We start from the raw sequence: 48,313 nt of genomic DNA on the forward strand, positions 1-48,313 counted from the left end.
CTCGCGGCTAACGGGCTGATCTGCTCAATGAGCGCAGTGGGGCATTGCGGCGACAACGCGGCCTGCGAAGGCTTTTTTGGACTGCTCAAGCGTGAGCGCATCTATCGAACGAGCTACCACACACTGGATGCAGCACGGGCGGATGTGTTTGACTACATCGAGCGACGCCACAACCCAAGGATGCGGCGAAGGGCGGCCAAGCAGGATCAGAAAGTTGCAGCTCTTTTACAACCGTCCGTGATATCGGGGTAGAACCCGAAGACCCGGGCGGATCGAAAAATTCGATCGGCGTACGAACTCGGCTTGCACGAAGTGGCCGATGTGCTGGATAACGAGATCGGCGGTGAGTTGCCCATATATGCGCCCGCAAGCCGGGCGGATCGAAAAATTCGATCGGCGTACGAACTCGGCTTGCACGAAGTGGCCGATGTGCTGGATAACGAGATCGGCGGTGAGTTGCCCATATATGCGCCCGCAAGCGACGGTGGGCGTGCGACTAATATTCCTTGCCTAAGCCATCTGAGCTTCAAGCTTGACCCCGAGCGTGAGGCGGTAGACCTCACGGCGGTGTATCGATCTCACCATTACGGCCGCCGTGCACTTGGAAATCTGATCGGCTTGAGTCAACTGCAAGCGTTCGTGGCCATCGAGTCCGGCTACACGTTGGGTGTGCTGACTTGTGTGAGCACCTTGGCTCATCTGGACGTGGGCGCCTTCGGCGGTGTGGCAGCCACCAACGCGTTACTCCAGCGCGTGCGGCCAGCACTGCCTAGATGAGCGAAGTTTGTGCTGTGCGATTAAGTGCGCTCTCGGGCAGCCGATACAGCTTCCGCATCCCCGCTCGGAACTCCCTGATGCCGCCATAGCTGGGATGTCTGATGGTGATCACCTTGATGCCGAAGCGTTGCGCATATTGCGCGGCGTCCTGGCCAATCGCAACGACCTGACGGATCTTCAGCCAGGTGATGAGCGAGGTATTGAGCTTTTCGACTTGACACAGCTCCCGTGCTGTGAAACGACGGTTGCTGAAGGGATTATCGGGTTCATGCGGATGGAATGGGAATACATTCCACAGAAGCGGCGGCGTTTCGATCACCCTAAGCACTGCCCAGATCTCGGCCGCTGTCCGCTCTGCAACGGCGGGGCCGCGTGTGGCCTGACGTGACTGGCAACCTGGGTAACGCTTCGCCAATTCCTGCAGATGATATTCGTCCGTCAGTGCCAGTCCGGTACGGCGTCCACCACGATAGCCCAGGTCACGGCCCATCCAGATCGTGTCCACTCCGATGTCTGCGGATGCGGTCAAGTAGGTGCGCAGGTTGCGTCGGCGCGATTCGGGTGCATCGGCGCGATCATGGATGGCACACACATCTGCATAGGGATTGAAGACGTTGTCCAGCCTCAATGCAGCCAGCGCCTTTACAAAAGTGGCAGGAGTCATGGCTTAGACACGAGTGGGCTGAAGGTTATGGTGTGCTGGTTCATATCAATGGTCACTGTTCCGCCACCATGCTGCCGTAGCAGACCAAATACCTCCAAGCCTTTGAGAATTGCCAATTCCCATTGCCAGAGTTTGCAGCGCGCAACTTCATAGCCCTCGACCATGTTCTGAATCTGCTTAAGTAGGCTGTAGTCCAGCTTGCCAATTTGGACATTTTTATAGAAGTCAAATCGCTTGGCATGATTGAATATCCAGTTCGCAATACCTTCCTCGATGATCATCGCCCTCGCGCCATCCTCATTCTCATCTGTGCGCGGGTCAGACTTGCGCTTGCGCTTGAGCAAGCCTCGGGTGACCGGCGACCATCCAAGATAGGCGATGTACGCAAGGTGGAAGACGTCATGGAATCGGTAATGATCCTTCTCATTGCTATTGTCCGTTAGTCGATCGCCAATGAACACTCCGTTGAGGCGTTGAACGACATAGCCGTCGCGGGAAATGAACTCTATGTCGAATTTCCGAGGGAACTGTTCGTAATCCGGAAAACGCTCGTCAGAGTCGAAGAAATCCGGATACACTGGTTCGTCACCGGGCCAACGGCTTGAGATCTTCTCCAAGTTGCCGCGTGCGATGTCTTCCGTGCGCAGATCAAAACACGCACACGTAATAGCCCACTCTGAGAACAGAGTGCCGAAGTGCTCGCGAAGCTGGGGCGGACTCATCGCTTCAAACTTCGTAATGGTTATGTTGGCCAAGTTTCCAGCCGAGTACGCAAGTGCTCCAAGTTGGTGTGATCCGATTTACTTCCCAGCCTTCCTTGTAAGTGTCGAGCAGGGCATCAATCTGGCGAAAGCTGACCGGTATCACTGCGGGCCGATCATTGTCCTTGAAGCGTTGCCGAAGCCTCCGGATGCACTGTTCACCCAAGTCGTCGGCGGAAATGCCCAGTAAATGCGCTGTGCTGATCAAATACCATAGGGCATCGCCGAGCTCCTCGGCCGCCAAGGCGCTTTGTGTTTCGGTGAGCTTGTCTCGGCCAGACTTCTTGATCGCAGCCAGCAGCCCCCCGGTTTCGCCGAAGTAGCCGAAGCGAAGGTTGTCGAACTCCTCTGGGCTGTTCTCAAACCGATTGGTTAGCCGAGATTGCAATAAATACTGCGGCAGCGAGAGGGGCAGGGGCTGGGGCAGAGCTGGTGTCATTTTGTGATCCGATTTACTTCCCAGCCTTCCTTGTAAGTGTCGAGCAGGGCATCAATCTGGCGAAAGCTGACCGGTATCACTGCGGGCCGATCATTGTCCTTGAAGCGTTGCCGAAGCCTCCGGATGCACTGTTCACCCAAGTCGTCGGCGGAAATGCCCAGTAAATGCGCTGTGCTGATCAAATACCATAGGGCATCGCCGAGCTCCTCGGCCGCCAAGGCGCTTTGTGTTTCGGTGAGCTTGTCTCGGCCAGACTTCTTGATCGCAGCCAGCAGCCCCCCGGTTTCGCCGAAGTAGCCGAAGCGAAGGTTGTCGAACTCCTCTGGGCTGTTCTCAAACCGATTGGTTAGCCGAGATTGCAATAAATACTGCGGCAGCGAGAGGGGCAGGGGCTGGGGCAGAGCTGGTGTCATTTTGCAGTCCTTCGCGAGGAATGGCGCTACGGAAATATGTTCTCGGAGTGCTGGCTCAGTACCTGAGACCGAACCTGCTTGCAGCAGGTTATCAGCGTGGCCCGGTCGGCATCGATGGCGCCCATGCGCAAGGCTCTGGAGCGCACCGCCATGGTGACATCGTAGTGTGGGTAGCGGCAGCTGCCCTGGAACCAGCGACGCTCCAGGCCCAAGCGGCCTGCAAAGACATGTAGCTCTTCTAGGGTGTCGGCGACCATGTGACACCACTGACGGCCCCTCCAGCGAATTGCTTCCGAATCGACGTAGATTGCCATGAGTGGTCAATTTGCAAATAATATGCAAAAATTTAGCACATATGGCCGAGCGATTCAAGACACCTAGTGACGCGGAGCGACTTGGCGCGCGTATGCGCTTGGCGCGAAAAAATAGAGGTTTTACAATAGGTTATGTTTCAGAGCGAACCGGCGTAGATGCCGGGCAACTCTCCAAACTTGAGCGTGGCCGGATGGCAACTCTGTCAAAGAATGTGCAGAAAATTTGCATATTTCTGCGAATATCACCCGTCACTGGAGATCATCCGCCTACGTGGGCTGGTCGTATGCTGGATGAACTAATCGCGGGATTGCCTGATAGCGAGCCGGCCGTTGCCAAACTCATAGCCGCCATCGAGGACTTGGTGCTGAGTGCCGTCGTCCGATCTGGGCATAGGCACGACTAGACTTCGCTCTAGGGGCGCATTCATGTTGGACCTGCTTGCGAGTTGTACTGTCCTTACACGAGTTGCATTCACTCTGTGGATTCACCGCCTCATAGACCACCTGGCACTTCTGCAGGACAGGCTCAATTGAGTGACAGCCTTGCTTCTACCTCTGCATCCATTTCAACCACTTGACCTATCATGCTCGGATACTGGATTGTCTTCTCAACGCAAACGCCCGAAGAACGGGACGCCATCATCGACCGCAAGAAGTCCGTTCTCGCGGATTGGGGAACGGGAGTTCGTGGCATTCGATGGCTAGAAAAGCTGTTCGAAGAAGGCAAGGCCACCAAATTGACCAGCTAAGGCTGGGAAGCAAAAAGACTGGATTGAGGAGGCGGTATGCCACGCATCGACCTCGCAGTGCCCTTCGCCGAAAAGGATGAGGCCAAGCGGCTTGGTGCCCGTTGGGACGGTGAGCGCAAGCTCTGGTATGTGCCAGACGGCGTAGATGCGGGCGCATTCGTGCGATGGTTGCCGAGCGAGCCGGACATAGGTGTTCGCTCAAGTAACTACTTCATCGCGAAAACCACCAAACCGTGCTGGAAATGTAGCGAACACACAAGCGTCTATGGTTTCATTCTGCCTGCCGGACACGAAACGCTGGAACCTGACGAAGAGGATGATGAGCGGGATGTGTGGTGTCGGTATGATGAGCCAGCCATCGTTCACTACGTCACAGATCTTCTGCCTGCCGTGGCGACACGGATCAAAGCATTCTCGCGCCACTACCACGTCGATTTCAGCAAGACCACGCAAAGCTCGTACTGGATGAACCACTGCGAACACTGCGGCATGAAGCAGGGCGACTTCGAGATGTACTGCGAGCCGCAGGGTGCGTTCTTCCCGATGGATGAGCGAGCGGCCTCCCTGATCGTCCTGCATGAGTTTGCCGAACCGTTTGGCTGCAATGGCAGCATGGCTTACGGCGATCACCTCTTTGAATCTATGTGGCGGGTCTGACAATGCCCGCGAGCATCCTGAACCTCCCTTATGCCGGGTGCTGCGTGTCGAGGAAACCGACCATCTTATCCTCGACCAGGTCAGCAGCGACTGCCGGCGATCCTTTCATGCCTCGCAGAATCAAGCCCTAGGTGAAGGCGTGAAGTGTACAGGAGAGGTCGTCGGACGCTTACGTTCTACGGGCGCCTGGGCGTGTTCGAATGGAATCCAGAAGTGGCTGCCAGCTCGGCGGTGATCGTCAAGCAGATCGATGCAATGACCCGCAAGGACGAATACCCCACCGAAACGCTGGTCTGGGACGCCAAGGGCAAGCCGCTGAGCCAGCGCACCGTGCCGGCGTTCGAGCCACGTCCCGGCGCGGCGGTGTTGTACAAGGTGCGCTAAGGCGCCGGGCGCCGAGTGGGTTGCGCATGTCCACTCGCAGGCCGGGGCACGCACACATGCGCAGTGAGCGAGGCGCCGGACCGGATCGCGATCGGTGTACGCGCAGGTCGCGCTTATTGGACAGGCGGCTTGGGCGGCGCGGCGGGCGTGGTCAGCCAGGCGACTGCCGTTGCGAGTTGGCAGTAGGACGCTGCCGCAGCGAACGTCGCCGGCTGGCCTGCTTCGATCTTCATGGTGCTGCGCAGCGCGGCGGACTGCTCGAAGATGCTCGGCGTCGCCTCGCCCTGGCGCTTCAGCACAGCGTCGAGCCTGTCGTACAGAGGGCTGCGGTAATCGAACGCGGGCGCGACTACACACAGCTGTGCGCCAGGCGTCTGCGCGATCTTCTGAATACGCGCCTCGAAGGCGTCGGCCTCGCTGGCACGATCGTTCTGCAATTCCAGATCCGCCGGCTCGCCGACGAGGCGATACAGCACGCTGCCTGGGGCGAACAAGAACACGAACACGTGGGACCCTTCGGCCTGCGCGCCCGCCGGCGACGCCAGGCGTTGCCGTTCCTTTGGCACCGGCACCGCGCGGCCATCAGCCAACACTTGGCGAATCTGCAGGGCGCAGTCGGTCGCAAGCTGGACCTCGTAATCGATGCCCGGCTCGGGTGTCAGCGTCAAGTTCGGCGGCGGCGCGATCTTGCGCGCCAGCTCGGTCTTGTGGACGTCGGACGCCGGGACACAACGGAATGCGCCCTGGTAGTTGCCGTACAAGTGGATCTGCTGACCCGGAGTGAGCGCGAATTCCCGGTAGTAGGGCTTGGCCATCGGCATCTTGCCATCCCGCATCGTGCGCACGGCCGTTGTTTCCGGGATGCCGATCGATTGGGTCTCGTTCTTGCCGAAGAAGGTACGCGCCAGACCGCCGCCGGCACCCTCCAAGCGAATGAATTGCCCTTGCTCCGGCGGCTTCAGTGCATTGGTCCTCATCCACAGCTTGCGGTCGTTCTGCCCGAACAGGCGGATGCGTGCCGGACGCTGCAGGTCGACGGTGCCGGTGGATGCCGGCTCCTCTGCGGCCGCCACCGCAGCGGCCAGCGCCAATAGCACTCCGAGCCAAGGGATACAACGCGTCTCTCTTTCCATCGATGCTTGTCTTCGGAGCTGCGGCGACAGTATGTTAGCAGCTCCCGTGCCGTCATCAGGCCAGCCTGCGCCGCCAATACCCGAAACTGGCCAGCGACAGCCCCTGCTCACGACACCACGCTGCCTGGCTCAACCCGCTGACCTGCCACGCCTGCACATACCCCACCCACTGCTCGCGCTTGCTGCGCATCCAAAATCTCCGCTTGGAAAGAGCGGCAGTGCGAGTCGTGCTTGCAGCGCAACCGTCAGCGCATCCGGCGTGCTGCCGGTGGCGGGCAGCGGTTGCACGTCGTTGCCGTGCAACCACAGCAGCGTCGGATAGCTGCTCACGGCCAGGCGCCGTGCCCAGGCGAAGGCCTGCTGTGCCGTCGGTGAACTCGGTCACCGCGCGGTCCGCGTCCAACCCATTTGCGCGCAATGCCCGCCAGCGTGTCCTGATCGGAAAGGCTCTGCCCATCGGTATAGAACGCCGCCTGCAGGGCGTGCACCCAATGGATCGTGCGCGCCGGTGCCTGCCGCCGCACCGGCGTCGCTGATGTCGATCTCCAGCGTGCCTTTAGGTTGGGGAGTAGGGAAATCCTGACCCCACGACGCTGCGATCTCCGATACCCATGGCCTGCCGCCTGAGCGATCCTGTGCATGCCGGACGCGGAGCCGTGATGGCCGCTCAACCCGCGTGGCGCTTGAGCAGCGCCGGGCCTGCTCAGAAGTTCTTTTGGGTATCCGGATTTGAGTGTGTTTCTGGGGCCTGAACCGTCCTTCGTCATTTTGTCGTAAAACCGGATTTTGCTGTTGTTTTCGGCTTGGCATTGATCTACGTTGAAATCGGATTTCGTTGTTGGAGAACCCTATGAAGCCCTCGGAAGCCTTGGCCTCAAACCGAGCCGCCATCCGGCAGGTGGTCGAGTCGCACCGCGGTCGCACCGCGCGGGTCTTCGGTTCCGTGCTACGCGGCCAGGACACGGACACCAGTGACCTCGATCTCCTGATCGACCCGACGCCCGATACGACGCTGTTCGACATCAGCGCCATTCGCATCGAGCTGCGCAAGTTGCTCGGCGTGCCGGTGGATGTACTGACGCCCAATGGGCTGCCCGACAAGTTCCGCGCCGCCGTGCTCGCGGAGGCCAGCCCCGTATGAGTCGCGATCCGACGTCCCTCCCAGTTTGAGTAGCACCTTGGTTTGGAGTCCAATTCCCTATCCCGAGGAGATTGGACGTGAAGAAGCGTTTTTCCGAAGCAGCAGCTGCAGGTCCGCCGCCGCAGGCGCAAAAAGGTGCCGATCGGCGAGCGTCAACCGCTGCTGCGGCCAGTGCAGGCCAACCAGGTGTGGTCGATGGACTTCGTGTTCGACCGCACTGCCGAAGGCCGGGCGATCAAGTGCCTGGTGATCGTGGACGATGCGACACACGAGTCAGTCGCCATCGAGGTGGAGCGCGCCATCTCCGGCCATGGTGTGGCACGCGTACTGGAGCGACTAGCGCACAGTCGTGGCCTGCCGAAGATGATCCGCACGAACAATGGCAAGGAGTTCTGCGGCAAGGCCATGGTCGCCTGGGCGCATGATCGTGGCGTGCAGTGACGGCTGATCCAACCGGGCAAGCCAAACCAGAACGCCTACGTGGAATCGTTCAATGGCCGCCTACGCGACGAATGCCTCAACGAACATTGGTTCCCAACACTGCTGCATGCACGCAACGACATCGAAACGGTGGCGACGCGAGTACAACGAAGATCGGCCCAAGAAAGCAATCGGCGGTATGACACCGGCCGCCTATGCACAACAGCTGGCCAACAGAGATATCATCAACCCCGGACTCTAAACCCGACTGCTACTCAGGATGGGGGGATGTCGCGTCGTTGCCTCTCAAGTTTTCGGTGGCGACGCGAGTACAACGAAGATCGGCCCAAGAAAGCAATCGGCGGTATGACACCGGCCGCCTATGCACAACAGCTGGCCAACAGAGATATCATCAACCCCGGACTCTAAACCCGACTGCTACTCAGGATGGGGGGATGTCGCGTCGTTGCCTCTCAAGTTTTTTTGTAGTAACGTAACTACAAAGCTCTAATTCGAGAGGTGCCTTATGACCATCACAACCTTGTCCAGTCGGGAACTGAACCAAGACGTGACCCGGGCAAAAAAGGCCACCAGGAGCGGCCCGGTGTTTATCACGGACCGCGGCAAGCCTGCGCACGTGCTATTGAGCTTTGAAGACTACCAACGGCTGACCAGGCAGCGGCGCAACATTGCCGATGCACTGGCGATGCCGGGCGTTGCAGACATCGAGTTCGAGCCACCGCGTGTGACGATTGCGGCCCGGCCGGCTGATCTTTCGTGATGTACGTGCTCGACACCAACGTGCTATCTGAGTTGCGCAAGGTGCGGCTCGGCAAAGCGGATGCGAATGTGGCGGCTTGGGCGGAAAGCGCCGATGCCGCCGATCTCTTCATATCGGCCATCACCGTCATGGAGCTGGAGCTTGGCGTCCTGTCGATCGAACGTAAGGATGCCACTCAGGGCGCCATGCTGCGCTCTTGGCTAGAACAACACGTACTGCCTGAGTTCTCCGGGCGCACATTGCCAGTCGATACCGCTGTGGCGCAACGCTGCGCTCGGCTGCATGTACCTGACAAGCGTGGCGAGCGCGACGCGCTCATCGCGGCGACGGCGTTGGTGCATGGCATGACGGTAGTCACGCGCAACGTCTCTGATTTTGAACCCACGGGAGTTCCCATTGTCAATGCCTGGGAGCCGTTGCCATGATCGCCTACGAGCTTATGCGCAAGGCCGATTGAAGTATGTCTGTGTAGCAGCATGGCTTACGGCGATCACCTCTTTGAATCTATGCGGCGGGTCTGACAATGCCCGCGAGCATCCTGAACCTCCCGTAGTACCGGGTGCTGCGCGTCGAGGAAGCCGACCATCTTATCCTCGGCCAGGTCAGCAGCGACTGCTGGCGACCCTTTCAGGCCTCGCAGAATCAAGCCGCTGGAAGCGGCACTGCGGCAGCGGACTGACTTCGGCGGCACGTCTACGGGCGCGCCGGTTCGCTGCCACTTGTCCAGCGGCGAGTGCTGGTGCGCAAGACAGATTCAGCGTGCTGATGGCAAGCCGAGGCGGCGGACCCGCCGCCTCCACGTCAGCGCCAGCGTGGTGCGGCTCGCAACCACTGCGGCTGCCAGGTTGATCACGGCGCCTCGCAATAGCTTTCGCTGGCCAGCAGTTGCAGATCAGCGCGGTGCTATGAGAGTTGCATCCTCTTTGCCTAGTTGCGTTGACTTTGCCAACTCACAAGGGTCTTGCTGCCGTTCAACAATCCGCAGACTTCCAGCAGGGTGCGTGCGGTGAATGCGCGCACGTGTTGCGCCAACGCCGCTTCCGCGCCGTTGTCCGCCGGCACGATCAACGTGCGCCCGGCTTGCGCGGCGGCCAGCGCGGCCGGCAAGACGCCATCGACCGGGCGCAGTTCGCCGGTGAGCGCCAGTTCGCCGAGGAATTCGTACTGGTCCAGTGCCTGTGGATCGAGTTGGCCGGCGGCGGCGAGGATGCCCAGTGCGATCGGCAGGTCGAAGCGGCCGCCTTCTTTGGGCAGATCGGCCGGTGCCAGATTGACGGTGATCCGTCGTGCCGGGAACGCGTATTGTGCGCAGAGGATGGCGGCACGCACGCGGTCGCGCGATTCGCGCACGGCGGCTTCCGGCAGGCCGACGATCTGCGTTGCCGGCAGGCCGCCGGAGAGATGGACTTCGACCCGAACCGGAGGCGCAAGCACCCCCGCGCGGGCACGGCTGTGCACCAGCGCCAGGCTCATGGCAGTGGTTGGTCAGGTGTTGGAGGAGGGGGTCTGCGCGCTGTGCGCGGTTTCCAGCGCGGCGACGGTGCGCTCCAGCGCTTCGAGCTTCTCCCGTGTGCGCAGCAGTACCGCGCGCTGTACTTCGAACTCTTCGCGGGTGACCAGGTCGAGTTTGCTCAGCCCGGCCTGCAGCGCGCTCTTGAAGGTGTTTTGCAGTTCATCGCGGGATTGGCGCAGGCCTGGTGGCACCAAGTCGCTGAGGCGGCGGGCGAGGTCGTCGAGATGGTTGAGATCGATCATGGTTGTACTCCGGCAAGTGGCACCAGATTGCAGTACCCGGCGTTTCGGGGCCATCGGTCACGGGCGCGACGCGCTGTCGGAAAATTCCGGCGATGGAGGTGTCGGGCCATTGAACCCGACGGCCGGGCATCGTGCAACCGCCTTACCCTGAGTGGATTGCGATTGGAGAAGACGGCATGAAGGTGGTCATGGCCGTCATCGAGCCGTTCAAGCTCGATGAGGTGCGCGTGGCGCTCAGCCGCCCAAGGCCTCGGCCACGAACGGTGGCAGCACCTGGGTGCCGGTGTGCAGGTGTGCGCTGTAGTAGCGGGTGGCGAACGGTTTGGTCGCCGCGTCGTGGTGACGGAAGTCGAAGCCGCCTTGTTTACGCGCCATGGTCACGCTCCACCAGCCGGTTGGGTAGCACGGCTGCGGGAACGGCACGGTGTGGAAGCTGGCGAAGCCGGCCTTGCTCATCTCCCCGCGCATTTCCTTGATGAGGTCCAGCAGCGCAAGTGGCGATTCGGATTGCTGCACCAGAATGCCGTCGTCCTTCAGCGCTTTGAAACAGCTCGCGTAGAAGGCCTTGTTGAACAATCCCTCGGCCGGGCCGACCGGATCGGTGGAATCGACGATGACGATGTCCACACTGCCGGCTGGGCAGTTGGCCATGTAGGCGATGCCGTCATCGAACAGTAACTCGGCGCGCGGGTCGTTGTTGGATTCGCACAGTTCCGGGAAATATTTCTCGGCCATGCGCGTGACTTGTTCGTCGATGTCGCACTGAGTTGCGTGCTCCACGTTCGGGTGCTTGAGCACCTCGCGCAGGGTGCCGCAGTCGCCGCCGCCGATGATGACCACGCGCTTGGGCCCGGCATGGGTGAACAGCGCCGGATGGCTGATCATTTCGTGGTAGAAGAAATTGTCGCGGGTGGTCAGCATCACCGCGCCGTCGATCACCATCAGCTTGCCCCAGTCGGTGGTGTCGTAGATTTCGATCTTCTGGAACGGTGACTGCACTTCGTCCAGTTTGCCGGTGATGCGATAGCCGATGGCCGAGCCGGTGGGCTGGAAGTGTTCGATGTACCAGGTGTCGTTGGCGCTCATGCGGTGTCCTTGGAAAAATGCAGGCGATCCTCGCCCTTGGTGAGGGAGAAAACAGTGGCGCGAAGCGCTGGAGATGGGAGGACAAGCGCCGCCGCGTGCATGTGCAACGTCTGGCGCTCAGCTTCCCATTCCCGAGCGCGTGCCGAGAAAGGGGTGTTGGATCGGCGCGGATTGTAACGGACCCAACGCGTAGCAGGGGTTACAATCCACGCCCTTTTTCCGTCAACCGAGCCGCCACGATGAGCGATTGGTCCCTCGACCAGGCCCGTAAAACCTATTCGATCCCGCACTGGGCCGATGGGTATTTCGATGTGGATACGGCCGGTCGGATGGTGGTGCGGCCGCAGGGCGCCGACGGGGTGACGATCGTGCTGCCGGACGTGGTGGACGCCGCACGCGCGGCGGGGGCCAAATTGCCGATGCTGGTGCGCTTCCCCGATATCCTCGGCGAACGTCTGGGCAAGTTGCAGGCCGCCTTCGCCCAGGCGCAGGCCGATTGGGACTATGCCGGCGGCTACACGGCGGTGTATCCGATCAAGGTCAACCAACACCGCGGCGTGGCTGGCACGTTGGCCAGTCATCAGGGCGAGGGCTTCGGCCTGGAGGCAGGCAGCAAGCCGGAATTGATGGCGGTGCTGGCGTTGTCGCGTCCGGGTGGGTTGATCGTGTGCAATGGCTACAAAGACCGTGAGTACATTCGTCTGGCGTTGATCGGCCGCAAGCTGGGCTTGCAGACCTTCATCGTCATCGAGAAGCCGTCCGAATTGAAATTGGTGTTGGACGAAGCACGCGCGCTGGACGTGCGTCCGGGTCTGGGCGTGCGCATGCGTCTGGCCTCGCTGGGGGCGGGCAAGTGGCAGAACAGTGGCGGCGACAAGGCCAAATTCGGGCTGGCGCCACGGCAGTTGCTGGATCTGTGGAAGACGCTGCGCGGTACCGAGTATGCCGATACGTTGAACCTGCTGCACTTCCACATGGGCTCGCAGATCTCCAACGTGCGTGACATCGCCAACGGCATGCGCGAGGCGACCCGTTACTTTGTCGAGCTGTCCAAGCTGGGAGCGAAGATCAGCCACGTTGACGTCGGCGGTGGCTTGGGCATCGACTACGAGGGCACCCGCTCGCGCAGCGAATGCTCGATCAACTACGGCTTGCATGCCTACGCCAGCAACATCGTGCAGCCGCTGGCCAGTGCGTGCGAAGCGCATGGTTTGGCGCCGCCGCGCATCGTCACCGAATGCGGTCGTGCGATGACCGCGCACCACGCGGTGCTGATTGCCAACGTCTCGGAGGTCGAACAGGCACCGGAAGGCCGCGTGCCGGATGTACACGACGACGAGCCGGCGGCAATCCGCCACATGCGCGAGATTCATGCCGAGCTGGATCAGCGTCCGGCGGTGGAGCTGTTCCAGGAGGCACAGCATTTCCATGCCGAAGGGCTGAGCGCCTATGCGTTAGGCCAGATCGACCTGGCCCAGCGCGCACGTATCGACGATCTGTTCTACGCCATCGCGCATGGTGTGCGTGCGCGGTTGAGTTCGCAGGAGAAGAGCCACCGCCCGATTTTGGACGAGCTCAACGAGCGCCTGGTCGATAAATATTTCGTCAACTTCAGCGTGTTCGAATCGATTCCGGATGTGTGGGCGATCGATCAGGTGTTCCCGATCGTGCCGATCGAGCGGCTCGACGAGGCGCCGCAGCGTCGCGGCATCATCGCCGACATGACCTGCGATTCCGATGGCATGGTCAAGACTTATGTCGAGAACGAGAGTCTGGACAGTTCCTTGCCTTTGCACGCCTTGAAACACGGGCAGAGTTACCGGCTCGGCTTTTTTCTGGTCGGTGCTTACCAAGAGATCCTCGGCGACATCCACAACCTGTTCGGCGACACCGATGCAGTGGAAGTCGCACTGGAGGGAACGGGCTATCGCATTGCCCAACAGCGCCGCGGCGACACCACCGACGTGATGCTCGACTATGTCGGTTATCACCTGGATACGTTGCGTGCTGTCTACGCCGGGCGCATTGCGGCGGCGCAATTGTCGGACGCGTGCGCGCAGGAACTGCGCGATGCGCTTGAAGCTGGCCTCACCGGCTACACCTATCTGTCCGACGCGCCATTGGTCTGATCGCAGCAGATCACGGCACCGCGCGTGCGTATGCCATAGCGAACTGCACAAAATTCATCGATAGGATTTCTCCTCTGCAGTGGGGCATTCGGTGTCGCCATCGACGCGCACGCTGGGCACGCCGCCGCTCGCGAAACGCATGCGCATGGCGGACAAGCAAAGCGTTCCCGGAAGCTGCGGACACGACGCCAGATGGACACCGATGGCGCGGTGTGGTGGCGTGGTGGTTCGCCAGGGGGAGGCGTTGATGCGTTTGTTGGAGTCAAAATTTTGACTTGCGTCGCAGGACGGCGGCCTGGATTCGCATCAAACAACGAAGCGTGATTCTTGCCGGTTTTTGAAGGCAAGCATTAACTTATAAAGTTCCGCGCTGCGTGATCCATTGTGTTCATGACAGTGAATGGAATGCCATCACATTTTGCGTCTTTTTATCCCGTCAAAGTTCGATCTCGCCGGTTTTTTGACGTTATAAGAAGGCATCCTGCTTGGTGTTTCATTCAATCAATCGACGCATCTGCGCATGTTCGTTCCTGGCGCGCAGTGCGTTGTTCATGCACGTTTCGATCAACCCGAGAGGCACGTCATGCATGCGGACACTCCATCATCATTTCCCTTGACCCGTGCGCAACGGGGGTTGTGGATTGGCAGCAAGTTGCAGGTCGACAAGATGTTGATGCTGTCAGAGGCATTGGAATTATTCGGACCCTTGGATCCGACCCTGCTAATGCAAGCAAACCGGCAGATCACGCGGGAGTTCGATACGCTGCGGTTATGTATCCGTGAGCACGACGGCTTGCCTGAGCAAGTCGTGCTGCCGGAATATCCAGGAGAATTACAGTATCTGGATTTCAGCGACGAGCCCGCGCCGCGCGCTGCGGCCGAGCGCTGGGTGGGCGATCAACTCGGCAAGCGAGAGAATTTGCACGACGGTCCACTTTGGTTCTGTGTCGTGTTCCGCCTAGGCCAGGACCATCATCTATGGGTGCAGTACACGAGCCATTTAGTGATGGATGGCTTCACTGGGACGATGCTGGCTCAGCGCCTTGCCAGTCTGTACAACGCTTATGTGTCTGGGCAGGAGCCGGAGCCGGCCGCCTATGGCAGTGTGTTGGAGCTGGTGACGCTGGAGCAGGAATATCGTGCGTCCGATCGCTATCGACGCGATCGCGAGTACTGGATGCAGCATCTGTCCAACGTGCCGCCAGCGGTGACGTTGGCCAAGCCCGGCGAGCAACATAGTGCCGGTTTGTTGCGTGCCACCGGCGAGTTTTGTTTCATTCAATCAATCGACGCATCTGCGCATGTTCGTTCCTGGCGCGCAGTGCGTTGTTCATGCACGTTTCGATCAACCCGAGAGGCACGTCATGCATGCGGACACTCCATCATCATTTCCCTTGACCCGTGCGCAACGGGGGTTGTGGATTGGCAGCAAGTTGCAGGTCGACAAGATGTTGATGCTGTCAGAGGCATTGGAATTATTCGGACCCTTGGATCCGACCCTGCTAATGCAAGCAAACCGGCAGATCACGCGGGAGTTCGATACGCTGCGGTTATGTATCCGTGAGCACGACGGCTTGCCTGAGCAAGTCGTGCTGCCGGAATATCCAGGAGAATTACAGTATCTGGATTTCAGCGACGAGCCCGCGCCGCGCGCTGCGGCCGAGCGCTGGGTGGGCGATCAACTCGGCAAGCGAGAGAATTTGCACGACGGTCCACTTTGGTTCTGTGTCGTGTTCCGCCTAGGCCAGGACCATCATCTATGGGTGCAGTACACGAGCCATTTAGTGATGGATGGCTTCACTGGGACGATGCTGGCTCAGCGCCTTGCCAGTCTGTACAACGCTTATGTGTCTGGGCAGGAGCCGGAGCCGGCCGCCTATGGCAGTGTGTTGGAGCTGGTGACGCTGGAGCAGGAATATCGTGCGTCCGATCGCTATCGACGCGATCGCGAGTACTGGATGCAGCATCTGTCCAACGTGCCGCCAGCGGTGACGTTGGCCAAGCCCGGCGAGCAACATAGTGCCGGTTTGTTGCGTGCCACCGGCGAGTTTTCCCCTGAGACGGTACTGCGTTTGCGGGCGTTGGGAGAGGCGCATGGCGCCAGTCTGCCGCAGACGCTGATCGCACTGATCGCGGCGTATTACCACCGTTACACCGGCGCGGAGGATCTGGTGATGGCCATGCCGGTGACCGGACGCGTCGGCGCACGCTATCGGCAGGTGCCTGGCCTGGCTGCCAATGCGATCTATCTACGGCTGGCGATGCGGCCCAGCCAGCCGTTCTATGCGTTGTTCCCGCATGTGTCCTCGGTAGTACGGCATGGCCTGCGTCACCAGCAATACCGTGTCGAGGATGTCCGCCGTGACCTGGGCATGTTCGCCAACATGCAGCGTATCGCGCGGCTGGCGGTCAACATCGAGGCATTCGACTATGGCTTGCACTTCGGCCAAGCCCAGGCGGTGCCGCACAATCTCTGCAACGGTCTGGCCGACGACCTGACCATCTTCTGCTACGAACGCGGCAACGGCATGGCGCTGCGCTTCGATCTGGATGCCAATCCGGCGCTGTACGACCGCGAGGAGTTGGCCGAGCATTGTCGGCGTCTTATTTTGCTGGCCGATTCCATTCTCGAAGCCCCGGAGCGACCGCTGGGGGGGCTGCTCGATATCATGGGCACGCAGGAGCGTTGCCGTTTGCTGTGGGAATGCAATGCCACCGCCATGCCGTTGCCGGCCATGTCCACACTGCCGCACCAACTGCTGGAGCGGCATGCGTCGATACCGGCGGGTATCGTCGTCCAGTGCGATGAGCGCACGCTCGATGATGCGCAAGTCTGCGAACTCGCCGCGCGCATGGCCGCGCGCTGGATCGCCGATGGGATCAAGCCGGGCGATGTGATCGCGGTGGCCTTGCCAAGGAGCGAGCAGTTGTTACTGGTGCTGTTGGCGGTGATGTGGAGCGGTGCTGCCTATCTGCCGCTCGATCCGGATGGCCCGCTGCTCCGCAACCGGCACATGCTCGACGATGCCGCTGCGATTGGATTGGTGTGCGAACCGGTTCTGCGCGATACGCTGCTACTGGACGCAATGGTCTGGCTCGATCCGTGTCCGGCCGACTTGCCGGCGCCGATTGCGCCGTTGGCGACACCGGAGGGCACCGCCTATGTGCTGTACACCTCCGGTTCCACCGGAGCGCCCAAGGGCGTGGAGATCAGCCATCGCAGCCTGCTCAACTTCCTGTTCGCGATGCGTCATGAACTCGGCCTACGCCCGCGCGACCGTGTGTTGGCGGTGACCACCGTGACCTTCGACATCGCCGGGCTGGAGTTGTACTTGCCGCTGCTGGTCGGTGCGCGCGTGGTGATCGCACAAGGCGCAATCACCCAGGATCCGCGCGGATTGGCGCGTTTGATCGCCCAGGCCCAGGTCAATGTGATTCAGGCCACGCCGTCGTTGTGGCGGATCCTGCTTGCCAACGATGATTTACCGCTGGACAAGGTGCATGCCTTGGTCGGCGGCGAAGCCTTGGGGACGGAACTGGCGACGCGCCTACTTGCGCGCGTTGGCCGCCTGACTCAGATGTACGGGCCAACCGAGACCACAATCTGGTCGACGATCATGCCGTTGCAGTTGACCGATGCTCCCCGTCCGCCGATCGGGCGCCCGATCGCCAACACGTGGGTGTATGTGCTTGATCCCCAGCAGCAATTGTTGCCGACCGGTGCGGTGGGTGAGCTCTACATCGGTGGCGCTGGCGTGGCCAAGGGCTATCGCGGCAAACCGCAACTGACCAGCGAGCGCTTTGTGCCCGATCCGTTTGTCGCGGATGGCAGCAGGATGTACCGCACCGGCGATCAGGTGCGCTTGCGTCCGGACGGCGTGTTGGAATTCATCGGTCGCATCGACGATCAGCTCAAAATTCGTGGTCATCGCATCGAGCCGCGCGAGATCGAAGAGGCGCTGCAACGGCATCCGCAGGTGGCGCAGGCGGTAGTAGTTGGCCATCGCGATCACGACGAAACGATGCAGTTGCTGGCGTATGTCGTCGCCTTGCCAGAGCAGAGCGTGGACGTGGACGCCCTGCGTCAGTATCTGCAAGCGTGCCTGCCATCGGCGATGTTGCCCTCGCGCTGGATGTCGTTGCCGGCCTTGCCGCTGACGACGACCGGCAAACTGGATCGCAAGGCGTTGCCGGCACCCGATGCGCCGCCTCCGCGCGAGCATGTGCCGCCACGCGATCCGATCGAGCAGCAATTGGCCACGATGGTGGAGGACATCCTGGGCATCAGTGGTGTCGGCGTGCACGACAGCTTTTTGTCCACACTGCCGCACCAACTGCTGGAGCGGCATGCGTCGATACCGGCGGGTATCGTCGTCCAGTGCGATGAGCGCACGCTCGATGATGCGCAAGTCTGCGAACTCGCCGCGCGCATGGCCGCGCGCTGGATCGCCGATGGGATCAAGCCGGGCGATGTGATCGCGGTGGCCTTGCCAAGGAGCGAGCAGTTGTTACTGGTGCTGTTGGCGGTGATGTGGAGCGGTGCTGCCTATCTGCCGCTCGATCCGGATGGCCCGCTGCTCCGCAACCGGCACATGCTCGACGATGCCGCTGCGATTGGATTGGTGTGCGAACCGGTTCTGCGCGATACGCTGCTACTGGACGCAATGGTCTGGCTCGATCCGTGTCCGGCCGACTTGCCGGCGCCGATTGCGCCGTTGGCGACACCGGAGGGCACCGCCTATGTGCTGTACACCTCCGGTTCCACCGGAGCGCCCAAGGGCGTGGAGATCAGCCATCGCAGCCTGCTCAACTTCCTGTTCGCGATGCGTCATGAACTCGGCCTACGCCCGCGCGACCGTGTGTTGGCGGTGACCACCGTGACCTTCGACATCGCCGGGCTGGAGTTGTACTTGCCGCTGCTGGTCGGTGCGCGCGTGGTGATCGCACAAGGCGCAATCACCCAGGATCCGCGCGGATTGGCGCGTTTGATCGCCCAGGCCCAGGTCAATGTGATTCAGGCCACGCCGTCGTTGTGGCGGATCCTGCTTGCCAACGATGATTTACCGCTGGACAAGGTGCATGCCTTGGTCGGCGGCGAAGCCTTGGGGACGGAACTGGCGACGCGCCTACTTGCGCGCGTTGGCCGCCTGACTCAGATGTACGGGCCAACCGAGACCACAATCTGGTCGACGATCATGCCGTTGCAGTTGACCGATGCTCCCCGTCCGCCGATCGGGCGCCCGATCGCCAACACGTGGGTGTATGTGCTTGATCCCCAGCAGCAATTGTTGCCGACCGGTGCGGTGGGTGAGCTCTACATCGGTGGCGCTGGCGTGGCCAAGGGCTATCGCGGCAAACCGCAACTGACCAGCGAGCGCTTTGTGCCCGATCCGTTTGTCGCGGATGGCAGCAGGATGTACCGCACCGGCGATCAGGTGCGCTTGCGTCCGGACGGCGTGTTGGAATTCATCGGTCGCATCGACGATCAGCTCAAAATTCGTGGTCATCGCATCGAGCCGCGCGAGATCGAAGAGGCGCTGCAACGGCATCCGCAGGTGGCGCAGGCGGTAGTAGTTGGCCATCGCGATCACGACGAAACGATGCAGTTGCTGGCGTATGTCGTCGCCTTGCCAGAGCAGAGCGTGGACGTGGACGCCCTGCGTCAGTATCTGCAAGCGTGCCTGCCATCGGCGATGTTGCCCTCGCGCTGGATGTCGTTGCCGGCCTTGCCGCTGACGACGACCGGCAAACTGGATCGCAAGGCGTTGCCGGCACCCGATGCGCCGCCTCCGCGCGAGCATGTGCCGCCACGCGATCCGATCGAGCAGCAATTGGCCACGATGGTGGAGGACATCCTGGGCATCAGTGGTGTCGGCGTGCACGACAGCTTTTTCGAACTCGGTGTTGATTCGCTAGGCGCGGCCCAAATGGCGGCGCGGTTTCCGCAGGTGTTCGGCATCGAACTGCCGCTGGTGACGCTGTTGAATGAGCCGACCATCGCGGGCCTGGCCGAGGTGATCCGGCGCAATGCGCAACTGCATAGCGACCCGCTGGCGTCTGTGTTGACGTTGCGCGAGGGAGAGGTCGGCACGCCCGCGCTGTTCTGCATCCATCCGGTGATGGGCATGAGTTGGTCGTATGCGACCTTGCTCAGTCAACTGGATCCGCGCTGGCCGGTGGTGCTCTTGCAGTCCCCTGGCTTGGCCGACAGCAGCTACCGGCCCGACAGCATTGAGGCGATTGCCCGCGACTATCTGGCCCGCATGCGCAGCGTGCAGCCGCACGGCCCGTATCGCCTAGTGGGTTGGTCCCTGGGTGGCTTGATCGCTCATGCCATCGCCGCCGAACTGCGCGCGGTCGGGGAGTCGGTGGAACTGTTGGCCTTGCTCGACAGCTATCCGCTTGCGCCGCAGGACGCACAGGCCGATGAGATAATCAGCATCACCACCGCGTTACGTGTGCTCGATGTGGAATTGGCGCCAGGAACGCCACTGCCGACGACCATGGCGGAACTGGCCAAAGTGTTGTGCGATCACTACGGCTTGTTGTCGTTCCCGCTGGCACGTCAACTGCTCGAGCAGCAGCACGATCTCGTGCTCAACATTGGCGAACTGATCCAGCATCACCTGCATCTGGCCTGCCATCATCGCCCCACCGCGATCGATGTGGATGTGCTGTTTGTCGAGGCCACCCGGCGCCCGGACGTTGGCATGGACGCCACCGATCTCATCGATCACCATCCACAGAGGTGGCAGGAACTGGTGCGCAGCCTGCACGTGGAGGCGTTTGACACCGACCACTACGGGATACTCTCCCTGGCCCATGTGGGGAGGCTTGCCAAGTTGTTGCACGCGTCCGTGGCGCAGCCGGCGACGCGGGCAGTGCTGGCCCCCGGTCCAGTGTCGACGCCGACGAGTGACGGGGTGGTCGAACATGTTTGAACACAACCCCGCACGCGTGCAAGCCGCAAGCGATGACCGACCGATCGTGATCGCCACCCTTGGCACCCATGGCGATGTGCGCCCGGTCATTGCGCTGGCGCTTGGCTTGCAGCGGCGTGGCCATCCGGTGCGCGTGCTGACCAGCGAGAATTTCGCCGCATTGGTGGAGGCCAACGGTTTGACGTTCTTTCCGCTCAGTGGCGACCACCAACGCATGTTGCAACGCAACCCGATTCGCGAAGGTCAGTCCATGTTGGCGAAGTCCCGCATGTTCTACCATCACCTCGCCTCGTGGGCGCGTGATTGGCCATCGCAGGGACGGGCGGCGTGTGCGGATGCGCGATTGCTGATCGGCGTGGGGAGCGCCAGCATCGTCGCCGATGCACTGAGTCAGGCGCTGCAGATCCCGCTCGTCTATGCGCAATTGCAACCGGTCACTGTCTCGCGTCATTTGCCATTGGTGGCGCGGCCGCAGTTGCGTCTGCCCGGTCCATTGCATGTCGGCTTGCAACATGCCATCCGCTTTAGCGGTTGGCAGTTGTTGCGCAGCGTCGTCGATGGCAGCGTGCGCCTGCCGCTGGGCCTGCCCGCCTATGGATGGCGCGGTCCGGATACCAGCACGATTCGCGTGCTTTATGGATACAGCGAACACCTGTGTCCGCGTCCGAGCGATTGGCCGGCGCGCGTGCAGATCTGCGGTTTCTGGTCGCTGCCGAACCCGCAGTGGCAACCGCCGCCCGCATTGCTGGATTTCCTGCAGGCGGGTCCGCCGCCGTTGTACGTCGGGTTCGGCAGCATGATCGATGCAGACGCGGCGCAACTGACCGCCACGGTGAAGGCGGCCCTGCGCCTGACGGGCCAGCGTGCGCTGCTGGCGACGGGCTGGGGTGGTTTGATCGTAGACCAGGACGGGGACTCGGATCAGTTCTTCGCGCTTGAACATGCCCCGCACGACTGGTTGTTTCCGCGGGTGATCGCAGCGGTCCACCATGGTGGTGCGGGGACCGCTGCCGCCGCGTCGATCGCTGGCATTCCCTCGGTCGTGGTGCCGTTCGGCTATGACCAGCCGTTCTGGGCGCATTGTTTGGCACAGCGTGGCGTGGCGCCGCCCGCGTTGCGCCGCGACGGGCTGCAGCCGGAGGCACTGGCCCACGCGTTGCGACAGGCGACGTCGCCGACGATGCGCGCGAGCGCGCAGGCGCTGGGGCAGCGACTACGTGAAGAGGACGGTGTAACCAAGGCGGTGGCGCAGCTCGAACAGTGGGGGCTGTTGAGTGATGTCAGCATCGTTCGGCAACACGCGGACGCTGTTTGCTGAAGCGTATCTGGGAGGGTCAAGAACAAATGAAAGGTTGTCCGATCCGATCAGCGCATCAACTTCTTTCGAACGTTCCACTGCCAAATCAGGTCGCCCAGCCATGTAATTGCCGTAGCGCCGAGCGTGGCCTGCGGATAGACGATCAACAAGCTCACGGCCATGGAGCCGAGCTTGAGACCAATGAGTCCGGGCCACATCCAGCTCCACTTCCAATTCAGCTGAAACTGTTGGCTGGAGCGTCGCACCCATCGCGCGAGTGCAATCACCAGCAGCGGTAAGGCGATCGCCGTGGCAACATAAGAGTGGCCTGTCGTGATCAAGGCGGCAGCCACCGCTGTGATCGTCGGGATGAAGAAGCGCTGTAACAGCGGGTGGCTGACCCACGGGTCGGCTTCGTGCCGCGATTGCCAACGCAGCAGCGCGATGAAGCCGTCCCAGGCAACCCAGGCGCCGACGATGATGGGCGCGCCATAGAAGCCGACCTTCAGTATCGGCGACATTCCGTCTGTCGGATTGTGATCGATCATGGCTAACAACAGGCACAGCAATAGGAAGACTGCGGCGGCGATCAGGCTGCGTGCCACGCCGATCATCGCGGCAATCGGATTGAACATGCGCTTTTCGCCGGCCATGTACCAGGCGTTGGCACTTTCCCGATTCAATGGCGGCGGCGGCTTGCGACCGTCGGGCACGTAGCCGATCAGGTCGAGTAGCCGCCGCACGCGGGTGGGACGGCCTGGCCACAGCATGGCCGCGGACATTCCACCATCGGATGATGTCGCATGGCCAAGCAGTGCCAGCAGTTTGCGGACATGCACAACCGACGCGGCGCTGTCGCCGCGACGCTTTAGTGCCGCGCTCAGCTCTAAGTGTCCGGTTGGTTGCAATAGCCAGCGCAGGTGCATCCGTGCGCAAGCACGCTGCACCAGATAGGGATCGGGTGCATCCAGCGCTTGCTCCCAGTCGAAAAACTTGGCCAGCACCGCATAGTGATAGGTACTGAGTGCTTCATCGTGTTCGAGCAGATGGTGCTGTAGGCAGGTGCCAATCTGTGGTTTGTTTTCCAACGACCACAGCTCCGGTTGCGCGAGCAGCCAAGCGTGTAGCGGCTCCGGTTCCAGTCGCTGTGCGTGATCCAGGAGGCGCCGCTGCGTCTGTGCGAGGTCGATGGACGGGATGTCCGTAGCGGGAGGCGCGATCCACTCGGCAGTGACCGTGCGCGTCGTGGAGTCTGCTTGGGAGGTGTACGATGCTGGCGGGGCTGCATCGCCAGGCCGTGCAGCAGCAGGCGCGCCCCATTGCGAAAGGGTGTGGGGCGTGGACGCATCTGTCGCTTGTGCTGCATCGCCATCGGCGCGCCGGTCGTCCGCAGTGTGTTCGGCAGCGCGAGGAGTGGCAGTCAATTGCCGTGACCATTCAAGCGCCGCCTGATAGGTCTTGTGCAGTTGCTGGAAGCCGGTTGGATCGTCGTCTGGGCGTGTCACCTTCAGACGCGCCGCATAGGCCCGCTTGATGGCCCGCTCGTCTGCGTCCTCGGCCAGTCCCAGGGCTGCTAGTGCCCAGCTCATGCGCGCGCTTCCAGCTCATCCAGGGCATGAGCGAGTTCGTCGCGATGGCGTTCGATGCGTGCCAAGTCCTGGCTTTCGAGCACTTCGCGGAACTGGGCGAGCCACTGCTGCACCATATTGCGTGCGTCGATGTATTCCTCATAGACACGCTCGGTGCGTGCCAGCAATGCCAAGTTCTGTTGTTGGTCGCGGGGATGGACCTTCAACTCGGTCAGCGCCAGCAGGCGCTTGGCGATCTCGTCATGGTCGAGTACCCCAGGATTCTGTTCGAGGATCAATTCGTGGCGTTTACCAGTGGCATCCTCGATTACCTCGATCTGTAGCAATCCATCCACGTCATAGGTAAAGCGGGCCAGTACGCTCTGCTCGTTCCGTGGGCGCTTGGGATCCAGCACGATACGCAATTCGCCCAGCTTGATGTTCCGGTCGACCATGGGGTTCTCGCCCTGGTAAACGTCGATGATCAACTGAGTCTGCTGCTCGTGGATGGGATGAAAGCGGTCTTCGCGGCTTACCGGGACCACGCTGTTGCGCGGAATGATCGGATGGAAATAACCGGGACGCAGCTGTCCGTCGTTGCCACGGCGGGTCACCTGCGTTCCCAGCGTATAGGGGCAGACGTCGGTCAGTACCACCTCGCGCAGGCTCTCGTCGCGGCTTTTCAGACCAGCTGCCACCACTGCACCCATGGCGATGGCATGGTCGGGGTTGACATGACGCAGCGGTAGTCGACCGAGCATGCGCGTGGCCAAACGGCTGATCATCGGCATGCGCACCGCACCGCCGACCAGCACGATGTCGTCCAGCTCCGAGGGTCTTAACTTTGCATCGCGCAGCGCACGTTCGATCGGCACTCGCATGCGCTGCAGCAAGGGTTCTGCCAGCTGGGTGAAACGCGATTCGTCGATCTCCCAGTTGTATGCCTGCCCTGCAATGCTCAGGCTCATCGCGCCCTGCGGCTGTGTGCTCAGTTCGCGCTTGAGTTGTTCGATCCGTCGCCGTAGCTGGGCAATATCGCCAGGCGCGAGCTTGACAACATCGAGTCGATGATCAGCGCAGAAGCCGTCGATCAATATCTGCAAAAAGTCTTCACCGCCGAGAAAATTGTCGCCCGCGCTGGCATGGACTTCGACCACACCGTCGAACATTTCCAGCAGAGACACGTCGAAGGTGCCGCCGCCCAGATCGAGCACCAGCACGCGGCCTTCTCTCCCGCGTTCCTGCAGTCCATACGCCAGCGCGGCGGCCGTCGGTTCGTTGATTAGTCGTTCGACACGGATGCCTGCTAGTTCGCCGGCCACCCGTGTGGCTTTGCGTTGCGCATCGGAGAAATACGCAGGGACACTGATGACCGCTTCCTCGATCTTGTTGTTCAGCGTGGCCTCGGCGTCGGCAATCAGGGAGCGCAGGATCAGTGCCGACAACTCCTCCGGGCGGAAGCTGCGCTGCCCCAACTTGGTCTCGCGCGGGCTCCCCATCCAACGCTTGAACGCGGCGACGGTGTGACCTGGATGGGTCACCAGGCGCTCGCGGGCAGGCTGGCCGACCAGCAGGCTCCCATCGTCGTCGATACTGACCACCGACGGGGTCAGCAAGCTGCCGTGCGGATTGGCGAACAGGCGTCCACCGTCGGCATCATGGACGCCAATCAGCGAGTGTGTGGTACCGAGGTCGATCCCTACGATCATGAGTAGATCCTTGTGTTCTTTAGATTCTATTGGTGCCCTTGCAGGCGTTGATGTTGCGGTTCCTGGATCAACGAGATCGCCCACATCAACAGAGCAAACACGGTGCCGGGCCATGGGCCTCCCTCCGCTGCCAGTACGAAGAGCGCGCCTATTGGACCTACGATGATGAGTAACGGCATGAGCGCCTTTCGGGAGTCGGCATCCATGTGGCCGATCATGCGGAATGCTGCAATGTAGGCGAGCACTATGCCGATGGCTGCTCCCCAGACGCCGCTGCGCATCCCAGCCAGCATGCCGATGCTAGCCGCTGGTAGCGCCCAGCAGTGGACGATGCGCTTGCCCCTGTTAGAGAGCGTGGTGCGTGCCTGCCAGCGCGCGGCCATCTGCACCAGCACCAGCGCACTCCAGATCGCCAGGCTTGTCCCGAGAATGCCGAAAATCCAAGATGTTGTCGCAACGCCAACAAGCGGGAGCATCAAGACCGCGCCGACGGCGATCAGGGGGGCGAGCGCAAGCCCGCGTGTCAGGCCGATTGCCAATTGCCAGCCATGCGGGCGGCGCGGGTTGCCTGCCTGCGTCCAGAAACGTACGTGCTGCGGCTGCAGCGATGCAGGCAAACCGTCGGGGAACCATTCTTTGACGATGTAGCAGAACCGGTACATCCAAGCCGACCGCGCTGGCAGCAAGGCGGACAGGAAGCAGCTCCATCGTGATGGTGGTCCGACCACGCGCGCCATCAACTGTGCAGCATCGTACGGCGTCATGTTTCGCCAATGCGCTCTTTGCAGCTCATCGGACAGCACAGCGGCATCGCCGTCGGGTGCTAGTGCGGCGCGCCGTCGCTCAATACGCTCCTGTTGCCCCTGTCGTCGCACTGTTTTGCGGGCATCGTCTAACCATGCTTGATCGCATTGCGCGTGGTCGAATTCGTTCCAACCCAATGCCTCCGATAGCGTATCGATGGTTTCCAGTTGTAGCGACGCCTGCTGTTCGCGCAGGGTGCGCAAGACCTGCGCCGCGATCGCCGCATGCGTGCCGTCAGCAAGCGTTGTCAGCCTCTGCGATATCCAGTCGGCCCAAAAGTTTGGCGACTGTCTAAGCGCGATTTCCACCAGCCGACCAGTCCAAAGGGCATGACAGAACGCGCTGTCTTGTTCGTCTGAGAAACACGCCATCAACGTGTCGAAGGTCGCATCCGAGATCGTCACGCCCCCGTGTGCGACGCGGCGGGCAATGACCTGGCCGATGCGCGGGCGCAGTTCCAAGGACCATAGCTCCGGCAGTGCATGCAACCACTGGCCGAAGTCCGTTGCGGGCAGGGTGTGTGCAGCAGCGAGGATGCGTTCGGCCAGCTCCTGCGTATATGCATCGTCCTGCCATTGCGCTAGTTCGGCCTCCAGTGCGGGGTCTTGCACGACGTCGGCCAGCGAATGAGGCCGGTCTCCGGCCTGCGTCTGTCTGGCGGGCGGATCCATCATCGCGCGCTGCGCTGGCGACGGGCTGCTGCGCATTTCCTCCGCCGCATTCGCGTATGGCGATGTTATCCCCTCCATCTGCGCCAATGCCGCCTGGTAGGTCTCATACAACTGCTGGAACGCGACCAGGTCTTCGTCGGGCCGGGTAGTCTTCAGGCGTGTCGCGTAGGCGTGCTTGATTGCGCGCGCATCCGCATTTGGCGGCAGTCCGAGAGCCTCTGTTGCCCAGCTCATGGACGGGATCCTGCCGCATTGCGATGTCGTTCGCGTTCCATCCCTGGCTTGCTCCTGGCCCCAAGGCTTGATTATCGGTCATAGTCGCCCGAACTTGAACCGCCCTTGCGGTTGGTGCCCGCCTGCTTGATGAACCCGATGATCTGCTCCGTGGTCAAACGACTCCTCCTAATGCCCAGTCCATCCTCTTGGCTGACCGACTTTACGGCTTCATCCGGTAGGGCTCAGTGGGGCAGATCATGTGCGCGAAAAGTCGTCGTGACAGAATGCGGCTTCCGTACCAAAGGATGGTCATGAAGAGATGCGTTACCCTGCACTCGATTTGCTACGCGGTATCGCCATCGTCTGGGTGATGCTGTTTCATTCGTTCGTGGTTGGTGGATTGGGGCCTGATTGGAGTTGGCTATCGCGCGATGGTTGGATGGGCGTGGATCTATTCTTCGTCCTCAGCGGTTTCCTGATCGGCTGCCAAGTGCTGGCGCCGCTCGCGCGTGGCGAGCCGTTGCGCTATGGCGATTTCTACCGGCGCCGCGCCTACCGCGTGTTGCCGGCGTATGCGTTGGTACTGGCGCTGTATCTGGTCTGGCCTGACTTCCGCGAAGCCCCCAGCATCGCGCCGTGGTGGATGTTCGCCACGTTCACCTTGAACCTGGGCATCGATTACGCCAACCAACTGGCGTTCTCGCATGCATGGTCGCTGTGCGTGGAAGAGCATTTCTACTTGCTGTTCCCGCTGCTGGCAGCGTGGATGCTGCGGCGACCCTCGGCCTCGCGTTTCGTCGCACTGTGCGTTGTCGTGGTGTTGGCCGGCATCGCGCTGCGCACGACAATCTGGCTGCATGATCATGCGCTGGAGCGTATCGGCGCCGGCTTGCAACGCAATTGGTTCATCGAAGATATCTACTACCCGACCTGGAACCGGCTCGATGGATTGCTGGCTGGAGTGATCCTGGCCGTCGTCAAGATGTTCCGACCGCGGCACTGGCAGTGGTTGCAGCGCCATGCCACGGCCACCGCCTTGGTTGGCGTCGCTGTCTGTGCATTGGCCATCTGGTTGTTTCGCGACCGCACGGGTCTGCTCGGCAATGCGATCGGTTGGCCGGTGTTGTCGTTGGGGTTGGCGCTGCTGGTGAGCGCCGGCGCCTCCATGCGCGGTCCGCTGGGCCGTTGTCGGGTGCCGGGTGCGGCTTGGTTGGCGGCGGTGTCCTACAGTCTGTATTTGAGCCACAAGGCGGTGTTCCATCTGACTCAACTCTGGATCGGCCCAGCGTTGGAGGGGCGCGGCCTGCTTGCATTCGCGGTGTACGCCGCAATGGCGCTGCTGGCGGGCGCGGTGTTGCATTACGCGGTGGAACGGCCGTTTCTGCGTTTGCGCGATCGCCATTGTGTGCGGCCGCATGCGCTGGCCGGCAGTTGAGCGTCCTTGCGCAGTGGTGGAGCTCGCCCACTGCCGACAGCGTCAAGATCGGTAAAGCCGGTGCGTGCGTCGTATTCGACAAACCGATCAAACCACGCAGCGCACAGGGTATGCGCCGCCTCATCGAGATAGTCTTCGCTCATCAGGACGACCGCAGCCCTCGCGCTTGGTGCTGAGCGCGAAGGTTTTACCGCTGTGCCGCTGCTACAACCGTAGTTCGAAACCAAGATAGGCCGAGCGGCCGGGCGCTGGCGAGAACATTGGCTGGTCGTTGCCGCCCCAGAAGAAGTTGTCGTACCACACGTAGGCGTAGCGGTCGTCGGCCAGATTCTTGATCTGCAGATCGAGGCTGCTGCGCGCAGAGAGTTGATAGCGGACGCTGGCATCGACGACGGTGAAGCCGCCGTACTTGCCATGGGCGTTGAGTGCGTTGATGTAGTAGTCGCCTTGCGCGTGCGCCTGCAGGCCGAATTTCCAGCGCGGATCGGGCCGGTAGTCGATGCCGGTGGTGCTGATGTAGCGCGGCGTCGAGAACACTTCGCGTCCGTGCAGTGACAGGCCGGATGCCGTGTAGGCGGTGACGACCTTGGCTTCCTGCACCGCATGCGAAAGCCACGCGGTCCAGTGTTCGCCCAGTTGCGTGCTCAGTTGCAGGTCAACGCCTTGGCGACGGGTATGACCCAGGCCCACGGTGGTGCCGCTACTGACATTGTTGGCGACTTCATTGGTGGCATCCTGCCGCCAAAGTGCCAGACGCGCTTCGGTGCCGATGATCGGCTGCAGTTTCAGGCCAAGTTCCTTGCCGGTGTTGATCGAAGGTCCGAGTGCCTGTTGGCCAAGCGTCAGATAGGCCGGGGCGGTGGAACCGGTCAGGACTTGGAACGTCTGGCCCCAGTTGGCGTACACGCTCATGCGTGGAGTGAGCGCGTAGATCACGCTGAGTTTGGGCTGGTCGATCCAGCCGTAGGGCTGCAATGGCGCATGCACGCCCCCGGGCAGCGCGGTGTCGCCGGAGAAGCGGTCGGCGCGGAAGGCCGGCACGATTTTCAGCGCGTCTGTCGGTTGGATCACCGCTTGCAGATACAGGCCCAGGTTGTCCAGGGTGTAGCGGTCGTCGTTCTGCACGCGTGCCGGTGTGCTCCAGAAATTGGTCGGAACGGCATAGGCGTAGCGGTAGCGCTGGTAGCGGTTGTCCTGGTGTTCGGTGTTGAAGCCGCCCTCCACGCTCAGCGTATCGCTGGCTTGCCAGGTCACGCTGCTGAGCAAACCGATCTGGCTTTCGTTCCATTGCCGGCGTTGTCGTGGCGCGTTGCCCAGCGGATAGTTGGTGAACGTGACCCGGCGCTCGTCCTCGTAGCGGTTGAAGTACAGCGTGTTGCGCAGATGCAATCCCTCCTCGAGCCGGAAGTCGGCATGGAGGCTGGCCTGGCGCATGTCGCGGTCATCGCCGTCGTTGGCATTCTTCGGTGGCGACTGCGTGCGGTCCTCGGCCATTTGCGTGGCGGTGAGGAAACCCGGCTCGTCGGCTTGGTGGTGGTAGATGCGGGCGGTCAAGCCGATGCGTGCGGTGTCGTCGTCCTCACCGTAGAACCATTTTCCGCCGAGGGTGTATTTGCGCGAGGTGTCGTGCTCGCGGTCGCCATGCGCGGCCTGCGTACCGATGAAGTAGTTTTGCGCCAGGCCATCGGATTCATGGCCGAGGGCGAACTGCAGTTCGCGGGTGGCGAAGCTGCCGTCACTCAGGCGCAGGTCGCGGTAGTCGCCGCCCTGGCGGGTGGCGATGTTGACGTTGCCGCCGATGTTGTGCAGTCCGTAGCGCGGGTCGTTGGTGCCGCGGACTGCTTCGATATAGGCGATTTCCAGAGGGAAAATCATATCGAGGAAGCGTTGGGTGCCGCTGTTGACGTTGCTCGGCACACCGTCGATCAGGAGTTTGATCGCGTTGATGTAGCCCTCGCCGTTGAATGCGCGGAACGTGGCTCTGCCGGATTCGGCGCCCAGGCCGGTCTCGGTGAGTTGCACGCCCGGCATCTGCCCGAGCAACTCCCAGCTGTTCATGACGTTCTTGTCGCCGATTTGCTCGCTGCCCAGCACGTCGACCGAACTGAGGATGTTGCGGGTGGACAGGCTGGCGGCGGTCTGCTGCTGTGCCTCCACGGTGCCGAGGGTGGTGGTGCTATCGGAAGTCGGGTTTTCTGCGGCGCCGTTGCCAGCCGCCAGTGCGCTCAGAATGGCAAGCAATATCCGACTGCCAGCCAGCTTGCGTAGCGCGTGCACATTCGGATGGCCGATCGTTTTGACGTCGCAGGGGGCGAGCATGCGGCCAAGACGGTCGCCCTGGCGCGTTTGGTCGATGATGAAATCGGTCATCGCCACACCCGGCAGCAGCGAGGCGCGATACCGTGGATGGGGGAGTGGGGGGCCATCGCAGCAATCTCTTTCGAACGAAAAGGGAGGCTGGCACAAGCGGCTGGCGAATACGCAATTTAGCACAGTCGGTCGCAGCGACGCAGATGCGGCCGCATGGTCGAGCCGGGCACGCGAATGCGCTCGTGGCAGCTCACGACAGCCGCAGTTCGAAACCGCGTTTAGGCTGGGCGACCTGGTATGTGCAAGAACTTTGCTTGGTCGTTGCGGCTCAGCAAGCCGTTGTCCAGCCACACGGACGTAGTGCGCGCGTCGGTCAGGTTTTAGATCGGCAGATAGATGCGGTGACGCGCGCAGAGCCGGTTGCTCATGCAGGGAGCTGCTACCCGGCAGTGGCCATGCTTCCCACGCGTGGATACCGTCGTAATGACACAACGGTAAACACGCCGCCGCGCCCGACGTGAGCGCATCACTGCCGCTAGCGCGGTTGCCGGGCGACCTGGAAACCGGCGAATGACTGCGTCACCGGCATGATCTCCAGCCGATTGATGTTCAAATGTGCTGGCAGCGTCGCCACCCAGAAGATCTGCTCGGCGATATCTTCGGCGGTCATGGGCTGTGCGCCCTGATAGAGCGTGTCCGACGCGTTCTGGTCGCCGTGTGTGCGGACCAGGGTGAACTCAGTCTCGGCCATTCCCGGTTCGATCGCGGTCACGCGCACGCCGGTGCCGTGCAGGTCCGAACGCAAACCCAATGAGAACTGGCTGACGAAGGCTTTGGTGCCGCCGTAGGCGTTGCCACCCGGATATGGATACAGCCCCGCCACCGAGCTGATGTTGATGATCGCGCCACGGCGTTTGATCAATGCCGGCAGCAGACGGTGGGTCAATGTCACCAGTGCCGTGATATTGGTGTCGATCATCGTGCGCCAGTCGTCCAGGTCTGCGGCTTGTGCTGGCGCCGTGCCCTGCGCGAGCCCGGCGTTGTTGACCAGCAGGTCGATGTCGCCGAATGCCTCCGGCAGTGCTGCCAGCATCGCGTCCAGCGCAGTGGTATCGCGGATGTCGAATGCGGCGATGTGCACGCGCTCGGGACCGAATGCTTCCAGTAACGGTTGCAAGCGTTCGGCGCGGCGGCCGGTGGCGATCACGCGCCAGCCCGCGGCGGCGAAGCGCTGTACGGCGGCGGCGCCAAAGCCGGATGTGGCGCCAGTGATCAGAGCAGTCTTGGTCATCGGCATGTACTGCCTGTATGGAGTTGCAGGCGATAGTAAGAGAAACGGCACATGCCGGTGTCACCGGTCGTCTCGCGCATTGGACGATGTTGTGCTGACCATCGCTGGCGCGATAAACCTTGCTGATCGTGATGCGATAGATAGCCCGCGACTGCGCGCGGGCTGGCCGTCACTGCGCCTTGATCGCAATCGCCGACAGGCCGCTACCGTTCAATTTTTGCTTGGCCTCGGCCAGTTCGCTGGCGGTGCCGTAGGGGCCCATGCGCACGCGGTAGACGGTTTTGCCGTTGATCTGAGCCGATTCCACTCGCGCAGACAGGCCGAGCATCGCCAGCTTGGCCTTGGTCGACTCTGCCTCGCCGGAGGCGCCGAACGAGCCGGCCTGCAGGATGTAGTGCGCCGTATCCGGCTGCGCAGCTGAGGCTGAGGAAGTGGCAGCGGCGGTCGTGGTGGCGATCGGTTTGGGCGCTGCCGCCGGTGTCGCGGCAGCGCCAGCCGTTGTACTTGGCGTCTCGGGCAGTGGGGTTGGCGAGGTCATTGCCGGAGTTGTCGTTGTCGCCGTGGTGCCTGGCACCGTCGTGGTCGTCGTCGGTGGCGCCAGCTTTGCTTGACGTGCGGCCTCGGCACGCGCGCTGGCGGCCAGTTCGGCGTCGGACATGCGCACTTCCTTGCCAGGCAACAGTGTGTAGAAGTCGTACTGGGTCTGTCCGTCCTTCTTCTTCGCCTCTGTCTTGGCTTTACCGGCCTTGGCTGTTGCGGGCTTGGATAATTCCGGTGCCGCATCGACGTCGGCATCGGCCACTTGGGCTGGCTGTGCATCGGGATTGGCATGTGGGCCGCCGATGCGCAGAAAACTGTCGCCGCCCTTCTTGAGCAGGCCCGGCGCGCCGAGGAATACCACCGCCGCGATCGCCGCGCCAGCGATCAGCCATACCCAAGCGGGTGTGCCGTTGTTGCTGTTGCGCCGGGCCTGTGTCTTACCGCGTCGTGCTGCCATGTACCGCTTCTCCACTGATTACATTTTTTCCGGGGCAGAAACGCCCAGGAGATTCAAGCCGTTCGCCAGCACATGTTGCGCCGCGACCGCCAGGGCGAGTTTGGCGTTGCGTTCGCCAGCGTCCTCCACCAGCACCGGGGTGCCGTGGTACCAGGTATGGAAGGCGGTCGCCAATTCGCGCAGGTATTGCGCGATCAGATGCGGCTCCAGGACATGCCCGGCATTCTCAACTACTTCCGGGTAGCGCGAGAGTTCCATCATCAGTTCCAGCGAGGCCGTGTCGTTGAGCCGGTTGAGCTGACTCATGCCGTCGGCCTGGTCGTAGTCACGCTGTTTTTCCTGCGCCTGCCGCAGCAGGCTGCACACGCGCGCATGCGCGTACTGCACGTAGAACACAGGGTTGTCGTTGCTTTGTTGGCGCGCCAGATCGATATCGAACGTAAGCTGCGAATCGGGCTTGCGTGCGATCAAGAACCAGCGCGTGGCGTCGCGCCCGGCTTCTTCGATCAAGTCGCGCAGGGTCAGGTAGCTGCCGGCACGCTTGGACAGTTTCACTTCCTCGCCGCCGCGCATCACCGTGACCATCTGGTGCAGCACGTATTCCGGCCATCCTTTGGGAATGCCCAAGTCCATCGCCTGCAGGCCGGCGCGCACGCGCGCCAGCGATCCGTGGTGGTCGGCGCCCAACTCGGTGATCGCACGCAGGTAGCCGCGTTGCCACTTGCTGAGGTGATAGGCCACGTCCGGCACAAAATAGGTGTAGCTGCCGTCGGATTTGCGCATCACCCGATCTTTGTCGTCGCCGAAATCGGTCGATTTCAACCACAGTGCGCCGCCTTCTTCGTAGGTATGGCCGGAAGCGATCAGCTTCTGTACCGCCTCCTCGACCTTGCCGTTGCGGTACAGCGAGCTTTCCAGGAAGTAGATGTCGAAGTCCACGCCGAACGCAGCTAGATCGTGGTTCTGCTCGTTACGCAGATAGGCCACGGCGAAGCGACGGATGGCGTCCAAGTCGTGCGGGTCTTTGGCGCCGCTGACCAGATGGCCTTCCAGGTTTACCGTGGCGCCTGCCATGTAGGCGTCGGCCACATCTTGGATGTAGTCGCCACGGTAGCCTTCTTCCGGCCAATCCGGGCTGTCCGGGGTCTTGCCTTGGGTGCGCGCCTGTACCGAGCGTGCGAGATTCTCGATCTGCCCGCCGCCGTCGTTGTAGTAGAACTCGCGCTTGGCATTCCAGCCGTTGGCCTCGAGCAAGCGTGCCAGGCAATCGCCGATTGCTGCGGCGCGGCCATGGCCCACGTGCAGTGGCCCGGTCGGATTGGCCGACACGTATTCCACGCCAACAGTGCGGCCGTTGCCGACCAGGCTGCGACCGTAGTCATGGCCTTGTTTGAGTACTGTCAGTACTTCACGTTGGTAGGCGCCTGGACCGAGGTGGAAGTTGATGAAGCCGGGGCCGGCGATCTCGACCTTGCGGATGTTGTCGTTGGCCGGTAACGCATCGACCAGTTGCTGGGCCAGGGCGCGTGGATTGGTGCGTGCGGCCTTGGCCAGCAGCATCGCGGCGTTGCTGGCGAAATCGCCGTGCTCGCGGGTCTTGGGGCGTTCGACCACGAAGTCCGGCGGCAAAGTGTCGATTGGCAGGATGCCAGTGGCGCGCAAGGCATCGATACCTTGCGCGATCAGGGCGCGGAGTTGGGATTTCACGGGATCTCTGCTTGAAGCGCTAAACCACCCATTTTACCCGACCCGTCGCTTCTCGGTCCGCAACGGATTCAGGCCGATCTCAGCCGAGGCGGCGTCGCCATGGTGCCGGGTACGCCGTGGATTACATCCAGCCGCGCGATGCCAGCGAGACCGGTATGCCGTCGCCGATGATGAAATGGTCGAGCAGGCGCACATCGATCAGGTCCAGCGCCTTGCGCAGGCGCTCGGTGACAGCCCAGTCGGCAGTCGAGGGTTCCGGATTTCCGGATGGATGGTTGTGGCCGATGATGATCGCGGCGGCATTGAGCGTCAGCGCGCGCCGCACCACTTCGCGCGGATGCACCTCGGTGCCGTCCACGGTCCCTTGGAACAGTTCCTCGAATGCCAGCCAACGGTGACGGTTATCCAGGAATAGTGCGGCGAAGACTTCCTGCGGCCGCGCACGCAGCTGTTGCGCGAAATAGCGTCCGACCGTGATCGGATCGCTCAGCGTTTTGCCGCGCTGCAGTTCCGCCGCCAAGTGGCGCTTGCCCAGTTCCATTGCCGCCGATAGCTTGCAGACCCGCGCTGGGCCCAGGCCCGGCAGGCTCAGCAGCTCGTCGGGCGGGCGATCGAGCAGGGAGCGCAGCGGCCCGTGCTGCTGTAGCAGGTCGCGGGAGGTCTGTACGGCGTCGCGACCACGCAGGCCGGAGCCGAGGAAAATCGCCAGCAGTTCGGCGTCGGAAAGGGCCTGGGGGCCGCGTGTCAGCAGCTTTTCCCGTGGGCGTTCTTCGCTGGGCCAGTTGGAAATGTGCATATCGCCAGGATGGCGGGCGATATGCTGCAATGGTATCAGGTCGTTAAAAACCATCGGGTAAGCTAATCGTTCTTGCATGGGTAGGACATTCCCGACGTGACCGCGACTTCTGAGAGGCCCCTGCAGGGGCCCCGTGGGCGTTCTTCGCTGGGCCAGTTGGAAATGTGCATATCGCCAGGATGGCGGGCGATATGCTGCAATGGTATCAGGTCGTTAAAAACCATCGGGTAAGCTAATCGTTCTTGCATGGGTAGGACATTCCCGACGTGACCGCGACTTCTGAGAGGCCCCTGCAGGGGCGGCGTGTGCTGTTGTGCGTCGGCGGCGGGATTGCCGCCTATAAGGCGCTGGAACTGGTGCGGCGCCTGCGCGACGCGGGTGCCGAGGTGCAGGTGGCGATGACCGCCGGTGCGCAGCAGTTCGTCACCCCACTGAGTTTCCAAGCGCTGTCTGGCCATATCACCCGCACGACGTTGTGGGATAGCAGCGCGGAGCAGGCGATGGGCCACTTGGAACTGGCGCGCTGGGCGCAGCAGGTGGTGGTCGCACCGGCCACGGCTGATCTGCTGGCGCGGCTGGCGCACGGCTTGGCCGACGATCTGGTGGGGACGCTGTGTTTGGCCAGCACCGCGCCGCTGACCGTATGTCCGGCGATGAACCATCGGATGTGGCTGCATCCTGCGACGCAGGCCAATATTGCGACGCTGCGCCAGCGCGGCGCGCACGTGGTCGGCCCGAACGATGGTCCGTTGGCCGAGGGCGAATCCGGCCCGGGACGCCTGGCCGAACCGGAGCAGATCGTCGCGGCGTTGGCGGGCAGTGGTGGTGGTGCGCAGTCCGCCATACCGGCGCTGGCGATGGTCGCTGCCGGTACCGCCGCGCCCCGTTCCACCTCTCACGATGGCGCATTGCGTGGCTTGCGTTTGTTGATCAGTGCCGGTCCCACCTACGAAGATCTGGATCCGGTGCGCTATCTTGGCAACCGCAGCAGCGGCAAGATGGGGTATGCGCTCGCCGCCGCCGCCGTGCGGCGGGGTGCGCAGGTGGTGCTGGTCAGTGGGCCGGTGCAGTTGCCCACCCCGGACGGTGTGCAGCGCATCGACGTGCGTTCGGCGGCGCAGATGCGTCAGGCCGTGCTGGGGGCCTTGCCGGCGGACATCTACATCGGCACCGCCGCAGTCGCCGACTACACGCCCAAACAGGCGTTGACCGAGAAAATCAAAAAAAATGGCGATACCTTGACCCTGGAGCTGATCCGCACGCCGGACATCCTCGCCGAGGTCGCCGCGCAGACCCAGGCGCTGAAGCTGGTGGTCGGGTTCGCCGCCGAGACCCATGACATCGAGCGCTACGCCCGCGGCAAACTCGCCGACAAGCACCTGGACCTGATCATTGCCAACCAGGTCGGCGTGGTTGGTAACGGTTTCGAGAGCGACCAGAATGCCGCCACCGCTTACTGGCAACACGGCGCACGCAGCTTCCCGGCGGTCATCAAGACGCAACTGGCCGAACAATTGCTGGATCTAATCGCTGAGAGGTTGCACGCATGAGCATTCCCACGCCCTATCCGCTGCAGGTCAAGTTGCTCGATCCGCGCTTCGGCGACAGCTGGCCGCTGCCCGATTACGCCACCGAGGCCAGCGCCGGGCTGGATCTGCGCGCGGCAACCGAGGCGCCGTTGACGCTGGATCCCGGCGATACCGCCCTGATTCCCAGCGGGTTGTCCATCTACATCGCCGATCCGCAGTTGTGCGCGGTGGTTCTGCCGCGCTCCGGGCTGGGCCACCGCCACGGCATCGTGCTCGGCAACGGCACTGGCCTGATCGACGCCGACTACCAGGGGCCGCTGCTGATCAGCGTCTGGAACCGTGGCCGCGAAGCCTTCACCATCGCGCCGGGTGACCGAATCGCGCAATTGGTGGTGATGCCTGTTGTGCGCGTTGCCCTACAAGTAGTAGATACTTTCGCCGATAGCGCCAGGGGAACGGGTGGATTCGGCCACACCGGAGTGCGCTGACTGGGGAGCGTTTTTGATGAGCGATTCACTACAGACGCGGCCACTGCCGCAGGGTTTGAGCAAGGGCGTGCCCTTGCTGACAGTGCTGCTGTTTCTGCTTGCCGGATGGTTCGGCTGGAGCGCTGTGAGGCAATTGCGCGCTGAACAGGTGAGTGTGGCGCTGGAACGGGCGCGGGATGCGTCGGTGACGCGGACCACACAGGTGCTGCTGGGGGCCAGTAAACGCCTGTCCGAATGCTTGCAGCAACCGGCCGTGCAGAAGGCGCTGGCCAGTGGCGATGCCGCAGCCGTCGTCCAAGCCCTGCGTGGGGATTGGAAGCAGGTCCAGGATGCACAACTGCTGCCGGTCGATCTGGAATCCAGCTATGCCGATGCGCCACGGTTCGGTTACGGTCGTCTGGCGCTGCTGGAAAAAGCCGTATTGACCGGGAAGGTCGTCACTGCCGTGGTGCATGATGGCGGCGGTGCAAAGTTCGGCCTGGCCGCGCCGGTATCGCTGGGGAATAGGCCCAGTGTGATCTACCTGAGTCTGCCGCTGGGCTTGCTCACCGATCCAGTCGTGCAGGTGACGGTACCGGACAGCGGCTACTTGGCGCTGCGTCAAGGGAGCTACGATGTGATCGCTGCCGGAAATTCCGCGCTGTCCAATCATGCCGATGCGTTGTCGCGCCCACTGGGCGATACCGGTTTACGCATGGTCGCCGCCTTGCCCGATACCGAGGCTGGACCGTTCGGGCTGGGCGCGTTGCCGTGTCTGCTTATCGCCGCCCTGCTGGCGGTGTTACGTATCTTGCTGTCGCTGTCCGCACGCGGATACTTGTCGCCGCGCGCGGCTCGCGCCACGGCGGTGGCCGAAGAGCCAACCTTGCAGCAGAGCCTGCAAAGCCAGGAGCCGCTGCCGCCAGCTTCGCCATTACCGCCATCACCACTGCCGCCACCGCCACCGCCAGCGGAGGTGATCCCGGTCATGCCGGTTCCTGCGCCTGCCGTGACGGCCGAGATTTTCCGCGCGTATGACATCCGTGGTGTGGTCGGTCGCGACCTCAATCCGCAGGTTGCCGCGCTCATCGGCCAGGCAATCGGGACGATGATGCAGGAACAGGGACTCAACGAGGTGGTGGTCGGGCGCGACGGTCGTCTGTCCGGTCCAGAGTTGGCGGCGGCGCTGATCGAAGGTCTGCGTCGCGCTGGCTGTGCCGTCATCGACATCGGCGTTGCGCCGACCCCGGTGGTGTATTTCGCCAGCTACCATCTGCGCGCCGGCAGTTGCGTGGCGGTGACTGGCAGTCACAACCCCGCCGACTACAACGGTTTCAAGATCGTGATCGGTGGCCAGACGCTGTCCGGTGCCGCCATCGCCGACCTGCACGCGCGCATCTGTGACGGCCGTTTGTCGACTGCTGCCGAGCCTGGCCGACTGCAGCAGCGCGACGTCGGCCGGGACTACGTTCAGCGCATTGCCGACGACGTACAGTTGGACCGCCCGCTCAAGGTGGTGGTCGATGCCGGCAACGGCGTCGGCGGTGAACTGGCGCCGCGGTTGCTGGAGGCGATTGGCGCGGAGGTGATTCCGCTGTATTGCGATGTCGATGGTACGTTCCCTAACCACCATCCCGACCCCAGCGATCCGCATAATCTGGAGGACTTGGTGCAGACGGTGCGGCGCTTCGATGCAGACCTCGGCTTGGCTTTCGACGGCGACGCCGACCGGCTTGGCGTGGTGACGCATGACGGCAAGGTGATCTATCCCGACCGTTTGCTGATGCTGTTCGCCGCCGATGTGTTGCAGCGTAATCCCGGTGCGTTGGTGATCTACGACGTCAAATGCACCGGAAAGTTGTCGGACTACGTCTTGCGCAATGGCGGCAGTCCACTGATGTGGAAGACCGGGCATTCGCTCATCAAGGCGAAGATGCGCGAGACCGATGCCGAATTGGCGGGGGAGATGAGTGGGCATTTCTTCTTCAAGGAACGTTGGTACGGTTTCGATGATGGCCTTTATGCGGCGGCGCGCTTGCTGGAGATCCTGGGGCAGCGCGAAGAATCGCCGTCGGAGGTGTTTGCCGAGTTGCCCGAGAGTATTGCCACGCCGGAGATCAAGGTGCCGCTGGATGGGCACGACGGACATGCGTTGATTGCGCAGTTGGCCATCCAGGCGCAGCAGGAGGGTTCGCCGTTCGCTGGCGCGCGCCTATTGACCCTCGATGGTGTGCGTGCCGATTTCCCCGACGGCTGGGGATTGGTGCGCGCGCAACGCGACCGCGCTGGAACGGGTCAAGGCATTGTTCCGTGCCCAGTTGCAGACGGTGCTGCCGACGGTGGTGCTCGGCTTTTGAGCCGGGCACGCCCGACGCGTGTGCGGCAGAAGAGTGGTAGCCGCTCGCGGCTCAGCCGCCGGATGTGGTCGTTGCGGGCTCGGTCTGCGGCCCGTTGCCTTTTGCTGCGCGGTAGCGCTGCACGGTGTCTTTGATTTCCTCGTCCAGGCTGAGTCGTTGTTGCTCTAGATCCTCCTGTATACGCATTTGTTGCACGAGCGCGCGATGCCGTCGCTGCACGTCTTCGGCCAGATTGTGTGCGACTGTGTGCCCGGCCAGTTCCTGTGCGCCGACGTTGGCGAGGACCTCCACCAGACCCTGGCGTAGGCTGTCGAGGTTGTAGCGTGAAGTCTGGATATTGTTGTCGACGATGCCCGCGCGTTCGGAGAACACTCTGCGCAGTTCGTCCTCGGTCTGGAACGAGAGCAACATCGCCTGATCGGTACGCTTGCGGGTTTCCAGCGCGGCTTGATCGGCGCGTTGCTGTGCGGCATCGGCGGCGGCCGTGGCGCGCTCTTCGTTGCTCAACGCGCGCCCGACTTCAGCGCTGCGCATGCCGCTGGTCGCGTTGAATTCGTCGCGGGCCTGGTTCACTGCTTCTGGCGGGAGCGCATCGCTGCACATGCGCTGCCCGTTCTGGTTCCAGCAGTAAAGTTTCTTGGGGTGCGTCTGCGTCTGCTGCTGCGCGGAGGCAGACAGTGCAAAAAGTGTCAGCAGCGCCGGGACGGCGCAGCTCCATGGTGAGTGCATCGGCATCGTGGCAGCCCCCTGCTGTCAGCCATATCAGTCGCAGCCGTAGCATGCCCGGTAAGCCAGCAACGATGCGTGAAAGCCAACAAGGTCCGCGTTTCCGTGGATGAATGCAAGTAGATCGCCCAGATGCGCGACCGAGACCACAGAAATCCCGGATTCGGCCGCCACCGCCTGCGCTGCGGAACGGCGGTCGTGCTCGTTGGCGATTTCCTGGCGGTCCAGCGCGACCAGGATCGCCGCTGGCGTGCCGCCGCCAGCGCGGATGATCTCCAATGCTTCACGGATGGCGGTGCCGGCGGTCATCACATCGTCCACGATCAGTACCCGACGTCCAGCCAATGGCGCTCCGATCAGGCTGCCGCCCTCGCCGTGGGTCTTGGCTTCCTTGCGATTGAATGCCAGGGCCAGATCGCGTCCACGCTGCGCATACTCGCAGGCCAATGCGGTTGCCAGCGGGATGCCTTTGTAGGCCGGGCCGAACAGCAGATCGAAGTCGAGCCCGGCGGCCTCGGCCGCATCCGCGTAACAGGTTGCCAACTGTTGGAGCGTGGCACCGGAGTCGAAGCGTCCGGCATTGAAAAAATAGGGGCTGATGCGCCCGGACTTCAGCGTGAATTCGCCGAAGCGCAGCGCTTCGGCGTCCAGCGCCAATTGTAGGAAACGTTGCCGGTAGTCGGTCATGAGACTTGAGAGCACAAATGAAGGGATGGCATCAGCATGAGAGCATAGCCGGTTCCGACAGTGACGCGCTGCATTATGCGTTAGGCTCTACCGGTTATCTCGGTTCGGTTTTTCCATGCGCATTGTCAGTTTCAACGCCAACGGTCTGCGTTCGGCAGCGACCAAGGGCTTTTTCGAGTGGTTCTCCGGCCAGCAGGCCGATGTGTTGTGTGTGCAGGAGACCAAGGCGCAGGCGCCTCAACTTGCCGGGCCGGCGTTCTTGCCGGAGGGGTATCGCGTGTGGTTCCGCGATGCCAGCACCAAAAAGGGCTACAGCGGTGTGGCGATCTACAGCAAGCGCGAGCCTGACGAGGTACGCACCGCGCTGGGCTGGCCCGAATTCGACGAGGAAGGCCGTTACCTGGAGGCGCGCTTTGGCCAGTTGAGTGTGGTGTCTTTCTACATTCCATCCGGCTCCTCTGGCGAGCTGCGCCAGGGCTACAAATTCCAGGTGATGGATTGGCTGCGGCCGATCTTGGTGCAGTGGCTGCATAGCGGCCGCGATTACGTGCTCTGCGGTGACTGGAATATCGTGCGCTCGGCGTTGGATATCAAGAACTGGAAATCCAATCAGAAAAATTCCGGTTGCTTGCCTGCCGAGCGCGATTGGCTCAACGGCCTCTGTGCTGATCGTGCCGAAGATGCCAATCTGGCCAGCGGCCGTGGTTGGGTCGATGCTTACCGCGCGCTGCACCCGGATGGACAGGACTACACTTGGTGGAGCAATCGTGGCGCGGCGCGCGCCAATGACGTCGGTTGGCGGATCGACTATCAATTTGTCACGCCGTCTCTGCGCGAACGTCTGCAACGCTGCGCCATCTACACCGCGCAGCGCTTCTCCGACCACGCGCCATTCACGGTGGACTACAGCACATGATCCAGAGGATGAGTAACTGGTGGCGTTCGCTGGATGTATACGCCAACCCGCGCGTAAGGGCCATGCTGTTCCTGGGATTTTCCTCGGGTCTGCCCTTCGCGTTGGTGCTGACGACGCTGTCGGCACGGCTGCGCCAGGCCGGTATTGATCGCACCACCATCGGGTATTTCAGCCTGGTCGGACTGATGTACTCGCTTAAGTATTTCTGGTCGCCGATCGTTGATCGTCTGCCGCTTCCCTTGCTGTCGCGGATGGGACGTCGGCGTAGCTGGATGTTGCTGGCACAGCTAGGCATCGTCGTTGGGCTTGTCGCGCTTGCGTTGGCCGATCCAGCGTTGGACACGCGCCAGTTTGCATTGCTTGCGGTCTTTACCGCCTTTGCTGCTGCCACCCAGGACATTGTCGTGGATGCCTATCGTATCGAAGCCGTTCAGATCGATGCGCAAGGCGCAATGGCGGCGGCTTACCAGACCGGCTACCAACTGGCGCTGATCTGTGCCGGTGCCGGTGCCCTGACGGTGGCGGCCCAACTGGGCTGGAAGGCGTCCTATTTGAGTATGGCGGTCTGTGGTCTGCTCGGCCTCGTCACCACGCTGTGCGTCGCAGAGCCGATGGCTGGCAATGGCGCTTCGGTACGTCCTGTCGAACCGTTGGTGGAGGCATTCCGGTTGCGTGCGCAGCATTGGCCTGCCTGGATCAGCGCGATCGTGGCCTGGTGCATCGGTGCCGTGATCTGTCCGTTTGTCGAGTTCTTCGCACGGATGGGCTGGAAGGCTGGCATCCCGACACTCGCCTTGGTGGTCGCTTACCGACTCAACTACACCACCATGGGGGTTGCGGCCAATACGTTCTACTTGGATATGGGCTTTACCTTGGAACAGATCGCGTTGGTCTCCAAGGTCTACGGGATCTTGATGACCATCGGCGGCGCTTTTCTCGCTGGACTGTTGATCCGTCGTTACGGCGTAGCACGCACGTTGTTGGTCGGTCTGGTGATGTTGAGCGGAGCCAACCTGATCTATGCCTATATCGCCAGCATCGATCCTGGAGTCGCTTGGCTGGCGACTGCGATCAGCCTCGACAACGTGGCCAATGGCATTGCCGGGACCGCCTTCATCGCCTACATGTCATCGCTGACCAGCCCGCATTACACGGCGACGCAGTATGCGCTGTTCGGTACCCTGTGGAGTTTGCCGGCCAAGTCGATCGCCAGCCAGTGGGGCAAGATCGTAGACACTTGGGGGTATCCGCCGTTTTTTATCTATACCGCTGCGATTGGCATCGTCGCGCTTCCGCTGGTCATTTGGCTGATCTGGCGCGAGTCGCGGAGCAATAGAGGCATGGGAGCCGCAGCTCATTGATGCTGTACCAAGATGGCCCTGCCGACGTTGTGGTGGGGTCATGGATTCGTGAACGGGCGATGCTGGTCGTGTTGTCGGCGGATTGAAAGTCCGCCGCTTCTTGCGGATGATGTGGGATGACGCATTGTGTGCGTCCCCGCCTGCTTGGGAGTCTGCATGACCGACCTGCTGTTGCGCGACATCGACCCGCTCATGCTTGAGCGTATCCGCCATATCGCCGAGGCCCGTGGTTGGACGCAGCACCGGACGGTTCTCGCATTGATCGAGCAGGGCTTGCTCGCCAGCGAAAACGAACTACGTAACAGCTTCAAAGGACTGGAATTGGATGCGCTGTCCGATGCGATCACCGCACTGCGTGCCATGCCGTCTGGCGCTAGATTGTGAGCCGTCGCAGATGTGGCGCGATCACGCCGGATGGATCGCGCCGAGGATGCGTGGCCCGCGCGCGCCGCTGACCGCGGGCAGGTTGCCTGGCAGTCCAGCCAGGGTCTGTCGCGCCAGCCAGGCGAACCCCATCGCTTCCACGTAATCCGGATCCAATCCCCGGGTCTGGGTCGATGCCACGTCCACGCCTGGCAGGTGCGCCTGTAGCCGTGCCAGCAGCAGCGGATTGTGCACGCCGCCGCCGCACACCAGCAGCTGCTGCGTCGCCGGTTGCTGTGCCAGCAATGCGTCGGCGATGGTGGTTGCCGTCAGTTCCAGCAAGGTTGCCTGCACTGCGGCCGGCATGCGTGTTGTCGTGCCGAGATGTGCTTCCAGCCAGCGTAGATGGAAGTGTTCGCGCCCGGTGCTCTTGGGCGGCGCGAGCGCGAACCATGGATCGCCTAGAAGCCGCTGCAGTAGATCGGCATCTACCTGGCCGCTTGCGGCGAACACACCGCCCGCATCGTAGGGTTGGTCCAGGTGGCGTTGGGACCAGGCGTCGAGCAGTGCGTTTGCCGGGCCGGTATCGAAGCCACGCACCTGGCCGTGCGCGGGCAACAGGGTCAGGTTGCCGATACCGCCCAGATTCAGGACGGCCCGGTCCTCGTGCGCGGCACCCAGCATCGCGGCATGAAACGCCGGCATCAGCGGTGCGCCGTGGCCGCCGGCGGCCACATCGCGGCGGCGGAAATCGCAGACCGTGGCGATGCCGGTCAATTCGGCGATGCGGTTGCCGTCGCCCAACTGCCAAGTGAAAGCGGGATCGGCCAGTGGCCGGTGGCGCACGGTCTGCCCGTGCGAGCCGATTGCGCGAACCGCAGCCGGGACCACTCCGGCTTCATCGAGCAGGCGTCGCGCCGCGTCGGCGAAGGCGATGGCCACCTCCGCATCGAGCTGACCGAGTGCGTCCAGCGATGCGATATCGCCACCTTCGCCCAGTGCAATCAGCGTCGCGCGCTGCCGCGGCGTCCAGGCATAGGTGCGGCCCAGGCACAGTTGAGCGCGTCCGGCTGCGTTGAAATGCACCAGGGCGGCGTCGATGCCGTCTGCACTCGTGCCGGACATCAGACCCAGGAACAAGGTGGCGTCGGGGGCGTTCGGATTGGACATGATGGGTATCGGGCGAGAACTGGCGTCGCAACGTGGATGGGGCGATGCAGCGCGTCAACCGATGCTGCGGCAGCTGTGTCTGTGCGCTGACCGTGGCTAATAAAACCTTGTGAATCCTTGTCGGAATGGAAATGGACAGCGCGCAGCAACCGCAGTGTACAGGGCGTACATGAGGATTCCGAGCGTCGTCCGGCGGCGACGCAGTCGTGATTGTTCGCGACGCTTAGCCTGCGTCGTGCGACGACGCAGGCTTGGCCGATGCCGCGACTTTCTTTTTCGTCTTCTTCTGCTCGGCATCGGCGTAGATCAGTTTCTCCACCCGCTGGATGCGCGCCAATGCTGGCGAGGTCTGTGCGCGGAACGCGGCCAACTCCGCGCCGGCGAGTGGGGTCGGTGGCGGCATCGTCACCGACGCGGGATTGCGTTGCACACCGTCCACCCGGAATTCGTAGTGCAGATGCGAGGCGGTGACCATGCCGGTGATGCCGACGTAGCCGATCACCGTGCCCTGATTGATGTGTTGACCTACCTTGATGTTACCGAAGCGCGACATGTGGGCGTACAGCGTGCTGTAGCCCTTGCCGTGGTCCAGGATTACCACATTGCCGTAGCCGTGCTGGGTGCCGACGAACTGCACCCGCGCGTCGCCAGCGGCCATGATCGGCGTGCCGATCGGCGCTGCATAGTCGATGCCCTTGTGCATGCGCATGGTGCCCAGCACCGGGTGCATGCGCTCGCCGAAGGTGGAGCTGATGCGGCTGTAGGACACCGGCATGCGGATGAAGCTCTTCTTCAACGGTCGGCCAGTGACATCGAAATACTCGGCAGGCTTGCCGTCGCGCTCGAAGCGAAAGCCGGTATAGGTTTTACCGTGTGTGGTGAACGTCGCGGCCAGAATCTTGCCGCTGTCGATGCGCTCGCCTTCGCGCCACGTTTCGTCCATGACCACACTGAAACGATCGCCGGGCTGTAGATCTTTATCGAAGTCGATGTCGTACTTGAAGATATCGTCGGTCATCGTTGCGATTGCCGAGGGCGACAACCCCGCCTTGCGCGCGGCCACGTACAGCGAACTGGTGATCTCGCCGCTGCTGACCACAGTGTGCGTGCTGGTCTCTCGCTCGCTTAGTTTTTCCTGGATGTCGTCTTCGCGCAGGGACAATTCCATGCGGTGCGTGGCATCGCGGTCGAAGCGAATGCCACGCAAATCGCCGGCTTCCGGCAGATTGAAGGCGATCTCCGCGCCAGGCCGCAACTTGGTCAGTGCATCGCGGCTACCAGGATGCTCCAGCACGCGCTGCATCACCGTTGCGGGAATGCCGAGCTGCTCGAACACTGCGCCCAAGGTCTGACCGGATTGAATCCGCACGACCTGCCAGTTGTCCTCGCTCGCGCGCTGCTGTTGCCGGGCCAGTGAAATTGGCGGTAACGGCAATGTCAGCGTCGCGTGTGTGGTCTGCAGCGGGACAACGATGGCGTTGGAGAAGCCGGGAACGATAGTCGCCACGAGGGCGCCGATCGTGGCGAACAGGCTGGCATGGATCCAGTGGCGACGTGTCCAGCGTCCGCTGGGAAGGTGTTCCTTCAGCTTGCGATGCAGCACCGTGCCGTGGAGAACATGGAGACGTTGTTTGAAACGCTGACGACGCATGCGTTCCTGATCACGGTTGTGCATCAAGCTTTCCTCGAGAGCCGCAGAGCGCGGACTCAAAACTCGGCTACCATAAACACCGTTTATCAGTGCGTCAAACCATTGAGTTGGCTCGGATTTTCACCAAGCCCCATATTTTGACGCGCCTTTAACGTTATTCATCTTGTTTGATGCCATCGGCTGGAGTGTCCGTTTTGTCCGCGATTGAAGAGTCCCTTGCCCTGATCGGCCGTGGCGCCGACGAAATTCTCAAACGTGAAGCATTGGAAGCCCGTCTGCGTAGCGGCCGGCCGTTGCGCGTGAAAGCCGGCTTCGATCCTACTGCTCCGGATCTACACATCGGCCATACGGTACTGTTGAACAAACTGCGTCACTTCCAGCAGCTCGGCCACCAAGTCATCTTCCTGATCGGTGACTTCACCGGGATGATCGGCGATCCGACCGGCAAGAACGCCACTCGCAAGCCGTTGACCCGCGAGGATGTGCTTGCCAATGCGCGCACCTACGAGGAGCAGGTGTTCAAGGTGCTGGATCGCGCACGTACCGAGGTGCGCTTCAACTCCGAGTGGTTCGGGCAGATGAGCGCGGCCGACATGATCCGTCTGGCCGGCCAGCACACCGTGGCGCGCATGCTCGAGCGCGATGATTTCGCCAAACGCTATGCGGCCCAGCAGTCCATCGCCATCCACGAATTTCTCTATCCCTTGGTGCAGGGCTACGATTCGGTGGCGCTGAAGGCCGATGTCGAGCTGGGCGGTACCGACCAGAAGTTCAATCTGTTGATGGGGCGTGGCTTGCAGGAGCACTACGGTCAGCCGGCGCAGATCGTGCTGACCATGCCCTTATTGGAGGGGCTGGATGGGGCCAACAAAATGTCCAAGTCGCTGGGCAACTACATCGGCATCAACGAACCGGCGATCGACATCGTGACCAAGACCATGAAGATCGGCGACGACCTCATGTGGCGCTGGATCGAACTGTTGTCTTTCGACATCGGCTTGAACGAGGCGCAGGCACTGAGACAGCAGGTGCAGGCGGGGAGCTTGCATCCGCGTGAAGTGAAATTGCGCCTGGCGCGCGAACTGGCCACGCGCTTCCATGATGCGGTCGCGGCGGAGCAGGCCATCATCGGCTGGCATGCGGTGGTGACTGGCCAGGGCGATACCAGTGTGTTGCCGCTGCAGCAGCTCGTGGTGCCAGCCGATGGCGTGCGGATCGCGGCGCTGCTGACCGCGGCGGGCTTGACCGCCAGCAACTCCGAGGCCACCCGAAAGCTGAAGGAGCGGGCAGTGCGCGTTGCTGGCGAAGTGGTTGAAGATCCACAGCACAGTTTCGCGCCAGGGTTCGAAGGTGTGCTGCAAGTGGGTAAACGCACCTTTGCACGGGTGCATTTGGTTGCTGGCTGAGGGCGGCCCATCAGGCCGACAGCCTGTTGTGCAATGGATACGAAGGGGTGCTTGGCGCAATGAGTGGATGCCACTGTGAGTGTGGTGTGCTAGGTCGGCGTTGACCTGCACCCTCCGGTGAAGGATGGGTGAAAAAATGTTTCACACCCCCTTCCCAAGCAGACGATTTGGGGTCATAATTTTCTCCCTCTGACGTGTTGGCTTCACCGCCCCATGTCAGGAAGTCAAAACCTTCGCAAAAAGGTATTGACGCTAGAGAAAAAGCCGCTAAGATGACCGGCTCGCTTCAGCAAACGCCCAGGTGGTGGTGGCTGAGGCAACGTTAGCCACCTCGA

General features: G+C 62.2%; 37 protein-coding genes and 7 pseudogenes. 22 read left to right on the forward strand and 22 right to left on the reverse strand.

Annotation, left to right across the window (positions count from 1 at the left end):
- Positions 1–252 (forward strand): IS3 family transposase (locus XANALMUS060_RS14310; protein WP_045739012.1); only part of this gene is annotated, 252 nt, incomplete at its 5' end.
- A gap of 51 nt (positions 253–303) precedes the next feature.
- On the forward strand, positions 304–777 hold the full coding sequence (locus tag XANALMUS060_RS14315) for a hypothetical protein (protein WP_052688180.1): 474 nt from the start codon (positions 304–306) through the stop codon (positions 775–777).
- On the opposite strand, the gene XANALMUS060_RS14320 is transcribed toward XANALMUS060_RS14315, so the two are convergent.
- Genes XANALMUS060_RS14320 through XANALMUS060_RS14340 form a run of 5 tightly spaced genes read right to left on the reverse strand, consistent with a single transcriptional unit; the run spans position 770 to position 3,368 of the window.
- Complete coding sequence (locus tag XANALMUS060_RS14320) at positions 770–1,441, reverse strand: uracil-DNA glycosylase (RefSeq protein ID WP_045739013.1); 672 nt, start codon at positions 1,439–1,441, stop codon at positions 770–772. The genes XANALMUS060_RS14315 and XANALMUS060_RS14320 overlap by 8 nt on opposite strands.
- On the reverse strand, positions 1,438–2,163 hold the full coding sequence (locus tag XANALMUS060_RS20625) for a hypothetical protein (RefSeq protein WP_045739014.1): 726 nt from the start codon (positions 2,161–2,163) through the stop codon (positions 1,438–1,440). Before XANALMUS060_RS20625 ends, XANALMUS060_RS14320 begins: the two co-directional genes overlap by 4 nt.
- A gap of 4 nt (positions 2,164–2,167) precedes the next feature.
- Positions 2,168–2,641, reverse strand: coding sequence for a nucleoside triphosphate pyrophosphohydrolase family protein (locus tag XANALMUS060_RS20630; RefSeq protein ID WP_045739015.1), 474 nt, complete (start codon positions 2,639–2,641; stop codon positions 2,168–2,170).
- Positions 2,638–3,054 (reverse strand): nucleoside triphosphate pyrophosphohydrolase family protein, encoded by a 417-nt coding sequence (locus tag XANALMUS060_RS14335; RefSeq protein WP_045739016.1) that lies wholly within the window; start codon positions 3,052–3,054, stop codon positions 2,638–2,640. Before XANALMUS060_RS14335 ends, XANALMUS060_RS20630 begins: the two co-directional genes overlap by 4 nt.
- 26 nt (positions 3,055–3,080) lie before the next feature.
- Entirely contained in the window at positions 3,081–3,368 is a 288-nt protein-coding gene (locus XANALMUS060_RS14340) for a DUF4031 domain-containing protein (RefSeq protein WP_045739017.1), read from the reverse strand.
- A 785-nt stretch (positions 3,369–4,153) separates the two neighbouring features.
- On the opposite strand from XANALMUS060_RS14340, the gene XANALMUS060_RS14345 reads away from it, so the two are divergent.
- Both XANALMUS060_RS14345 and XANALMUS060_RS14350 read left to right on the forward strand, forming a co-directional pair.
- Positions 4,154–4,774, forward strand: coding sequence for a DUF5710 domain-containing protein (locus tag XANALMUS060_RS14345; RefSeq protein ID WP_045739018.1), 621 nt, complete (start codon positions 4,154–4,156; stop codon positions 4,772–4,774).
- 174 nt (positions 4,775–4,948) lie between these two features.
- Positions 4,949–5,158 (forward strand): annotated as a pseudogene (locus XANALMUS060_RS14350) (hypothetical protein); the annotation flags it as partial.
- 113 nt (positions 5,159–5,271) lie between these two features.
- On the opposite strand, the gene XANALMUS060_RS14355 reads toward XANALMUS060_RS14350, so the two are convergent.
- On the reverse strand, positions 5,272–6,291 hold the full coding sequence (locus tag XANALMUS060_RS14355; RefSeq protein ID WP_152640516.1) for a hypothetical protein: 1,020 nt from the start codon (positions 6,289–6,291) through the stop codon (positions 5,272–5,274).
- A 55-nt stretch (positions 6,292–6,346) separates the two neighbouring features.
- Positions 6,347–6,481: a hypothetical protein gene (locus XANALMUS060_RS22700; protein WP_255352380.1), complete on the reverse strand. Its 135-nt coding sequence runs from the start codon at positions 6,479–6,481 to the stop codon at positions 6,347–6,349.
- Positions 6,482–7,141: 660 nt separating this feature from the next.
- On the opposite strand from XANALMUS060_RS22700, the gene XANALMUS060_RS14360 reads away from it, so the two are divergent.
- The 5 genes and pseudogenes from XANALMUS060_RS14360 to XANALMUS060_RS14375 all read left to right on the forward strand — a co-directional run bounded on the left by XANALMUS060_RS14360 (position 7,142) and on the right by XANALMUS060_RS14375 (position 9,058).
- Entirely contained in the window at positions 7,142–7,432 is a 291-nt protein-coding gene (locus XANALMUS060_RS14360; RefSeq protein WP_045739020.1) for a nucleotidyltransferase family protein, read from the forward strand.
- Positions 7,433–7,519: 87 nt separating this feature from the next.
- Positions 7,520–8,114 (forward strand): annotated as a pseudogene (locus XANALMUS060_RS14365) (IS3 family transposase); the annotation flags it as partial.
- Positions 8,115–8,167: 53 nt separating this feature from the next.
- A pseudogene (locus XANALMUS060_RS20010) lies at positions 8,168–8,281 on the forward strand (IS3 family transposase); the annotation flags it as partial.
- A gap of 97 nt (positions 8,282–8,378) precedes the next feature.
- Positions 8,379–8,633 (forward strand): type II toxin-antitoxin system Phd/YefM family antitoxin, encoded by a 255-nt coding sequence (locus XANALMUS060_RS14370; RefSeq protein WP_045739021.1) that lies wholly within the window; start codon positions 8,379–8,381, stop codon positions 8,631–8,633.
- Positions 8,633–9,058: a type II toxin-antitoxin system VapC family toxin gene (locus tag XANALMUS060_RS14375; protein ID WP_045739022.1), complete on the forward strand. Its 426-nt coding sequence runs from the start codon at positions 8,633–8,635 to the stop codon at positions 9,056–9,058. Before XANALMUS060_RS14370 ends, XANALMUS060_RS14375 begins: the two co-directional genes overlap by 1 nt.
- Before the next feature lie 535 nt (positions 9,059–9,593).
- Here the strand turns inward: XANALMUS060_RS14375 and XANALMUS060_RS14380 are convergent.
- The 3 genes and pseudogenes from XANALMUS060_RS14380 to speE all read right to left on the reverse strand — a co-directional run.
- A pseudogene (locus XANALMUS060_RS14380) lies at positions 9,594–10,106 on the reverse strand (magnesium chelatase domain-containing protein); the annotation flags it as partial.
- Between the two features lie 12 nt (positions 10,107–10,118).
- On the reverse strand, positions 10,119–10,388 hold the full coding sequence (locus XANALMUS060_RS14385; protein ID WP_045726777.1) for an accessory factor UbiK family protein: 270 nt from the start codon (positions 10,386–10,388) through the stop codon (positions 10,119–10,121).
- A 234-nt stretch (positions 10,389–10,622) separates the two neighbouring features.
- Positions 10,623–11,474 (reverse strand): polyamine aminopropyltransferase, encoded by an 852-nt coding sequence (gene speE, locus XANALMUS060_RS14390; RefSeq protein WP_045739023.1) that lies wholly within the window; start codon positions 11,472–11,474, stop codon positions 10,623–10,625.
- Between the two features lie 239 nt (positions 11,475–11,713).
- On the opposite strand from speE, the gene speA reads away from it, so the two are divergent.
- The 5 genes and pseudogenes from speA to XANALMUS060_RS14410 all read left to right on the forward strand — a co-directional run bounded on the left by speA (position 11,714) and on the right by XANALMUS060_RS14410 (position 21,862).
- Entirely contained in the window at positions 11,714–13,603 is a 1,890-nt protein-coding gene (gene speA / locus XANALMUS060_RS14395) for an arginine decarboxylase (protein ID WP_045739024.1), read from the forward strand.
- Positions 13,604–14,186: 583 nt separating this feature from the next.
- Positions 14,187–14,873: pseudogene (locus tag XANALMUS060_RS18840) on the forward strand (condensation domain-containing protein); the annotation flags it as partial.
- A gap of 151 nt (positions 14,874–15,024) precedes the next feature.
- Positions 15,025–17,916 (forward strand): annotated as a pseudogene (locus XANALMUS060_RS18845) (amino acid adenylation domain-containing protein); the annotation flags it as partial.
- On the forward strand, positions 17,902–20,544 hold the full coding sequence (locus tag XANALMUS060_RS22165; protein WP_255352381.1) for an amino acid adenylation domain-containing protein: 2,643 nt from the start codon (positions 17,902–17,904) through the stop codon (positions 20,542–20,544). The pseudogene XANALMUS060_RS18845 and the gene XANALMUS060_RS22165, both read left to right, overlap by 15 nt.
- Entirely contained in the window at positions 20,537–21,862 is a 1,326-nt protein-coding gene (locus XANALMUS060_RS14410) for a glycosyltransferase (RefSeq protein WP_045739026.1), read from the forward strand. Before XANALMUS060_RS22165 ends, XANALMUS060_RS14410 begins: the two co-directional genes overlap by 8 nt.
- 47 nt (positions 21,863–21,909) lie before the next feature.
- Here the strand turns inward: XANALMUS060_RS14410 and XANALMUS060_RS14415 are convergent, their stop codons facing one another.
- Genes XANALMUS060_RS14415 through XANALMUS060_RS14425 form a run of 3 tightly spaced genes read right to left on the reverse strand, consistent with a single transcriptional unit; the run spans position 21,910 to position 26,383 of the window.
- Complete coding sequence (locus tag XANALMUS060_RS14415; RefSeq protein WP_045739027.1) at positions 21,910–23,430, reverse strand: hypothetical protein; 1,521 nt, start codon at positions 23,428–23,430, stop codon at positions 21,910–21,912.
- Entirely contained in the window at positions 23,427–25,118 is a 1,692-nt protein-coding gene (locus XANALMUS060_RS14420) for a molecular chaperone HscC (protein WP_045739028.1), read from the reverse strand. The genes XANALMUS060_RS14415 and XANALMUS060_RS14420 overlap by 4 nt, the downstream gene beginning before the upstream one ends.
- A 26-nt stretch (positions 25,119–25,144) precedes the next feature.
- Positions 25,145–26,383 (reverse strand): sulfite exporter TauE/SafE family protein, encoded by a 1,239-nt coding sequence (locus XANALMUS060_RS14425; RefSeq protein WP_152640517.1) that lies wholly within the window; start codon positions 26,381–26,383, stop codon positions 25,145–25,147.
- Between the two features lie 745 nt (positions 26,384–27,128).
- On the opposite strand from XANALMUS060_RS14425, the gene XANALMUS060_RS14430 reads away from it, so the two are divergent.
- A complete protein-coding gene (locus XANALMUS060_RS14430) occupies positions 27,129–28,244 on the forward strand; it encodes an acyltransferase (protein WP_045739030.1) in 1,116 nt (371 codons plus the stop codon).
- Between the two features lie 204 nt (positions 28,245–28,448).
- Here XANALMUS060_RS14430 and XANALMUS060_RS14435 read toward each other — a convergent pair whose 3' ends face one another.
- The 5 genes from XANALMUS060_RS14435 to radC all read right to left on the reverse strand — a co-directional run bounded on the left by XANALMUS060_RS14435 (position 28,449) and on the right by radC (position 35,345).
- Entirely contained in the window at positions 28,449–30,614 is a 2,166-nt protein-coding gene (locus tag XANALMUS060_RS14435; RefSeq protein ID WP_235430514.1) for a TonB-dependent receptor, read from the reverse strand.
- Between the two features lie 475 nt (positions 30,615–31,089).
- On the reverse strand, positions 31,090–31,845 hold the full coding sequence (locus XANALMUS060_RS14440; protein WP_045739031.1) for an SDR family NAD(P)-dependent oxidoreductase: 756 nt from the start codon (positions 31,843–31,845) through the stop codon (positions 31,090–31,092).
- A gap of 169 nt (positions 31,846–32,014) precedes the next feature.
- Positions 32,015–32,842 (reverse strand): SPOR domain-containing protein, encoded by an 828-nt coding sequence (locus XANALMUS060_RS14445; RefSeq protein ID WP_045739032.1) that lies wholly within the window; start codon positions 32,840–32,842, stop codon positions 32,015–32,017.
- An 18-nt stretch (positions 32,843–32,860) separates the two neighbouring features.
- The gene (argS, locus tag XANALMUS060_RS14450; RefSeq protein WP_045739033.1) at positions 32,861–34,549 is read right to left on the reverse strand and encodes an arginine--tRNA ligase; all 1,689 of its coding nucleotides are present in this window, start codon (positions 34,547–34,549) and stop codon (positions 32,861–32,863) included.
- Positions 34,550–34,670: 121 nt separating this feature from the next.
- Positions 34,671–35,345, reverse strand: coding sequence for a DNA repair protein RadC (gene radC / locus XANALMUS060_RS14455; RefSeq protein ID WP_045739048.1), 675 nt, complete (start codon positions 35,343–35,345; stop codon positions 34,671–34,673).
- A 266-nt stretch (positions 35,346–35,611) separates the two neighbouring features.
- On the opposite strand from radC, the gene coaBC reads away from it, so the two are divergent.
- The 3 genes and pseudogenes from coaBC to XANALMUS060_RS14470 all read left to right on the forward strand — a co-directional run bounded on the left by coaBC (position 35,612) and on the right by XANALMUS060_RS14470 (position 39,698).
- Positions 35,612–36,895 carry a bifunctional phosphopantothenoylcysteine decarboxylase/phosphopantothenate--cysteine ligase CoaBC gene (gene coaBC, locus XANALMUS060_RS14460; protein WP_235430515.1) on the forward strand — a complete coding sequence of 428 codons (1,284 nt, stop codon included), beginning with the start codon at positions 35,612–35,614 and terminating at the stop codon, positions 36,893–36,895.
- The gene (gene dut, locus XANALMUS060_RS14465; RefSeq protein WP_045726789.1) at positions 36,892–37,362 is read left to right on the forward strand and encodes a dUTP diphosphatase; all 471 of its coding nucleotides are present in this window, start codon (positions 36,892–36,894) and stop codon (positions 37,360–37,362) included. Before coaBC ends, dut begins: the two co-directional genes overlap by 4 nt.
- Before the next feature lie 16 nt (positions 37,363–37,378).
- Positions 37,379–39,698, forward strand: a pseudogene (locus tag XANALMUS060_RS14470) (phosphomannomutase/phosphoglucomutase).
- A gap of 51 nt (positions 39,699–39,749) precedes the next feature.
- On the opposite strand, the gene XANALMUS060_RS14475 reads toward XANALMUS060_RS14470, so the two are convergent.
- Positions 39,750–40,433 carry a hypothetical protein gene (locus tag XANALMUS060_RS14475; RefSeq protein WP_045739035.1) on the reverse strand — a complete coding sequence of 228 codons (684 nt, stop codon included), beginning with the start codon at positions 40,431–40,433 and terminating at the stop codon, positions 39,750–39,752.
- 27 nt (positions 40,434–40,460) lie between these two features.
- Positions 40,461–41,111: an orotate phosphoribosyltransferase gene (pyrE, locus tag XANALMUS060_RS14480; RefSeq protein WP_045739036.1), complete on the reverse strand. Its 651-nt coding sequence runs from the start codon at positions 41,109–41,111 to the stop codon at positions 40,461–40,463.
- Positions 41,112–41,226: 115 nt separating this feature from the next.
- Between pyrE and XANALMUS060_RS14485 the strand changes: the two genes are divergently transcribed.
- From XANALMUS060_RS14485 to XANALMUS060_RS14495, 3 genes are all read left to right on the forward strand, one after another.
- Complete coding sequence (locus XANALMUS060_RS14485; RefSeq protein ID WP_045739037.1) at positions 41,227–42,027, forward strand: exodeoxyribonuclease III; 801 nt, start codon at positions 41,227–41,229, stop codon at positions 42,025–42,027.
- An 8-nt stretch (positions 42,028–42,035) separates the two neighbouring features.
- Positions 42,036–43,388 (forward strand): MFS transporter, encoded by a 1,353-nt coding sequence (locus tag XANALMUS060_RS14490; RefSeq protein WP_235430516.1) that lies wholly within the window; start codon positions 42,036–42,038, stop codon positions 43,386–43,388.
- 156 nt (positions 43,389–43,544) lie between these two features.
- Positions 43,545–43,772, forward strand: a complete 228-nt coding sequence (locus XANALMUS060_RS14495; RefSeq protein WP_045739039.1) for a hypothetical protein — start codon at positions 43,545–43,547, stop codon at positions 43,770–43,772.
- Positions 43,773–43,793: 21 nt separating this feature from the next.
- On the opposite strand, the gene XANALMUS060_RS14500 is transcribed toward XANALMUS060_RS14495, so the two are convergent.
- Together XANALMUS060_RS14500 and XANALMUS060_RS14505 are read right to left on the reverse strand one after the other, a co-directional pair.
- The gene (locus XANALMUS060_RS14500) at positions 43,794–44,921 is read right to left on the reverse strand and encodes an anhydro-N-acetylmuramic acid kinase (RefSeq protein ID WP_045739040.1); all 1,128 of its coding nucleotides are present in this window, start codon (positions 44,919–44,921) and stop codon (positions 43,794–43,796) included.
- 223 nt (positions 44,922–45,144) lie between these two features.
- Positions 45,145–46,596, reverse strand: a complete 1,452-nt coding sequence (locus XANALMUS060_RS14505) for a M23 family metallopeptidase (RefSeq protein WP_045739041.1) — start codon at positions 46,594–46,596, stop codon at positions 45,145–45,147.
- A 170-nt stretch (positions 46,597–46,766) separates the two neighbouring features.
- Here XANALMUS060_RS14505 and tyrS point away from each other — a divergent pair, with 170 nt between their 5' ends.
- A complete protein-coding gene (gene tyrS, locus XANALMUS060_RS14510; RefSeq protein ID WP_045739042.1) occupies positions 46,767–47,978 on the forward strand; it encodes a tyrosine--tRNA ligase in 1,212 nt (403 codons plus the stop codon).
- The last annotated feature ends 335 nt before the right edge of the window (positions 47,979–48,313 follow it).

Origin of the sequence: Xanthomonas sp. MUS 060 (assembly GCF_000963215.1) — a bacterium.
In the GTDB taxonomy this organism is placed as follows: domain Bacteria; phylum Pseudomonadota; class Gammaproteobacteria; order Xanthomonadales; family Xanthomonadaceae; genus Xanthomonas_A.

Bases quoted from the DNA above. Each gene is read 5' to 3' on its own strand.
- XANALMUS060_RS14320 (WP_045739013.1), bottom strand. From the start codon at position 1,441: ATGACTCCTGCCACTTTTGTAAAGGCGCTGGCTGCATTGAGGCTGGAC.
- XANALMUS060_RS20625 (WP_045739014.1), bottom strand. From the start codon at position 2,163: ATGAGTCCGCCCCAGCTTCGCGAGCACTTCGGCACTCTGTTCTCAGAG.
- XANALMUS060_RS20630 (WP_045739015.1), bottom strand. From the start codon at position 2,641: ATGACACCAGCTCTGCCCCAGCCCCTGCCCCTCTCGCTGCCGCAGTAT.
- XANALMUS060_RS14335 (WP_045739016.1), bottom strand. From the start codon at position 3,054: ATGACACCAGCTCTGCCCCAGCCCCTGCCCCTCTCGCTGCCGCAGTAT.
- XANALMUS060_RS14340 (WP_045739017.1), bottom strand. From the start codon at position 3,368: ATGGCAATCTACGTCGATTCGGAAGCAATTCGCTGGAGGGGCCGTCAG.
- XANALMUS060_RS14345 (WP_045739018.1), top strand. From the start codon at position 4,154: ATGCCACGCATCGACCTCGCAGTGCCCTTCGCCGAAAAGGATGAGGCC.
- XANALMUS060_RS14355 (WP_152640516.1), bottom strand. From the start codon at position 6,291: ATGGAAAGAGAGACGCGTTGTATCCCTTGGCTCGGAGTGCTATTGGCG.
- XANALMUS060_RS22700 (WP_255352380.1), bottom strand. From the start codon at position 6,481: ATGCGCAGCAAGCGCGAGCAGTGGGTGGGGTATGTGCAGGCGTGGCAG.
- XANALMUS060_RS14360 (WP_045739020.1), top strand. From the start codon at position 7,142: ATGAAGCCCTCGGAAGCCTTGGCCTCAAACCGAGCCGCCATCCGGCAG.
- XANALMUS060_RS14370 (WP_045739021.1), top strand. From the start codon at position 8,379: ATGACCATCACAACCTTGTCCAGTCGGGAACTGAACCAAGACGTGACC.
- XANALMUS060_RS14375 (WP_045739022.1), top strand. From the start codon at position 8,633: ATGTACGTGCTCGACACCAACGTGCTATCTGAGTTGCGCAAGGTGCGG.
- XANALMUS060_RS14385 (WP_045726777.1), bottom strand. From the start codon at position 10,388: ATGATCGATCTCAACCATCTCGACGACCTCGCCCGCCGCCTCAGCGAC.
- speE (WP_045739023.1), bottom strand. From the start codon at position 11,474: ATGAGCGCCAACGACACCTGGTACATCGAACACTTCCAGCCCACCGGC.
- speA (WP_045739024.1), top strand. From the start codon at position 11,714: ATGAGCGATTGGTCCCTCGACCAGGCCCGTAAAACCTATTCGATCCCG.
- XANALMUS060_RS14410 (WP_045739026.1), top strand. From the start codon at position 20,537: ATGTTTGAACACAACCCCGCACGCGTGCAAGCCGCAAGCGATGACCGA.
- XANALMUS060_RS14415 (WP_045739027.1), bottom strand. From the start codon at position 23,430: ATGAGCTGGGCACTAGCAGCCCTGGGACTGGCCGAGGACGCAGACGAG.
- XANALMUS060_RS14420 (WP_045739028.1), bottom strand. From the start codon at position 25,118: ATGATCGTAGGGATCGACCTCGGTACCACACACTCGCTGATTGGCGTC.
- XANALMUS060_RS14430 (WP_045739030.1), top strand. From the start codon at position 27,129: ATGCGTTACCCTGCACTCGATTTGCTACGCGGTATCGCCATCGTCTGG.
- XANALMUS060_RS14435 (WP_235430514.1), bottom strand. From the start codon at position 30,614: ATGACCGATTTCATCATCGACCAAACGCGCCAGGGCGACCGTCTTGGC.
- XANALMUS060_RS14440 (WP_045739031.1), bottom strand. From the start codon at position 31,845: ATGACCAAGACTGCTCTGATCACTGGCGCCACATCCGGCTTTGGCGCC.
- XANALMUS060_RS14445 (WP_045739032.1), bottom strand. From the start codon at position 32,842: ATGGCAGCACGACGCGGTAAGACACAGGCCCGGCGCAACAGCAACAAC.
- radC (WP_045739048.1), bottom strand. From the start codon at position 35,345: ATGCACATTTCCAACTGGCCCAGCGAAGAACGCCCACGGGAAAAGCTG.
- dut (WP_045726789.1), top strand. From the start codon at position 36,892: ATGAGCATTCCCACGCCCTATCCGCTGCAGGTCAAGTTGCTCGATCCG.
- XANALMUS060_RS14475 (WP_045739035.1), bottom strand. From the start codon at position 40,433: ATGCCGATGCACTCACCATGGAGCTGCGCCGTCCCGGCGCTGCTGACA.
- pyrE (WP_045739036.1), bottom strand. From the start codon at position 41,111: ATGACCGACTACCGGCAACGTTTCCTACAATTGGCGCTGGACGCCGAA.
- XANALMUS060_RS14485 (WP_045739037.1), top strand. From the start codon at position 41,227: ATGCGCATTGTCAGTTTCAACGCCAACGGTCTGCGTTCGGCAGCGACC.
- XANALMUS060_RS14490 (WP_235430516.1), top strand. From the start codon at position 42,036: ATGAGTAACTGGTGGCGTTCGCTGGATGTATACGCCAACCCGCGCGTA.
- XANALMUS060_RS14495 (WP_045739039.1), top strand. From the start codon at position 43,545: ATGACCGACCTGCTGTTGCGCGACATCGACCCGCTCATGCTTGAGCGT.
- XANALMUS060_RS14500 (WP_045739040.1), bottom strand. From the start codon at position 44,921: ATGTCCAATCCGAACGCCCCCGACGCCACCTTGTTCCTGGGTCTGATG.
- XANALMUS060_RS14505 (WP_045739041.1), bottom strand. From the start codon at position 46,596: ATGCACAACCGTGATCAGGAACGCATGCGTCGTCAGCGTTTCAAACAA.